At 56.3% G+C, this 57671-nt stretch carries 31 protein-coding genes (1 of these 31 running past the window's edge); 21 read left to right on the top strand and 10 right to left on the bottom strand.

The features are described from left to right. On the bottom strand, nt 1-1426 hold the 5' portion of the coding sequence (locus WBG04_RS05975; RefSeq protein WP_424313469.1) for a sodium:solute symporter family transporter. It extends 542 nt beyond the left edge of the window; 1426 of the gene's 1968 nt are visible here — the first part of the coding sequence; the start codon lies at nt 1424-1426; the stop codon falls past the left edge of the window. A gap of 297 nt (nt 1427-1723) precedes the next feature. Here WBG04_RS05975 and WBG04_RS05970 point away from each other — a divergent pair, with 297 nt between their 5' ends. The 7 genes from WBG04_RS05970 (at nt 1724) to WBG04_RS05940 (ending at nt 19700) form a co-directional block, all read left to right on the top strand. Next, a complete protein-coding gene (locus WBG04_RS05970) occupies nt 1724-2608 on the top strand; it encodes a PEP-CTERM sorting domain-containing protein (RefSeq protein ID WP_424313468.1) in 885 nt (294 codons plus the stop codon). A 380-nt stretch (nt 2609-2988) separates the two neighbouring features. Further along, entirely contained in the window at nt 2989-3858 is an 870-nt protein-coding gene (locus WBG04_RS05965; protein WP_424313467.1) for a PEP-CTERM sorting domain-containing protein, read from the top strand. 109 nt (nt 3859-3967) lie between these two features. Beyond that, nucleotides 3968-10270, top strand: coding sequence for a lamin tail domain-containing protein (locus WBG04_RS05960; RefSeq protein WP_424313466.1), 6303 nt, complete (start codon nt 3968-3970; stop codon nt 10268-10270). Between the two features lie 215 nt (nt 10271-10485). After that, the gene (locus WBG04_RS05955) at nt 10486-13788 is read left to right on the top strand and encodes a hypothetical protein (RefSeq protein ID WP_424313465.1); all 3303 of its coding nucleotides are present in this window, start codon (nt 10486-10488) and stop codon (nt 13786-13788) included. A gap of 34 nt (nt 13789-13822) precedes the next feature. Further along, nucleotides 13823-14485 (top strand): hypothetical protein, encoded by a 663-nt coding sequence (locus WBG04_RS05950; protein WP_424313464.1) that lies wholly within the window; start codon nt 13823-13825, stop codon nt 14483-14485. Nucleotides 14486-14813: 328 nt separating this feature from the next. Continuing rightward, nucleotides 14814-18152 (top strand): LamG-like jellyroll fold domain-containing protein, encoded by a 3339-nt coding sequence (locus tag WBG04_RS05945; RefSeq protein ID WP_424313463.1) that lies wholly within the window; start codon nt 14814-14816, stop codon nt 18150-18152. A 126-nt stretch (nt 18153-18278) separates the two neighbouring features. Continuing rightward, nucleotides 18279-19700: a Gfo/Idh/MocA family oxidoreductase gene (locus WBG04_RS05940; RefSeq protein WP_424313462.1), complete on the top strand. Its 1422-nt coding sequence runs from the start codon at nt 18279-18281 to the stop codon at nt 19698-19700. A gap of 74 nt (nt 19701-19774) precedes the next feature. Here WBG04_RS05940 and WBG04_RS05935 read toward each other — a convergent pair whose 3' ends face one another. The 7 genes from WBG04_RS05935 to WBG04_RS05905 all read right to left on the bottom strand — a co-directional run bounded on the left by WBG04_RS05935 (nt 19775) and on the right by WBG04_RS05905 (nt 29675). Then, nucleotides 19775-21256 carry a sulfatase gene (locus tag WBG04_RS05935; RefSeq protein ID WP_424313461.1) on the bottom strand — a complete coding sequence of 494 codons (1482 nt, stop codon included), beginning with the start codon at nt 21254-21256 and terminating at the stop codon, nt 19775-19777. Nucleotides 21257-21265: 9 nt separating this feature from the next. Then, entirely contained in the window at nt 21266-22345 is a 1080-nt protein-coding gene (locus WBG04_RS05930; RefSeq protein ID WP_424313460.1) for a sugar phosphate isomerase/epimerase family protein, read from the bottom strand. 115 nt (nt 22346-22460) lie between these two features. After that, on the bottom strand, nt 22461-23252 hold the full coding sequence (locus tag WBG04_RS05925; protein WP_424313459.1) for a polysaccharide lyase family 7 protein: 792 nt from the start codon (nt 23250-23252) through the stop codon (nt 22461-22463). Nucleotides 23253-23343: 91 nt separating this feature from the next. Beyond that, nucleotides 23344-24672: a PQQ-binding-like beta-propeller repeat protein gene (locus WBG04_RS05920; RefSeq protein ID WP_424313458.1), complete on the bottom strand. Its 1329-nt coding sequence runs from the start codon at nt 24670-24672 to the stop codon at nt 23344-23346. Between the two features lie 119 nt (nt 24673-24791). Further along, nucleotides 24792-26000 carry a hypothetical protein gene (locus WBG04_RS05915; RefSeq protein ID WP_424313457.1) on the bottom strand — a complete coding sequence of 403 codons (1209 nt, stop codon included), beginning with the start codon at nt 25998-26000 and terminating at the stop codon, nt 24792-24794. A gap of 217 nt (nt 26001-26217) precedes the next feature. Further along, entirely contained in the window at nt 26218-27237 is a 1020-nt protein-coding gene (locus WBG04_RS05910; protein WP_424313456.1) for a LacI family DNA-binding transcriptional regulator, read from the bottom strand. Between the two features lie 251 nt (nt 27238-27488). Then, entirely contained in the window at nt 27489-29675 is a 2187-nt protein-coding gene (locus WBG04_RS05905; RefSeq protein ID WP_424313455.1) for a hypothetical protein, read from the bottom strand. Nucleotides 29676-30093: 418 nt separating this feature from the next. On the opposite strand from WBG04_RS05905, the gene WBG04_RS05900 reads away from it, so the two are divergent. From WBG04_RS05900 to WBG04_RS05835, 14 genes are all read left to right on the top strand, one after another. Then, nucleotides 30094-32370, top strand: a complete 2277-nt coding sequence (locus tag WBG04_RS05900; protein ID WP_424313477.1) for a hypothetical protein — start codon at nt 30094-30096, stop codon at nt 32368-32370. A 22-nt stretch (nt 32371-32392) separates the two neighbouring features. After that, nucleotides 32393-33574 (top strand): alkaline phosphatase D family protein, encoded by a 1182-nt coding sequence (locus WBG04_RS05895; RefSeq protein WP_424313454.1) that lies wholly within the window; start codon nt 32393-32395, stop codon nt 33572-33574. A gap of 207 nt (nt 33575-33781) precedes the next feature. Next, nucleotides 33782-35140, top strand: a complete 1359-nt coding sequence (locus tag WBG04_RS05890; protein ID WP_424313453.1) for a Gfo/Idh/MocA family protein — start codon at nt 33782-33784, stop codon at nt 35138-35140. A 26-nt stretch (nt 35141-35166) separates the two neighbouring features. Then, nucleotides 35167-35826 (top strand): 3-keto-disaccharide hydrolase, encoded by a 660-nt coding sequence (locus tag WBG04_RS05885; RefSeq protein ID WP_424313452.1) that lies wholly within the window; start codon nt 35167-35169, stop codon nt 35824-35826. Nucleotides 35827-35972: 146 nt separating this feature from the next. Further along, nucleotides 35973-39044, top strand: a complete 3072-nt coding sequence (locus WBG04_RS05880; RefSeq protein WP_424313451.1) for a glycoside hydrolase family 71/99-like protein — start codon at nt 35973-35975, stop codon at nt 39042-39044. A gap of 59 nt (nt 39045-39103) precedes the next feature. Beyond that, nucleotides 39104-40792 (top strand): family 16 glycoside hydrolase, encoded by a 1689-nt coding sequence (locus tag WBG04_RS05875; protein ID WP_424313450.1) that lies wholly within the window; start codon nt 39104-39106, stop codon nt 40790-40792. A gap of 56 nt (nt 40793-40848) precedes the next feature. Next, entirely contained in the window at nt 40849-42408 is a 1560-nt protein-coding gene (locus tag WBG04_RS05870) for a DUF7133 domain-containing protein (protein WP_424313449.1), read from the top strand. A gap of 121 nt (nt 42409-42529) precedes the next feature. After that, the gene (locus WBG04_RS05865) at nt 42530-43717 is read left to right on the top strand and encodes an ADP-ribosylglycohydrolase family protein (protein WP_424313448.1); all 1188 of its coding nucleotides are present in this window, start codon (nt 42530-42532) and stop codon (nt 43715-43717) included. A gap of 1 nt (nt 43718) precedes the next feature. Continuing rightward, entirely contained in the window at nt 43719-45104 is a 1386-nt protein-coding gene (locus tag WBG04_RS05860) for a glycoside hydrolase family 71/99-like protein (RefSeq protein WP_424313447.1), read from the top strand. Further along, nucleotides 45101-46477, top strand: coding sequence for a sulfatase family protein (locus WBG04_RS05855; protein ID WP_424313446.1), 1377 nt, complete (start codon nt 45101-45103; stop codon nt 46475-46477). Before WBG04_RS05860 ends, WBG04_RS05855 begins: the two co-directional genes overlap by 4 nt. A 138-nt stretch (nt 46478-46615) precedes the next feature. Beyond that, nucleotides 46616-47935 (top strand): sulfatase, encoded by a 1320-nt coding sequence (locus tag WBG04_RS05850; protein WP_424313445.1) that lies wholly within the window; start codon nt 46616-46618, stop codon nt 47933-47935. Nucleotides 47936-47971: 36 nt separating this feature from the next. After that, nucleotides 47972-49414, top strand: coding sequence for a sulfatase family protein (locus tag WBG04_RS05845; RefSeq protein ID WP_424313444.1), 1443 nt, complete (start codon nt 47972-47974; stop codon nt 49412-49414). 14 nt (nt 49415-49428) lie between these two features. Then, nucleotides 49429-50823 carry a sulfatase-like hydrolase/transferase gene (locus WBG04_RS05840; protein ID WP_424313443.1) on the top strand — a complete coding sequence of 465 codons (1395 nt, stop codon included), beginning with the start codon at nt 49429-49431 and terminating at the stop codon, nt 50821-50823. Between the two features lie 13 nt (nt 50824-50836). Then, on the top strand, nt 50837-51751 hold the full coding sequence (locus WBG04_RS05835) for an endonuclease/exonuclease/phosphatase family protein (protein ID WP_424313442.1): 915 nt from the start codon (nt 50837-50839) through the stop codon (nt 51749-51751). Between the two features lie 81 nt (nt 51752-51832). Here WBG04_RS05835 and WBG04_RS05830 read toward each other — a convergent pair whose 3' ends face one another. After that, nucleotides 51833-52555 (bottom strand): DUF1559 domain-containing protein, encoded by a 723-nt coding sequence (locus WBG04_RS05830; RefSeq protein ID WP_424313441.1) that lies wholly within the window; start codon nt 52553-52555, stop codon nt 51833-51835. A 276-nt stretch (nt 52556-52831) separates the two neighbouring features. After that, on the bottom strand, nt 52832-57671 hold a 4840-nt coding region (locus WBG04_RS05825; RefSeq protein WP_424313440.1), incomplete at its 5' end, for a lamin tail domain-containing protein.

Genomic DNA, 57671 nt, shown 5'->3' with positions numbered 1-57671 from the left:
TGCTGTCGAGGGTCCGTGAGAAGAGAAAGCTGCAGACGACGATGCCGATCACCGTGCCCCAACTGGCGAAGATCAACTCCCGGGTCAGGGCCTTTGGGCGGATCCACTTCTTGTAAAAGTCGTTTACGAACTGTCCGGTCGCCAGATTCACCCAACTGCCAAAGGTCGATAGCGCTGCGGCGACCAGTGCAATCACCAGAATGCCGCGCATGCCTTCAGCGACGGAAATCATCAGCACAGCTGAGAGGATTTTCTCCGGATTGACGGTGCCCTCGAAGCTCAAGAGGTTCATTTTTTCCGCCCATTTGTCTTCACCGAGGAGCGCCTTCAGTTCGCCGACCAGCTGAGGGTCATGGACGCCCGGAGTGTTTGAGATGCTGGAGATCAGCTCACCCCACTGAGGTTTTTTGGTGTCTGGGTGGAACGTTTGAATCAGGTCCGCCGCCTGACTCATTTTCGACTGATCGGGCATCAAGTCGTTGACGAGGTAGAGGCCCATTACGGCGATGCCGATCATCATGGGCCAGCGAACCGTCATCAGGAACACCCACAGCATCGAGAGCTTGCCACACTCGCGGTCGTTCTTTGCACCGAAATAACGGGGATCCGCTCCAGTCCCGAGTCCAGCGACGATCGTGCGGACGAGATAGAAGGAAGCGAAGATCAGCAAATGCTTGTACATTTCGTAACCTTCGGGCATCTGGACGTTCCACTTGGGCACGCCGCTGATCCAGTCAGGGTTCTGCGTCACCTTCATCGCGATCTCGCTGATTTCCTCGACGCTGCCGATGCCGGTGAAAGCCTTCACCGAGATGTAGATCACGGCCGCCATGATGATGCAGACCTGAAAGAGGTCGGTGAAAATCACGCCGTAGAAGCCGGACATCATCGTGTAGAGCGTCGCCATGACCAGCAGCACCAGCGAACAGAGTTCGGGCGGGTAGGGGAGGAAGGTCGAGAGGAAGATGCCCGCGCCAATAATCAGATAGGCGAGCATGCCGATCGTCGTCAGCACCGTCGCGATGACGCCCATCAACTGCGAAGCGCGTCCGCCCCAGCAATCACCGAAGCGGTAGATGTTCCACTCGGCCCCGGTGAGGCAACCGGAGCGGCGGTGCCATTTTCCCGTCCACAGCATCATGAAAGCGAGCACCAGCACGGCGCCGCCGCGGAACTCCACGAACAAGCCCTGCGGCCCGAGGAGGAAAAGGAAGGAGACGATCACCGCCGTCCCTGCGAGATCGAGGAAGCTCGCCATGCCTGAGATCCCCATCGCCCACCACGGAATATTTTTTCCGCCCGTGATGTAGTTGTCCAGACTCCGGGAGGCGAGGCGCTTCAGGTAAAAGCCCAGACCGATGAGAATCAGGACGTAGAGCCCCATGAAAATGTAGTCGATCGTGCCGAAGTAGCCTGCTGCTCCCATGGATTTGTATGATATGGACTCTTGAACTGGCGTTGGTGTGGAAAGAAAGGCAACTTCACCCTGTGGTTCAAAGGATACCTATCTCAGCTAAGCCTGACACTTGGATTCTCAGGCTCTCGCAAGCGCATTGGCCGACCGCCACCAACTGTTGACGAGAAATATCGTTGACTATCCCCGACGTAAAGGTAAAACGTTTTTCCTAGAAAGGGAGGCGTCTTTGCCGACCGTTCGGCCCTTAAGATTAAACGAGAAACCAAATTGGGTAAGAGCCCGAGCAACCAAGAAAGAAGACAAACCATGACGACAAAAAACCTATTATCTGGATTAATCATTTCGAGCTTTCTGGCTGGAGTGACGCAGGGAGCCAATATCCGTTACCGGCAAAGCGGCGACTGGACACAGACCGCACCCGCCAACACAGGAAGTGGTTGGCAGAACGTGAGTTCGCAACCAGGGCTCGCCGACGAGGCACGAATCAACTGGGGTGACAACACCGTAACGGTGACGACATCAACCGACACGGTCAATAGGGTCGCAATCGGCGTCGATGAGAGCGGCACGATCGAGGTGCAAAGCGGTGGAACTCTGAATGTCTTTCAAGATCTGCTGGCCGGCAACAACAACGTGCTGGCTACTGGCACCTTGACCGTCAACAACGGAGGTTTGGTCAATGTTGGCAGAATCCTCTGGGCGGGCAACGGTGAGTCGACCGGCTTCATCAACATCAATGCTGGCGGAGTTGTGGAAGTCGCAAGCCATCTCTGGTGGGGGACTACCGGCACCGCTACCATCAACATCAGCGGCACCCTCAATCAAAGCGGCGGCAATCTAGGTCTCGGAACGAGTAATGCGTCCACGGCATCAGGTGGTGCCGCAACCGTCTTCGTGAACAGCGGTGGCTTTCTGAATCTGGCCACGTGGAGCAATACCAATTCGATTCAAGATGGATCGGTACTCAACATTAACGGCACGGGCACCGTGACTGTTGGCGGCAACCGAGTTTCATCCGCGAACGACTACTTTGCGCTGGGTAAGATTGCCTCTGATGCAGGAGGAATTCTGGCAACTTATGACGGTGACCTGGATCGTACGACGATCGTCGGCATCCCTGAGCCTGGCACAGTCAGTCTCTTGGGGATGGTCGGAGTGCTCGGTCTTCTCCGCCGTCGCCGACTTCGCTAACATGCTTTGATCTGGTGGTTCACCCACCGATTTCATTGGCCCGGGCCCGCTAGCGGTTGCCCGGGCCTTTTTGTGTGGGTTAGGGGAGATGGGAAGGCGGTCAGGTTGACGCAGCGGGGAATCGAAGTTGTCTGACATCTTTGCGTTTTTTCCTTGAAGGATAACCCGAATCTCTGATTAAACGATAAAGCAATTACGTATATGAAAACCCACTTTCAGTTTTTGCCGTTGAGTTCCTCCCATCGGGTGCCGGGGTATTTCAATCCGTGATAGAGGGCCATCCCAATGAGCTTCAAGCCCGGACGCCGGAGTTCCATGAGCCAGCCCCTGAAAAATCATTTTCCTAGCGACAGCAACAAAAAACAAGAAAAGAGAAACTAATGAATACAAAAACTATCGGATTATGTGCGGGTGCCTTGATCGTCAGCGCGTCTGTTTCCCAGGCGGTTTCGTTTGTGTGGGGCGGCCCCGCAACCGGAGGAGTCTGGGAAACGGATTCAGATTGGGATACCGGAACTGCGCCGACCATGGCCAGTCAAGATGCTCAGGTTGAAATCAACAATGGTGAGACGGTAACGATGAGTAGCACTGCTGTCATCGAGCGTCTCTACCTCGGTGACAACGGAACTCAGGGTTCCATGAATACGCTGATCTTGACGAGTGGTGCCAACCTTCGATCTGGTGTTGAGCCAGATGGTACAAGCACAAACAATGTAACGACCATTGGGCGGCAATATGCATCAACCCTAACCGTTCTAACAGGCGCGGTGTTCACTGCTGAACAACGGATCACGCTTGGACGTTCTGGAGATGCCAACAACGGACCCATCACTGATATCGGAGACGCAGAGCCATCGTTTATCAATATTCTGGGCGGCATGGTCATTGTCACAAACAATGGAGACATTGATTTTGGCAATGATAGCGCGAGCAGAAATAGTGGCGGTGGCGTGGTAACCATTGACAACGGGGGACTGTTGGAAAGCCGATTGGACTTCATTGTAAATGCCGACCCCATCTCCTTTAAGTCGTATGTTCAGTTGAATGAAGGCACGCTTATCATGAATGGAAACATCGATGTTGACGCCTTGATTGCCGATGATCGGTTGAAAGGTTCTGGCTTGACCTGGGACTTTGACGTCACCAATTCCGGGAAGACTACTGTTCTCGGTATTCCAGAGCCATCGAGCCTTGCATTGCTGGGCCTGAGCCTGGGTGGACTCTGCCTCCGCCGCCGCCGGGCGAGCTAAGCAGGTCACGCCTAGTTGATTTTCAAAGAAGCCCTGCAGCTTGATCGCTGCGGGGCTTTTTGGAGAAAAGATGTCAGGTCGAAAATTTCGTCAATCCCGACCCCATCCCATGCCATTCTTCACACCCCGGCGGCATCTTGCTCGTTGCCTGGTCAGCCTGACTTCCGTTCTCGCGCTTTTCCCAAGCGACTCGGATGCCGATCTGCTTTGGTATTCGCCGATGAATGCCAATGCCAATGCGGTGGTGGGATCCAATGGCGTTCCAGCTGGCACTCCATCTGCGGCCACGGACCGTGATGGCAACGCCAATGCGGCCGTCGAGTTCAATGGGAACAACGAGTATTACGATCTCGGTTCCTTCGGCACCCTCTCAGCGGGAAGTCTGTCGACGTGGGTCCGCAGCGACAACAACGCCGACGAGCGCGGCGCGTTTTGTGCCGGTGCCAGCGGCGGAGGCAGCACGGTCTATTTTTCCTTCATGAACAGGAGGGGGGAGGTCCGCGCCGACCTCGACGACGGTGACGGCCGCCGCAGCGCGGAGGGTGGAGGGACTCTCGCCGTCGGGCAATGGTACCACGTCGCCACCACCTGGTCTGCCAAAGGAGCTCTCCGCCTCTTCCTCGACGGAGTTCAGGTCGACACTCGTGGCATCGGTGGAGGCCTCGATACCTACACCATGACCAACAACGGTCTGATCGGTGCGGAGCGGACCAGCGAGCGCCTGTGGGACGGCGCGATCGACGACGCCGGCCTCTGGAATGAGGAACTGAGCGCCCGCGAGGTCGCTGCCATTCACGGCCTCGGGAAATTCCAGGGCCTCGATCTCAACGACCCCGCAATCGATACGATTGTCGGCTTCAGCACTCTCGGCCAGACCGTCACGGTGAATTTCGTCACTTGGGAATACGTCTCGGGACTCGCCGGTTCCACCGGTGCGACCGGCGGATCGATCGGCGACGACGATGCCTTCATTGTTCTCGACAGCGGAACCGGGCGCGGGGTTCAGATCAGCAGCGACTCGGCCAGCCCGCCCAGCGTCGACAATAATGCCGCCACCCAGGTCGAAGCATCCTCTGCCACGATTGGCGGCAGCATCACCGACAACGGCGGCGAGGATCCGGCGATCACCATTTACTGGGGCGACAACAACGGCGGCACCAATCCAGGCAGCTGGGATAGCGCTCTGAGCCTTGGAGTCCAAAGCGGCAGTTTCTCCTCCAACTTGACGAACCTCAACCCCAGCACCACCTACTACTTCCGTAGTTTCTCAACGAACTCGGGCGGCTCTGACTGGGCACCCACCACGAACTCGTTCATCACCGTCGCTCTGCCGAATCCGCCGACCGTGATCAACTCTCAGGCGGGGAACGTGGGCTTCACCAATGCCGAGATCGGTGGCCAAGTCACCGACACCGGCGGCGAAGACCCGACCGTTCGCATCTACTGGGGCGACAATGACGGCGGGACCAACGCCGGCAACTGGGACCAGTTCAATGATCTCTCCACGCAGTCCGCTGCCTTCGTGGATTCCCTCGCCAACCTCGCCGACGGCGTCACGTACTACTTCCGTTGCTTCGCCCAAAACTCCGGTGGCAGCGACTGGGCGCCCTCAAGTGAAAGCTTCACCACCTCGGCCATCAATCTACCGACGCTCACCACTTCAGCCGCGACCCATGTCTCTGGTGTTTCGGCTCAGTTGAATGGGGAGGTCACTTCCACCGGTGGCGACTCACCGGTCGTAACCTTCGTCTACGGCACCTCCGACGGCGGGGCCATCGCCGGTAACTGGGACAGTTCCATGACGATCGGGTTCCAGCCCGGTTCCTTATCGAGCGTCATCAATGCGCTGAATCCGGGCACGAGCTACTTCTTTCGTGCCACTGCGTCGAATGCGGCCGGTCTGGTCTGGTCGAGCCCGACCCGGAGCTTCATTACCCCAGAAGTGTCGGAGCTCGCTATCAACGAGTTTCTTGCTTCCAACGACGGCGGCACCCTGGTGCCCAATCAAATCCCTGGCACCACCGACGACTGGATCGAGATACATAACCGCGGCAGCACCACCATCAGCTTGGCGGGCTGGCACCTTACCGACGATGCCGGGGAGCTTGACCAGTGGACTTTCCCGCCTGGGACGAATATCACGTCGGGCCAGTTTCTAGTGGTCTTTGCGTCCGGCGATAACGCTCCAGATGCCAACGGCAACCTCCACACCAACTTCAAGCTCGGGGCTGGCGGCGAGTACGTCGCCCTGGTTCGTCCCGCGCTGACCGTCGCCAGTGAGTTCGGTCCCAACGGCACCGATTACCCCTCGCAGGATGCTGATGTTTCTTACGGTTTGCATCCGAGTACGCTCGACTCGGTCTACTTTCAGATTCCCACCCCGGGCGCTCCGAACGACGTGAGCGGGCTGGCCTTGGTGGAGGACACGCAGTTCAGCCACAAACGCGGCTTTTACACCTCCGCCATCGACGTCGCGATCACGACCGCCACTCCCGGTGCGACGATCCGCTACACGCTCGACGGGAGCGAACCGACCGAGATCACCAACGGGAGCACTTACTCCAGTTTGATCCCGATATCCACGACCACCGTACTGCGTGCTCGGGCCTACAAGTCGGGCCTGCAGGCGACCGACATTGACAGCCAGAGTTATATTTTTCCGAATGCGGTCGTCACTCAGACCCGTCCCTCCGGTTATCCGGACTCGTGGGGCGAAGAAGCGGTCGCCGACTACGATGTCGACACCCAGATTTCCCAATCCGCTCAGTATGGGGCGGACTTTCTCGAGGGACTGCGGGATATTCCCACGCTTTCGGTCACAGGCGACCAAGACGACTTCTTCTCGGAGAGCGGAATCTACTCTGATACCTTTAATCGGAACCTCGAAGCGGCTGTTTCAGCCGAGTATTTCCACCCTGATCCTGAAGTTGACGGCGTCAACCAAGAAGCGGGTTTCCAGATTGACTGTGGCTTCAAGCTGCAGGGCGGTGCCAGCCGCGATCCCGGCCGCGCCATCAAGCACTCCCTGAGCTTGCGCTTCCGCGACCAGTACGGTGCTGGGAAACTCAACTACCCGGTCTTCGAAGGCACCGACGTCACCAGCTTCGACAGCCTCCACCTGCGGGCGATGTTCAACAATTCGTGGGTTCACGGCAATGGCGACCAGCGTGCCCGTGCCACCATGATCCGCGATCAATGGGCCCGGGATACCATGATCGAGATGGGTAATGCCGACGGCGGTCAGGGCCACTTTGCGCATCTCTATATCAACGGGATCTACTGGGGCGTCTTCAACCTCCACGAGCGCCTAGAGAACGATCACTTCGCCGCCTACAACGGCTACGAAGACGACGAAGTCTTTGGACGAAATCCGGGATCTCCAACCGAGGAGGAGGAAGCTTCCTACGACGTCATGATCGACGTTGTCACCGACCCGGGGAGCAGTTGGGCGCAGATCGAAGCGGTGCTTGATATCGACAACTACATTGACTTCGTGATCGTCGAATACTTCGGTCGCAATGCCGACTTGAAAAGTCGCGGCAACTGGCGTGCTGCGGGCGGCGGTACTGCCAATGCTCCCTGGCGCTTCTACTGTTGGGATACTGAGCGTATCTTCGAAGACGAAAGCAACACCAGCGCCCCCGATGGCAGCGGCGAGCTCGACGGCGCTCGAATCTTTGACGACCTGGAAAAACACCGCGAGTTCCGGGTCCGCTTCGCCGACCGAGCCTACAAGCATCTCTTCAATGGGGGCACCCTCACCAACCTTGAGAACCGCGCTCGCTTCGAGAAATACGCCGCCGAGATCTATACCGCCATCGTCTGCGAGTCCGCCCGCTGGGGCGACGACCGCTCCGGAGGCGGATTCAGCGACAACTACTCGCGCGACGAGAATTGGACCCGGGCCGTCTACGGAACGCCCGGCGGACTGGACACGAGTCCGACAAACGGTGTCCTGGGCTCGTGGTTCCCGATCGGGGGGAGCAACCGCACTTCGATCATGATTCCCGTCTGGCAGTCGCAGCCGTTTACCGATAGCGCCGATACCTACCTCGGAACCATCTCTCCGCCTGTCTTCATGGTGAACGGCGGCAACCAACACGGCGGCGAGATCCCTGACGGCGGCAATCTCTCTGCCACGGCTTCGGATGGATCGATCTACTATACGACCGACGGCAGCGATCCGCGCCTGCAGGGCGGCGACATCGCATCCGGAGCCATCCTTCTCTCCGGAGACATGAGCCTGCCCGCCAGTGGCTTGGTTCGGATGCGCGCCCGAGCGGGCGGTGGCGATTCCTGGTCTCCGCTCAGCGAAGCGGTCTTCTACCTCGAGCGCCGCGCCCTCGCCAGCGACCTGCGCATCAGCGAAATCAACTACCATGCGGTCGGTCCCGATGCTCTCGAAGCACAGGCCGGCACCAACCTCGCATTCCCCCGTGAATTCAGCGGTGGCGATTTCGAGTTCCTCGAGATTTGCAATGTTGGTGGCAGCGCGGTGAACCTCGACGGGGTTCACTTCACGGCCGGCCTCAGCTTCAATTTCCCACTCACCACTCTCGCCCCCGGCGCCTACATCGTGGTAGTCGAGGATCAAGATGCCTTTGAGGTCCGCTATGGAACCGGCCTGCCGGTCGCGGGACAATTCGAAGGAACCCTCGACAACGATGGCGAACAAGTCGCCTTTGCCACGTGGGATGGCAGCGTTGCGCAGGATTTCACATTCAGCAACGCCGGGTCGTGGCCCGGCCGCGCCGACGGCAAGGGATCATCTATTGAGGCCGTTGCCACCGACAGCGACTACGGCAACTCCGAGAACTGGCGATCGAGCAGCGAGTATCACGGATCCCCCGGGACCCTGGGCGCTGGTATCGATGGCCGCATCGTGATCAACGAGGTGTCCTCCCACACCGATCTTCCCGACCAGGACAGCATCGAACTTCACAATACCACTGGGGCCACAATTCCGGTCGCGAATTGGTATCTCTCCGACTCAAGTTCGAACTTCAAAAAATTCCGGATCCCCTCCGGCAGCATTACTGCTGGCGGTTACCTGCATTGGAACGAGGACGACTTCAATCTCGACCAGTCACTCGCCATCAACTCCTGGTCCGGTATGGCTGCGGCCCCGCCTACGACCGTCACGACCAGCCCGCATGGCTTGTCGACCGGCGATGTCATCACGGTTTCTGGATACGGCGGCATCGGCGACTACAACGGATCCTTCGAGGTCACCGTCCTCGACGCCACGACCTTCACCATCCCCGTTACCTTCCTCGACAACGACGGCACGAAGGGCACCTACACCAGTGGTCAGCCGTTTGCGATCTCCGCCAAGGGCGACGACATCTGGCTCCTCGAGGGTGATGCTAACGGCAAGCTCCTCAGGTTTGTCGACCGGGTCGATTTTGCGGCCGCCTTCAACAGCGAAACCCTGGGTCGCTGGCCCAATGGTGGCGGAGCCGGAACTCTCATCACCATGACCGCCAACACCCTCGGCAGCGCCAACAGTGGCCCGGTGATTGGACCGGTTCTCATCTCCGAGGTGATGTATCACCCCAGCGAGACGATCGAAGACAAACTTGAATACGCCGAGATCTGCAACACCGGATCCGTCACCGAAAATCTCGCCAACTGGCAACTGCGCGGCGGGATCGACTTCGATTTTTCCGCCGTCCACGAACTTGCGCCCGGCGAGGTGCTGCTAGTGGTCGGCTTCGACCCACTAGTCGAAGTTGATGCGGCGTCTCTATTCCGTACCACCTACGGGATTGATGCTACCATTTCTCTGGCCGGCCCATGGACCGACGGCCCTTTGCGGAATGACACCGGCACGGTCCGCCTCCAGCGCCCCGACAGCCCGCCGTCCGGTGAACCCACCAACTTCCCGCAAGTGACCGAGGATGAGGTAATCTATTCCAACGTGGCCCCCTGGCCCGAAGACGCCGATGGCAATGGAGAATCCCTCAACCGCGCCGGACTCTCTCTCTTCGGCAACTTTGCGAGCAGTTGGAATGGCGTCGCTCCGACTCCCGGTGGGAAGCTCCTCGATTACGATTTCTACCGCGACCTTACCTTTGGTCCGGGCTCCCCAACCGGAAGTGGAAGACTGGACGATTTCGATTTCGACAGTGTCATCAACCTCCTCGAATACGCCTTTGGATTGGACTCTCTGACCCCTGACGTCTCCCTCATGCCTGGCCTGACTGTGGACGGCGGCGATCTTGTCATGACGTTCACCAAGAACACCCTGCTGAGCGATCTCACCTATGGTGTCGAGATGTCGGCTGACCTCCTGATTTGGACGCCCCTCGCAGATGAGTTTGTGTCCTCCACAAACTATCAGGAAACTCGAAAAGCGAGTGTCCCAATGACATCCCAATGCCTTTTCCTCCGGCTCGTCGTCACCCACTGACGAAATTTGCAGTGAAAGAGCCGAGAGCCTCTCCGGAATTTGTCAGACAGGTTAAACGATTCTTCTTGAAATGAGACTGAAGTTGTGAAAAATTACGATTGGCAGCACTGTAAATTCTTTGTAAATACATTTAGTGGCGGCGGAATACTCACGATGTTGATCGTTCAGCCTCCTACAAAAACCCTCAGGCAGCGCATCAAACGCTGTGAATCAAGATGAAAACCCTGCTTAAAAAGACCCGGGAACCCTACCGCGAACAAGGCTTCGCCCTCATCGTTGTGATCTCCATGCTGCTGCTGCTTGCCTTGCTGGTCACCGGCTTGTTGTCGCTTTCTACACTCTCGCTTCGCAATTCGAGGTCCTCGCTCGCTCAAGCGGAAGCCCAAGCGAATGCACGCATGGCCCTGATGATCGCGATCGGGGAAGTCCAGAAGCACCTCGGTCCGGACCAGCGGATTTCCGCGCGGGGTGATGTGATGGCGAAGGATCCGCGGGTCGGCGCGACCATCGGTGAGAGTGATCCCAAAGCCTGGTGGGTCGGGGTGGCCAATGGCGATCCTGATGAAATGCTTGCCGACGGTAAGCCTGTCGCGTGGCTCGTTTCAGGTCTGAACCCCAGCTCGGACCCGGCGTCCCAGATTCAGGGCGATTTTTCCGGAGATCCGGTGCCGATATTTGCCGCCGAGAGCCTCGATCTTCAGAAATACAGCGGTGGTAAGGAGATCACCGCCGGGCGAGTCGCTGTCCTGAACTCTGCCAACGAGACGACCGGATCCTATGCATGGATGGTGGACGATGACGGTATGAAAGCTCAGCTGGCACCGAGCAATCGACTCGCAAGCAATGAGCAGAACGCCGGGCGCGGAGTCCTAGGATCCGGCTATGACCTGACAATTCTGACCGGTCTGACAGGCCTCACCGATCAAACTCCTGATTCACTTGCCAAACTCAACTCCATTGACGACTTGGAATTTCTTGGAGCACCAAAAGGAATCGGTTCATCAGCCCGTTTCGACTACACCACCCGAAGCATTGGAGTGCTCTCGGATGTCCGTAATGGCGGCCTGAAAAAGGACCTGACGATCGCCTTCGAGAACGCGACGGTTTTTAGGGAAGCCTTCCCATCGAGTGACTCCGACAAGTACATCCTGATGGACCCGGAAAAATATGCGGACGCCTCCGACCTCAAGTCATCAGGTTATATCAATTTCGATATCTTCAACGCTCATTACAATCTAAAGCGCTATCTCCTGTCGGAACGCGGCAATCCAACGATCTACCCGATCTCTCTGGATAAGGACGGGTTCTATAATTCGAATTTGAAAACCGGTGACTACTATGTCGGAGCGCTGGGACCACACGAGATCAACCCAAGGAATTCCAAATCGGGAATCCCCTACGGCGACTTCTCGGTATTGGATACCCGGAAAAATCAAACGCGGTATCGCAACAGCCCCGTCACTCCGATCCTTCAGTATCTGCAGATGAATGGGTGGGTCGAGCAGACCAGAGACAACAAGCTTCAGACCCATACGCAGCTATTCACTTCTCACTACAATCCCTACAACGTATCGCTGAAAATCGAGGGTGAAACCAGACAGCCCACCGGAGCGCGGGTGATCAATTTTCCGAATCCCCAATTTTCCGTTTCGGGGAGCTTCAGTAATCAAGCTGGAATGGATACCAAAAGGCAGTGTCATGGTCCGGCGGTCACCGTGCCACCCGGAAGAAGTCAAGTTTATGGTTTTTCCAACGATGTGAACCGAGGATCAGAGAGAGATGACCAAGCATACACGCCGAACATTTCCCGGGTAAGCAACCAGAGTGTGCTCTACAAGGTGAGCAATTCAAGCGCGCCTTCCCCCGGGGCGACCTTGACCGTTGAGTTTGCCATGGATCGTCCCGCCCTCTGTTCTGGCAATGACGAGGATCAGGGGCCGCACGAAGTTTCACAGTTCTTCTTCACTCCCTTCGCCATCGACAACTGTTCAGGCTTCCCGGGGGTGAGGCGTGTGCTTACGGAGATCGGACCCAGCGCCAAGGCTTCCGTGGCATTCGGCCTGCGGACGACGACCGAGGGCGATCCGTCTTCGGTCAGGCCACTCATCGATTCGAACATCCGCGCGATCTGGAATAATCCGAAGTGGGACTCCCCTCTCAATCTTCCCGTCCTTGCGGGCTATTCACTGGCAAACAATTTGCAACCCCCTTCGCCCCTTCCCCAGCTCGACATCTCGCAGTCCCCTGCGGCCTTCACCTACTGGGGTGGTGATCGGAGTGCGAACTTCGGCTATGATCGGGTCATCCTTTTCGATATTCCCCAGCAGGATCTGGTCTCCCTCGGTCAACTCCAGCACGCGGGCGCAGGAAGGTTCAGCTATGAGCCAACCTACATCGTCGGCAATTCCTACGCCAATCCGCGGATCCCCAAAGACTCCTGGCGTGCATCGATCCGCGACACCTTCAGCACAAGTAATCCCGTCCCGAGATCGTGGGCGATCTCCGGGAACTTCAATCTGTATGACGCCTCGTTTCTGGTGAACGAAGCTCTTTGGGATTCCTATATATTCACGACCATTCCTCAGAATGATGATAACTTTGCCGGTGATGATGTGCCTGCCGATTATGCGGCCATTCTGAACGGGGATCTCCTGCTTCCGAATCCGCGCTTCATCCCATACGAGCCCGGGGGGTCGAAATTCGAAGAATCGACACTTCGTGCTACCGGAGACACCGGCGGCTACCATGTCAATGCGGGGCATCTCGTCGTCGATGGCGCCTTCAATGTGAATTCGACATCGGTCGATGCGTGGGAAGCCTTTCTCTCGGGAACCCATCGATTGCCCGTCCAGAATATCAATGGCGACGGGAAAATCACAGGGTTCAGCTCGCCTGAGGATGGGGTTCGCTTTCCCCGCGTGAATGCAACTCTGGGCAAGGCCACCGATGCCTCGAATCCAGATGAGAACTTCTGGATGGGCTTCCGAACACTGAGCTCTGAAGAGGTTCGGCGCATCGCGGAGGAAGTCGTTGTGGAGATCCGCAAACGGGGTCCCGCCAGAGGTCTGAGCGAGTTCGTCAACCGTCGTCTCGAATCCGGAGAGTTGGGTGAATCCGGTCCTCTTCAGGCGGCACTTGACCGAGCCGTCAATCTCAGTATTCCCAATTCGATCGCTGAGAAGGCAGCCAATTCGCAATTGGTTGCTGACAGTTCGCAGGCAACGGGTTTCCCGGGATACCTGATGCAGGGAGACGTCCTGCAGGCGCTGTCGCCCTACATGACCGCCCGGTCCGACACTTTTACGATCCGCAGCTACGGAGAATCCGTCGAAGCAAAGACCGGACAAGTGAAGGCCAGGGCCTGGTGCGAAGCGAAGCTTCAGCGCTACCCGGAGCCTGTGGAGGCTGGGGGTGGTGTAGCAGCAAGCTCTCCTGAAGAACTGATCGAGCCATCCAGTGCGTTTGGTCGGAAATTCCAGATGACTTCATTCAGGTGGCTAAGCCCTGAGGAAATCTGATTGTATCGGTAGCGATCTTCATCAATCTCCCATCATGCGAAATTCACTCATCGTCGGACTCTGTGTCATGATCGCCACGGCGAATGCAAGGGACCTGACCGTCCGGTGTCTTGCACTGAACGAGAGCCCGATGCCGAAGCTCTTTGTCAAGACGAGCAAAGGCTTCACGCCGCTCGAGTTTTCAAGCATCCAGCCTACCAAGACCATCAAGCTAAGCGTTGAAGGCCCTTTGCAAGTTTACGATTCGGCGGGGCAGGAAAAGGAGAAGCCCATCGTCGCTCATACGATTCCAGTACCTGGCAACACGGGCGGTGTTCTCATTCTTGGCTGGACGACGAAAGAAGAGGTGAAGTTTGCGGCCTTGCCCGATGATCTATCTGAAGTCGGCCCGCGCGACTGGCTTATCATCAATGCCGCCACGGAAGCCGTCGCGGTGCAGGTCGGAGCCAAGGCCAAGCCTGTTGCGGTCAAGCCGGGCGCCTCGGTGACGAAGCGGGTTACTCTACCTAAGGAGGATGCGGCCGAGTTCCGGGCCTTCCGTGAGCAGGAGGGAAAACCGACGATGTTCTATTCGACTTTCATGCCATTCCGAAAGGAAGCGAGATGTGTTCTCTTGTTCTATCCTGACGGCAAACACATCAGGATGAAACAAATGTTCGATATGAACCTGATCAAAAAGAAGAAGGAGAAATCCTGACCTGAACGGCGATGATTCCCATATTCTCATCGTCAAGGTGTGGACGTCGAGCTGGTTACCGTTCTAGGTGTGCCCGCTTGAGCGTAATCCACGCAAAGTTCTACCGCCTTGGAGACCTTTTCAAGATATTGGTCGAGCAGCGGCAATTGTTGACGAGAAATATCGTTGACTCGATAGGAGTCGAAGATAAAACGATTGTTAATTATGATTTTAGTTGAATATGACTAATCTCCTATAGTATTTGATTAAACGATAAATCCATTCGGGTGAGCACCCGAGCAAAGACAAATAACCCAAAAAAAGACAGGACATGAAGTTAGAAAAAACAATGGCATTGGGACTAGCATCCCTGCTGCTTGCCATGAGTGCCAATGCGGCGCCGCTTATCGCGGTGGACTTTCATCAGAATGCTGATGACCCCATCCAAGACGGGTTCGAGGCCTGGCAACCTGGTCAGCCAAGTGCTGGGTCAGACGCCGTAACCACGACCATAGGCAGCTACACGGTTTCGGTCCTCGGTGCTTCGTCAGTTCTGGGATTCAGCGATCCGGGCACCTACTCTGCGGGGTTTAATGCGCGGCGAAGAATCGGTTCTCAAGATGATGGTGGTGGTTTTACTCAAGCGCTTCTGATGAGAGAACGGCTTGGTAATCGAACGAATCAGGATGCCGAGTTCGCGACTGGTGTCGGGCAGGGAATGTATGTGAAGGTTGAAGGCCTTCTCGCGAACACCGCTTACTCGGTGACATCATCAGGAAATGATTGGAATGGCTCATGGAAGTCAGGGAGCTTTTATCTGTTTGATGCCGGAAACGAAATTGATGGTGAAGCGCTGGCCGTGGCGGGGTCATACACAGTCCCCGCGACTCCATTTACCACTGATGAATCGGCTCAGGCAACTGGTACCATCACCACTGATGGAGCCGGAACCATGATCTTCAAGACGACAGCGAATATTGATCGCTCAACGATCAACGGATTTTCTGTTACTGAGATCCCAACTGGCATCACACCACCCGAGAACCTTGCCGGCACGACCGATGGCGCGAGCGTTGATCTGAACTGGTCCGACGACCTGTCCGGCACGGTGGACTTCTACACCGTCAAGCGCGGCACGTCCCCGGGTGGCCCCTACCCGACGGTCTTCGAGCCCAGCGTTACCGATAGCGAATTCATCGACACTACCGTCGTCACTGGAACGACCTACTATTACGTCGTCACCGCCACCGACACGGAGGCCCCGCCCGAAACCGGCCCGAGCAACGAATTAGAAATCACTCCCGTCATCCAGGCGCCCACCAACTTGACGGCAATCCCCAATGATACCGTAGTGGCTCTGGACTGGGATGACAACACCTCGGGGATCCTTGCATCCTACTCGGTTTATCGTAGCGAGTTCCCGGGAGGCCCTTACGAGACGCTCGTTGTCGAAGATCTCATTTCCAGCGAATATTCCGACACCGATGTTACTAACGAAGTCCAATACTTCTACGTGGTCACGGCATTTGACAACGGGGACCCCGCCTTTGAAAGCGAGGATAGCGCCGAGATCAGCGCCACGCCGTTTACACCCGTCTTGGGAAGTTCTCTTTACATTCACCTCGATGGCTCGGTTGAGGACAGCGTTGTGCTCGATGAGTTCGGCCCGGTCGCTGAAAAAGTGATTACCTGGGAAGATCTCACGGGCAATTTCAACGACTCATCAGAGGGTGAAGAAACGGTGCTCTATCCCAGCGCCACCCGCAGCCCGACTGATTTGCCGGGTCTCGACATGGGCTCGGGTAGAAACCTCCTTAGTTTTCAAAGTGGAGTATTTCAGGACGAGTGGCTCGATTTCTCGAACACGGGCTTTGCGCTTCCGTATTCCGGTTTCGCGGTCCTCGTCGCCGTCACGGCGGATGACATCCTAGGCGGAATCAATCGGGACGTCGTGATGTCCAGCGTCCAAACAAAATTCAGATTGGGTTATGAGGCCGGCCGACCGCAACTACTGCTTAATGGAGTCGAGCTCGAAGGTCCCGTGGTCGTCGGGCCGGGAGACACGGTGATCCTCGCCGTCAACTATGACGTCGCCACCGAGACCGTGGAAATATGGGATTCGCTATCCGGCACGACCAGCAGCGCCACGGTTCCTGCTGGGGATTTCTCGGAAAATCGGCCTATCTATCTAGGTGGAGGTGTTAATGGAGACCAATACATGTCCGGGATGATCGGAGAGGTGAAAGTCTATCGCGGTGCGATGACTCCGGCCGAGTTTGAAGCGGAGCGACTCGCGCTGAACTTCAAGTGGGCGGGCCTCACGGCGCCAGCCGGTTTGGTTGCCACCCCTGGAAACACCGAGGTGACCCTCGACTGGGCTGATCAACTCGCCGACTCCTACGAAATCAACCGCGATGGCGAATTGCTCGTAGAAGGTCTGCTCACCAGCAACTATACCGACACCGGCCTCACCAACGGAGTGACCTACGAATACACGGTCACTGCAATCAAGGATGGTGAATTTAGCGATGAAAGCGAAACCGTCAGCGCCACTCCGTTTAGTCCGGTCGCGACACTCTACTATCACCTCGACGCCACCGATGTCGGTAGCGTGTCGGTCGTCAATACGAACGAAGTGACCGAATGGGTGGACTTGTCGGGCAATGCGGAGTTTCCCGCCGTGCCAGCTGTCGGAACGATGTTGTATCCCAGCAGCAGCCTCAGTCCGACCAACCTCGCGGGACTCGACGCCGGATTTCTCACGATCGAGGAGGAGGTGGAGGTGGTGACGAAAACCACCCTTCTGACCTTCAACGGCGCCGAGCAGAACAGCTGGTTGGACTTCACCTCACCAACCGGCGCCCAGCCTTACACCGGGTTTACGGTGTTTGCGGTCGTTAAAGCGGATTCGATCCTCGGCGGAAATCAGCGGGATGTCGTGATGTCCAGCTCCCAAGCTTCCTTCAGGTTGGGCTACCAAGGCGGTATACCGGAATTTTGGCTGAACGAAGGAATGCTGCAGAATTCCCCAGAAACACAGGTCATCTTTGCAGGAGATACGGTGGTCCTCGCCGTCAACTACAACGCTGGAACCGGGTCTGTAGAATTATGGGATTCAGCGACCCGCTCGACCAGTATGACTACAGTTGCTGCGGCAGATTTCTCGAACAGTGCGAGCATGTTCCTCGGAGGAAGCACGAACCCAGATCAATACATGGACGGAATGATCGGCGAGGTGAAGATCTACCGCGGTGTGATGACCCCCTCGGAATTCGCCGCCGAGCAGACCGCTCTCGTCACCAAGTGGATCGGAGCCCCGGTCGGCGGCTTCATTGGATGGCAGACCGCCAACAGCACCTCCGAAGGCCTCGAAGGGGACCACGATCTCGACGGGGTTCAAAACGGGATCGAGTTCTTCCTCGGCGGCGACACCAACACCACCGGCTTCACTCCGGTTCCGGGAGTGGTCGACAATGGAGGCACGTTCAGCGTGACCTGGAACAAGGCCCTAGGCTACCTCGGCGACTACGGTACGGACTTCGTGGTGGAAACCTCGACGACACTCGACGGTGAATGGAGTCCCGTGACCGAGGGAGACGGCGTCACCATCGTCGATGGCGAGGTGACCTACACCTTCCCCTCACCATCGGGGAAATTATTCGTCCGCCTTCAAGTGACTGGCCCGTGAGACCGCATGATTGTTTCCTTGAATGAGGGAACTGAATGAGAATCACCAGCACCTTCGGATCGGTCGACCTCCCAACGGGGTCGGCCGGTTTTCTGGAGATGGGTGGTGACCAAACCCCAACTATCTATGTCTATTACCACCTCAACCACGCGCCGCGACTTCTTGAAGAAATCGGCTGTCTTTGGCGCGTTTTCCATTGTGCCGAGCCATGTCGTTCTCGGGCAAAGGTCAAGTAGCGGTCAACTCGCTCCCAGTGAACGCGTCAACCTCGCCATGGTAGGCGTAGGCAATCGTGGCTTCGCCAATACCAACAACGTGAACAACACCGGGCTGGCCAATTTCGTGGCCATGTGTGATATCGATCTCCAGAGCGACCACGCCCAGAAGACGCTCAAAGAGCATCCGGACGTGCCGCAGTTTTCCGATTGGAGACGCATGTTCGATAAGATCGGCGACGACATCGATGCGCTCGTCATCACGACTCCGGACCATGCCCATTTCAGCGTTTCCATGTTGGCGATGTCTCTGGGGAAGCACATCTACTTGGAGAAGCCGTTGGCGCATACCTTTGGCCAATGTGATCGCTTGATGAAGATGGCGGAGAAAAGTGGCGTGGCCACTCAGATGGGCAATTACGGCCATTCTGGAGCCGCCTATTTCCAATTCAAGAAATGGCAGGAAGCGGGCATCATCAAAGATGTGACCAAGATCGATGCCTACATGAACAAAGCCCGCCGCTGGCATGGTTGGGGAGAATCGGTCACGGCCTATCCAGTCGAAGCCTTGCCGGCGGGTGTCGATTGGGATCTCTGGTGCGATGGGGCACCGGTCAACCCTTACAGCAAGCGCCTCCACCCCGAGGAATGGCGTAGTTGGTATGACTATGGTTGTGGAGCCTTCGGTGATTGGGGGCCGCATATGCTCGATACCTGCCACCGCTTTCTTGAGCTTGGTATGCCACGGAAAATTACAGCAGATGAGCTGGTTGGCACCAATCGATTCGTCTACCCACAAGAGTCCACGATCCGCTTCAGTTTCGAGGCTCGCGGAGAGATGCCACCTTGCGAAGTTGCGTGGTATGACGGTCAACAGAATTTCCCTGAAGTGCCGGAGGGACTCGGCACCATCGACAAGGTGATAGGAAAACGAAAGCCACTCAATTTGACTGAATACGGCGAGTTGATCTATGGAAAGGGGCCGGATGGCAAGGATCTCGTCTTCCTGGGTGGAGCGCATGGCGCCGCGCTGCGAGTCCTTCCCCAAGAGAGGTATAAGGAATTGGCTCCGACCTTACCGAGAATCACAGGTAAGCATTCCGATCACTATGCCAATTTCCTCTTGGCTTGTAAGGGCGAGGAGGAGACGCGCACTCCGTTCTCGATTTCTGGTCCGCTCACCCAGCTTTTCAATTTGGGCATTCTAGCCCAGCGTTTCGGCGGCGAACTGGATTTCGATGAGAAAAGTCAGCAAATCACCAACAACAAGGAGGCCAATGATCTGCTTGATCCAGCACCACGGAAAGGCTGGGAACAGTACTACAAGCTTTAAGGGATCTCCTACTGATCGTCGTATGGCCTTGGCTTGTTCGGTGTTCGGGACGTGATCCATAGAGGATCAACCTATCAATCACCGGGCTCAGCGCTTCTGGCTCGTTTTGCCACAGCGGTTTTCTCCATGTTCCCGAGGTGAGTTCGCATCGTCGCGAGGGTCTCTTTGTGCTCTGGGGATTTCGCCAAGTTGTGGTGCTCATCCGGGTCCTTATCGAGATCGTAAAGTTCTTCGCCGTCGGGCCAAGAAGTGTAGCGCCAGCGTTGGGTCCGAATCGCTTGACCGAGCTTCTTGCCACGCGTGACGACGGTGTAGACGACATTTTTTCCCGGGGCGTTAGAATCCTTCAAAATGGGCACGATGCTTTGGCCTTGGAGGTCGCTAGGCGGCTTGATCCCGGCGAGTTCAGCGAGGGTCGGATAATAGTCGATCATCTCGACCAGGCCTTCACTCGACGATCCAGGTGTCGTCAGTCCGGGAGCGCGAATAATCAGGGGGACGCGGTTGCCGAGTTCAAACAGAGTAACCTTCCCCCACATGAAATGTTCACCAAGGTGGTAGCCGTGATCTGAGGTCAGCACGATGATGGTGTTGTCCCAGAGGCCGTTCTTTTTGAGGCTGTCGAAGACGCGGCCGATCTGGGTATCAATGAAGGAGATGCATGCATGATAGGCCTGCCTGTACTCACGCCGGAGTGGATCGTTCTCGACGGCGAACTCAAACCCGAAGCCTTCGTATCGTTTGCTCATCGCGGACTTGGGGATGTTCTCCCAAATCCCTTTCGGAGGAGCCTCAAACTGCATCTCCTCTCGAGGATACAGATCAAAATAGGCCTGGGGCGCGAGGAAAGCGCCGTGAGGTTTGTGGATGCCGACCGCGATGAAAAAGGGTTGTTCGCCGTAACTTTTCTGATCGAGCCACTCACCAAACTGCTTCGCGTTCTTGCCGTCCTTATGCTGATCATCTGTCAAACCCGATGGCCCGTAGCCGGGCTGCTGGCCACGGGTTTGGGTCGCGACGGTCGGTAGGAATTCCCTCCAGGCTTTCTTGTTCTTGCTATCGGTGACTGGGCCGTGTTCTGCCTCAAACTTTTTCCGCGCTGCGGCTTCGATCGGCATTTCGTCATTCTCGAATCGCACTTGCTCGTCCCACGCGATGTCACCTTGATCAACCTTTGCGTTGTGAAAAACCTTGCCGGTAGCGGCGGTCCAATAGCCCTGATCCTTGAACGCTTGAGGCATCGATACCGTGTCCGGGCGGGTCTCACGGATGTCACTAAAATTGTTGAGCACCCCAGTGGATTCGGGATAGAGGCCACTGAGAAATGACGCCCTCGAAGGCCCACAAACCGGGTACTGGCAGTAGGCACGATTGAAGGTCATGCCCTCGCCGGCGAGTCGTGTGAAATTGGGTGTCTGGATGTGAGGATAACCCGACGTTGTGACGTGAGTGTTGAGGTCGTCGCAAACGATGAATACGATGTTGGGCTTGGCATCGGCGCCGATGGCTGAAGACACGAGAATGAGCGCGCAGGAAATCGCAGGAGAGAGTTTCATGGGATTGAATCAGGTGTGATTGCGGAGGGTGGCAATACTCTTCTCCAACTCGGTTTTCTGCAGCTGTTGATCGAAGGCTTTGGCATCGGTGCCTTCGGGGGCTTTTAGAATCGGTGGCGGACTCCCACGGCGGCTGAGCCTCAAGAAGGGAGAAATGTCCGTGACTTTCAAATTCGGGAAGCCCGCGATGAATTCTTCAGTAAGGAAGGGGATCGGTCTCGCCTCGTTGGAGATGGTCTCGACGAAGAATGGGATCCCGGGGCAGAGTTCCTTGAATCGTTTTGTGTAGGCCGGGACATCCATCTGCCCCTCGCCAATGGCGGTCCACTGGAACATCGCACCGTCTTCGGATGTCCAGACCGTGTAGTCACGGACACTGGTGCAGAGTACGTGAGGTCCAAGTTTCTGCAGTTGCTCCATCGGATCCTCCATCGCCCACACGGCATTGCCGGGATCCAGCATCACCCCACACCAGTCGGTGCCTGCAGCTTCAATCAGCTCGAGGACTTCCTCGGATCGCGTATCGCCCGCGTGATTCTCGAAAGCGAACTTGAGACCCGCATCCTGCGCGCGGGTCTTGATGGCCTTCAGGGTAGTCACAGCTTCGGCAATGCGGGCTTGGATGCCGCCCGGACTGTAGCGATCCTGGATGCTGCCGATGCGGCAATTGACGGTAGGTGAGCCGAGCGCGAGGGCCACGCGAATCCCTTCGATCATGGCATCTTCAGGGCTGCCGTAAGTGGGCTTGAAGGAAGACGCTCCTTGACTGATCCCACCCGCGCCGATCCGGATTTGAATCCCCTTGGAATCCGCCACGGCCCTGATTTCCTTGAGATGTGCTTCGTCGAGGCGATCGAAGTAATGAAAACCGTTGAGCAACACAGCATCGAGCTTCAGTTCGGCCGCGTAATTTATCAGAGGTATCGCTTTCCACTTCATGCCTCGCACGGCATGAGCATCGAGCCCGAGTATCATCCCGGGTGTCGCTGAAGTTTCTTCCTGCGCGAAGCTTGGAAGTCCGGAGCTGGCGAGGGCGGCCAAAGAAAGGTTTTTGAGTAGGGTTCGACGAGGAATGGTGTTGGGGTTCATTGGAAATAATTTCTATGGTTGGGTTAAACAATTGATCAAGCTGGCACATCGCATTTGTTGATGCGCGGGTCGGGATACGTGGCAATGCAAAGGAGGACGAATGGTTTCAGGGCTATTATTCCTTGGGGTTTTCGGTTGAGGGTTTGGAATGGGCGGCCATCAGTTTGGTGAATGAGACCCGACCACCTTCGGTCGCAGGACCATCGGTATCCTGAACGTAGGAGCCGGCCTTGAAATAGAACCATTGGTCGGCCCATTGTGGATCGGATTCATACACGTTCACCGACTGCACTTCGTCGTTTACCGAAATGCTGAGAAGTCCGTTATCCAGCTTGATCTGGTAGTCGAAATCATTACCGAGTCCGACATCAGCAAAAGTCAGTTTGAGATCCTTATCCTTGTTCGGGCTCTCCTTCACCAATGCCTCGACCCTGTTTTTGAAAAACTGCAGCTTGATCAATGGCTTCGCCTTTCCAGAGTAACTATGAATCTGCCCAATGATCACTTTTTTCGAGCTTGGGACGGCGGAAACCCGGCACCGGGCGTCGAGAATATGGGTTCCGGAAGCGGGCCAGCAGACATCGTCGTCATTTGGATCGATCACCTCACGTAACTCGGTGCGGCAGTATTTGCTGCCTTCGGTGGTGGCCCCGTTCACAGGACACCAGAAGACCATCGCTCCCTTCTTGTCGCTATAGAAGTATCCGGTATTGGTATAACCGTCTGCCAATTCCGCCGCCTGAATCTCTGTCGCCTTGCCCTCGGCTGCTCCGGAAGCATTCACCGGCAGGGTGAGTTTCCAGTGAGTCAAATCGAAAACTTCCGAAGGCGGCTTCGGTTCGTCGGCACAGACTTGGTTGCACCAGAGGCACAGGGACAGCAAGAGGGTGAAATAGGGCTTTTTCATCCTAAAAGGGTAAGTCGTTCGTTGGCTTAGTGGCTACCTAAGGAAATGACGACGCGGTAGAATTGATATCAGGGGTTGCTAGAGACGTCGTTCAGGGCTTCCGCAAATCCAGGCACTTGATCTCCCGTTCATCACGAATGACGAGGAGGCCTTCTGAAATGGCGAGAGGGGCCCAGCGCTTGAGATCCCGGCGCTTGTTGTTGAAGGGGTTTGCCACAGCCAGTTGGCGGTAGCCCTGCGCCGAGGGCTCCACCAGATAGAGCTTTCCGTAGTAGCTGTCGCGGATCAGCAACTTGCCGTCGGCCAGAATCATCGAACCTCTGCCGAACATCGGCTCAGCTCCCGTATTCCAACAACTTTTTCCATCGACAGTGATACAGTTGAGCCCGACCTCGGACCAGGTGCTCTTCTTCTTCAGGGTGGCGTTTTCGTGGGTCAGAAAATAGATGTGGCCGTCATGAACAACCGGCGGACAGATTTGGGAGCCCCACTTGAATTTTTCCACGACACTGATCTTGGGCTTCGGGCCTGAACTGAACTTCAGCAATTGAGCGCCAGCTTCGTAGCCTCCCGTCACGAAAAGCGTTTCATCGTCAACCACCACCGGCGGCGGGATTGGCAAATTCATAGGGAATCCGTCATATCGCCAGAGAATCTTGCCCGTCTCGGGGTCGAGTCCGGCAAGACTCTGCCTGCCCTCTTTGGGGTTCTCCGGGGTCTCGTTGGAGTGGTAGAGAATCTGGTCACGGCCTTGAAATTTCCGGATGAGGGGTGTTGAAAGAGAACCGTAAAGACCGGGTGTCTTCCACGCGACCTTGCCGCTGTCGGCGTGCAAGGCGATAATCGAGGCGTCTTGCGCATTTGTCGAAACGATGACGAGATCCTTGTAAGGCTGAGGGTGAACGGGATAGCCGAAGAACAACGGTTCGGAGCCGAATTCCTCGATGATGTCGACAGACCAAAGAAGCGTCAGATCATCTCTCTTCCATCCCGCCACGACACCCATCGGCCCGGTGGCGAAGATATGACGATCCGTCACCGTCGGAACGCCACGTGCTCCAGGGAAATTGACCTGACCGACCGACTCGAAATCGCTACTGCCAAGTTCTTCTCCGGTTTTGAGGTCGTAGACCTTGAGCACGTCTTTTTCGCCATCGACACGGTCCATCAGGTAGACCTTTCCATCGACGATCGACGCGCCGCCGTGGCCAGGGTTGATCTCTTTGCTCCAGAGTTCGGGCGGGCCGCCTTCAGGCCATGAATCTGCTAGAGGTGTGGAGTCGGCTGAGATCGAATTGCGATTCGGGCCCAGATACCCCGGCCAATCGGAAGTGGCAGCGTTGGATGCGGTGCTGGCAGTGAGGAACATGCCGGTAATGAGGACGCGGGCGCCGACAGATGAGCGGTATGGGAGTTCCATGATCAGGGATTCAATTTTGGACGAATGCGGGGCCGCATGAACTGAAGCGATTTTCCTTAGGGGATGAATGTTGGGCATTGGGATTGATCGTGATGAAGTCAGGGATTGAACGGCTGGGTTCACTTCGTGGGTTCAGGTGCATACTCTTCCAGCCAGCGCCCCGCGTAGTGGAGATTCGTCGCGCTGACGACGAAGTTCGGAACCTTCCTGTCACTGCCGTTGATGCACTCCGCCATTCCGTTGTCCCGGGAGTCCTTGATGGCGTCTCGAAGCCATTTCCATGCCGTCTCGGGGTTCTTCTGCGCCACCGCGGGTATGATCCAAGCCAGTGGCGTCGCCCAATAGGCGCCGTTTTGATACGTGCCTGGAGGGTAATTGTCCCGGAATAACCGCTGCCAGACTTCTTGACCCGGCAAGTGACGAATCTGCCCTCTCTGAACGATGTCATCCTCGTGTTTGATGAGGTAGTCGACAATGCGATCCCGCTGCTTGTCCGTGGTCACCCCCACATCGATGGCATAGGCGCTTCCCCAAATATCCAACTGCTTGCAGTCCTTGTCCGCAGCCCAGAACATGCCGGTTTCATCATTCCACAGGGTAGGGAGGTTCTTCCTAATGAGATCCGCCCGCCTGCGGTATTCATCCGGGTTTCCCACTTCGGACATTTCGCAGCAGGCAGCCAGATCCTCACAGGACTTGAGGTAGAGAAGGGATGAAAAGAGCAGGTTGCCAGTCTTGGTCACAATGTCAGTGAAGCCGTAGACACATTGAGGGTCATCGGGCGAGTTGTAGACCATTCCCTTTTCCGACCTATGGATGAAATCCATTCCCTTCTTCAGCTTGTCTTCCACGCTGTTGAAGAAATCGAGGTCCTTGGTTCGTCTAACATACTCGCATACAAGCATGGCCATGAACGGTCCGTTGTCGACCGCGTGATCGGCCATCGGGTCGTTCAGTCCACCTGGGCTATAGACCGCAACCCCATCAGCACGAACCCGGTCAGGCATGCAACCGTCTTCCCGCTGACCATCAAACAAGTACTCCATGGCAGCTTTGCATTCGGCCTCATCCAGGAACTCGCCGGCATACTGATACTGGTAGTAGAAGTCTCGAACCCAGAGTGCTTTGTAGTGTCCGACACCGTCTGGCGTCTGGATCCAAATGCCACTGTTGCTCTGCACTCTTGAGCCGTCGATTTGCCGTTTCGTTTCTTCGCGCAACCAGACCATTGAATCGTCATTTGATTCCTCACCTCTGGAAGCAGTGGTGGTGGCAGCGATCGAGAATATGGCGAGAAGGCTGGTTCTTAGGGTGCGAGAGCGGATCATTGAGGGTCTGGAGTTGGCGGCAGATCTGGGACTTCGTTGGTTTTGTTGGAGGCCGTGTTGCGAAGTAGGACTCCGCTCCAACATCCTCAGTGCGGATTTCGTTGGATTGCCCGGGTGGGTGTTTTTTGAGTTCGGACGGTGTCACTCGACGGTTGAGCTTGAAAGAAAAAACGATTAACCTAAATTGCTTGAATCAAGATTCAGGAGCGGGCACGCTCTACAGTTTCTTCACCGAATCGCGAATCACCAGTCGAGTCGGTTGGATCTGATGCACCGGCGTCATATCGGGGTGGGCAAGGCGATCGAGGACCAGCTTGGCGCTGATCGCGCCGAAGTCACGTTTGGCCATACCGATGGTCGTCAGCGGTGGATTACATCGGGCGGCTGCCGGATCATCGTCGAATCCAACCACTGAAAGATCATCCGGAATGCTCACTCCGGCTTCAGGAAGTGCCTGGATCAGATGGGAAGCGAGGGTGTCATTCACTGTAAAAACCGCCGTCGGAGGATTGGGTTTCCTGATTCGATCCAAAAGCAGAGTCGCCGCTTGATCATTGTCAGACACCCGCAGCACGAGGCTCTCTTCCGGAGAGTCGATTCCGGCGGCACGAACTCCGTCCAAAAAGCCGGCGATCCGTTGCTCGATATTATAAAGCTGAGACTCGTAGGCGATCATCAGCACGTCCCGGTGACCGTTTTCGATCAGGTGGCGAGCCACCAGCTGGCCGCCGCCGAAGCCATCACTCGACAAGGTGTCAGCCTCGATGAAGTCCACATGGCTATCGACGATGCATAGCGGAACCGAACACTCCTTGAGATTTTCGTAGGCCTCGCGTTCGAAGACGCCTGCCAGCACGATCAGGGCGTCGACCTTTCCTTGACGGACGATGGCTGGAATGCCGGATGGCTCCATTCGATTTCCCAGAATGAGGTCTATGCCCGCCTCGCCGAAAGTCTCGGCCAGGCCTTCCATGATCCGGGCATAGAAGACGTTGCCGAAGAGTTCGGCGAAAGATGGGGCGTAGATGACACCCACGGCATCCGTGCGTTGGAGCCTCAGGCTGCGCCCTGCGGAGTTTGGGACGAAATTCAGCTCTGCGCACTTCGCAAGGATCTCCCTGCGCATGTCTTCGCTCATTCGTCCACGCCCGTTGATTGCATTTGAAACGGTCGCCAGAGAGCAGCCGACCAAATCAGCAATATCCCGGAGTTTCATCTGTCCCTTACCCACAGCCATTGGTGAACTTTAGAATTCGGTCCGTGGAAGGCGAGCCTCCATTTTCCGGGTTGGTAGTAAGGTGACCAGGCTGGGGAAGGAACCGGATCAGGATGGATAGGATGAAGGCCAGGACCGAGGGATGGGTGGTCCGGCTCGCTCGTGCGTACGAAAATGAGCGGCGATGGCAACCCATCACCGCTCGGTTTGATTGGCTTATCGAGAATTCGCGTTGTTCAGCACATCCCCGATTTCACGGTTTTCCGTGAAGCTCATTGAGCACTACTCTCTTCGACGACGTAGAACCTTCTGGCTTCGGAAGCCGCGACCGTGAAGGTGGCGACTCCGCTCCCATCAGTGACGATGGGCGATGGGGTGGTGGCGATCGTGTCGAAACCTGACAGCGAGGTTGAGCTTTTGCAGACGTATTCCGTGCTGGCTTCGCCCTGGACGACGATCGTTGCGATCGCGCCATCTACGGTGATTGAAGTGATTTCCAAGTTTCCTTCTGGGCCGGATCCCGCTTCCAGAACATTCAAGCTTCCGGTGCCGGAGATGAAGTCTGCGGTCGAATCGTAAAGACCGGGTGCCACCGGGCTTCCATCGACGTAGAGACTGCGAACATTGTCGGTCGTTTCATGGAGGAGCTCCAAGGTCGTTCCGCTGGCAAGATAGACATCAGCTGTATCGGCCAAGTAGGGCTCGACGAGGATAAGGGTTCCTTCGTCGACTCTGGTATCGCCCGTGTAGGCTTGGACCGAATTGACCGTCAGTGTGCCAACTCCGGCTTTCGTCAAACCACCGGGTCCGGTCATCACACCGGTTGTGGAGGCGTCGCCACCTGCGGTGTCAAAAGTCACGCCACCTGCAAGCAGGCTGGTGGTGGTGACGTTGCCGGCAATCAGGTCGGCGGGGTCTACCAGATCGGCCTTGAACTGGATGTTGGCACCGTCGAGGACAAGGGTCTGGTCTGCAGGATCTCCACCACCGACTCGGATCGTTCTGGTGATCAGGGTTCCGCCGGTGAGGTGGACGGTTCCCACCGTGCCTTCAATGGTTTCCGCCCCGGCATTGTCGCCAAGAACCACTTGTTCGGCATCGACCACGCCTGTTCCGCTGAGATTGAAGATTCCCGTGCCATCGTTGAAGAATCCGACGAGCATCCTCTTGTCCTCACCAATCAGTGACAGATTGCCGCCTGAGACGTTCAGGATGTTGGTCTGGGTAGGCCTTTCGCCGATGTCGACGCGATTGTTGACTTCGACGGTGCCTCCCGTGAGGTTGAATTCATTGGTTCCGGTCGAACCGTTGTTTGATCCGATCCGAAGGCGACCGAAGAGTTGAACCATTCCGCCGCTGACGTTCGCCGTTCCGGCGAATCCATTGCCGACCAAGATCCCGTTGGCCAAGACCATGGCATCTCCGCTGACTTGCAGTTCACCAGTGCCCGTCGACCCGAAAGCACCGACGAAAATCACATTCCGAATATCGGCCATCCCTCCCGAGATGCTGTAGAGGTTGGTTGAGGTGTTTTCATCGCCGCTTTCACCAATATCGAGGCGACCTTGAACGAAGAGTTCGCCCCCGGTCTGGATGAGGAAGTTGCTTGTCGCATCCGCGGTTGAGACACCGATACGCAGCCTGTCGTCGGGGACCGTGAGTTTTCCGGTGTCCGAGAGGTTGTAGGTAAAGGTCGAGTCGCCAGAGCTGTCCCATCCAATCGTGCAATTGTTCGATTTGAGGACCATTTCGCCACCCGTGTGATTGACCACACCCGTGCCGGTGCCGCTGCCCCACCCAATTCTCAAACTGGTGAATTCGGTCAATCCGCCTGAGAGGTTCCAGACCATGCTGGAACTCCAGCCGGCCATTCTTGCGATGCCTCCCGTATGAAGAATGGTTCCGCCGGTCTGATTGACCGTCACGTCGCCGGGGGCGTCTCTTCCAAAGTTCGATTCGACTTCGAGGTTGATCTCACCTCCGTCCACGAGATTCAACTCGCCGAACCCCGTTCGGCCGAGCTCGAAGACACCACCTTCAATGACGCTGATGAGGCCGGTTCCATTGACGTTCAGCGTCCCGTCGAGCACGAAGAAGCCGGTAGGAGGGACGTCTGGGTCGGGGTCCGGATTGTTGACGCCGTTGGTGCCTGACACTTCGACGAGATTATCGATCTCAAGCGTGTAGAAATCGTCGATGAGAAGCTGTTCGAGAAGCGGGGTGTCCACATCGACAGTAATGTTCGCGGCATCACCAAGGAACCCGACCAGATCTCCGTCAGCGGGGCTCCGGACGGTATCGGTATCGACGTCGAACCAGGTGGTGTCCGACCAGTTGCCGGTCGCATTTTCACCAGTCCATTCAACGTTGCTCGCCTGTTGGGCGTAGGCGGATGGAATGGCGAAGGAGGCTACAATCGAGGGTAGCAGCCATGAATACTTGAGATGGTTCAGGTTCATTTTTCTTTTTTGTTTTTGGGATTTTTTGATTGGGAAGTGCGACTCACTCCAGAAGAGAGTAAACGTTTAACCAAAAGAGTATGACTTGTCGATGAGCTTTTGCCGAAGCGTCTCGAATTTATTGATTTTTCTGGCGAGATTCTGACTGACGGCTTGGTTTCTAAAGCTGGATCAGGCTGAGGCCAATCCAGGTTCGCTGAGTTTTTCTTCGTAGGAATAACGTTTTACTGAATACCATGTATGCTGCCAAGGAGTATTTGTGGCTTGAGCGTCCTTTCCTAAAGACCTTGCCGATTTCAACCCGACTTCGCATTAAAGGGGTGATCTCTCCTTGGCCGGCCAAATCCTCGTGATTAAAAAGTCGTGGTTTATCGTTTACGCAAACGGGTGGAGGGCCTAATTCTCGTGGGTGACGAAAATGGTGGTCCACTTGATTGCGAACGCCCATCTGGATCCAACTTGGCTTTGGAACTGGCAGGCAGGGGTAGATGAGGCATTGGCGACTTTCCGCTCGGCGGTGGATCGTTGTCATGAGTATCCGGAGCTGAAATACACGCGGGGGGAATCATGGGTCTACCAGTGGGTCGAGGATCTGGATCCAGGTCTTTTCAATGAAGCCCGTCAGCTGATCGAAGCCGGTCGTTGGTCGGTCGCAGGCGGTCAGCTTACCCAGCCAGACGCAAATCTCCCGACGGCAGCCGGCTGGAGAAAGCAGATCGCTTTGGGACAGCGCTATTTTCAGGATCGCTTCGGGATCAGCCCGCGGGTGGGATACAATGTTGATACCTTTGGACACCCCGCAACTTTGCCCGATCTCCTCGCGGAGATGGGCTATCATGGTTACGTCTTCCACCGGCCAAACGAGAGTCAGGTTTCCCTTCCCGCGCAGACCTTTCGCTGGAGGGGGACAGGTGGGGCCGAAGTCGTTGGATTCCGGATCGCTCCGGCTTACGTGACGCGGAGCGATGAGCTTCACGGTCAGATTGATCTCAGCGTGAAAGCCGCCGATCCGGAACTGGGGCATACGATGATGTTCTACGGTCTCGGCAACCATGGCGGGGGACCGACGAAGGCGACCATCGAGTGGCTGCTCGCGCATCGCGATGACTTCGATGGGGTCGAGCTGCGTTTCAGCACGGTCGATGATTTCTACGCCGCCGTTCTTCCCAAGAAGGATACGCTTCCCGTCGTGGATTGGGAGCTTCAGAAGACCTTCCCTGGCTGTTACAGCGTGATGCACGATGTGAAGCAAACCCAACATCGTGGCGAGCGGATGCTCGAGCAGGCCGAGGAGCTGGCGAAGGCTTTCGGAACGGATGAAGCGAGTACCAGCAAGTCGATCGCACGGATTGACGAGGCGTGGCACGATCTCGCGTTCACCCAGTTCCACGATATTCTTGCAGGAACCAGTGTTCCTTCTTCCTATGTTTCGACCCGCCACATGCAGGGACGAGCCAGCATCATTGCGGAAGAAGAGATCGTCCGTCTCAGTCGCAAGCATGCGCGCGCGACACTACCCGCCGAGAACGTTCAGAGAATCGTGGTCCTGAATGGCAGCGATTGTGATTTCGACGGTCACGTCGAGTTCGAGCCCTTCATTGATTTTGACGATTGGAACGGGCGCTGGTTCGCGGATGAGAATGGAGATCCGGTGCCGTTTCAGTTGATCGAGTCGGAACCCAATACCGGGCCGATGATCCACCGAACCGTGATCCCGGTGACCGTGCCCAAAGGTGGCCAACGGGTTCTCAAACTTCTCCATGGAGGTGATCAGCATCCGTTTCGGCTTTCCAAGACGGTGGAGATTGCGAACCAACGAATGACGACCGGAGATTTCAGTCTTGAGCTTTCCCCACGCGGTATTGGCTCCTTGAGCTGGAAGGGAAAGGAGCTTCTCGGGAAAGGTGGTATCTCGCTGCAGCTGCGTGAGGACGGAGGGGACACCTGGGTGTTCCACAAGACTGCTTTTGACGAGAAAGTCGGAGAGACTCTCGGCGATCTCGAGTGGGTTGTTGAAGATGAGGGCCCGCTGCGAGCCCGTTGTTTTGCCGACCAGCGCATTGGAGACACGAAAGTTCGCGTTGGTGTCACGGTTTATGCCGGCCAACCGGAGGTTTTTCTGGATTTGCAGGTCGTGTTCTCCGAGCAGTTTCGAATGCTACAAATGCCAATCCAGCTTGTGAGCGAACCCAGCGCCTGGGTCAGCGGTCAGGCAGGAGGTCATGTGCTTCGTCAGCCTGGCCCGGATGAGATGCCCTTCTGCGGATGGGACAGCGTGCAATGTGTCGGCGCTTCGCTCTGCCTTCATACGCCGGATGCCTACAGCTCGAGTGTCTGTGGTGACCTCTGGCAGTTGTCGCTACTACGTTCACCGTTGATGGCATGGACAGGGGATACGAAATTGAAGCCTGCGTTCTCCCGGCGTCATGCGGATCAGGGTTGGCATGAGTTTCAGTTCATTCTGCGCGTCTCTGACGAATTCGATGCCGTGCAAAGTGAATGTCGCGCCGGCCATCAGACCAAGCCACCGGTCGTTTTTGATCACTACGTCGGGATGAATCGTCCGGCCTGGGGCAACGCCCCGCCCCGCCGACTTTGGACCCCCGACATTCCCCACGCCCGAAGCCTCGGGCAGATGCGGCATCTCGACGGGATGGCTGACGAAGGGAAAAACTGGGAGGAATCTCCGGATTAGGTGTCTGCCAGCTGCCCTGCTGATGAAAAACCAATCCATCGCCATCGCGTTCCTGATATCGGTCCCGGCTCTCGAAGCGCAGGTCATGTCGGGTCCGATGGTTGGTCATACGACTGATGAGTCTTGTCTCATTTGGGTTCAAGATGCTGAAGCGGAGATTCTAACCGTGAATTTCTGGCCAGCGGAATCTGGCGAGGATTCATCCGAGGAAGCAGTCATCCGGCCTCGTAGGGGCAGCCCGGGAGTGTTCCTGGGGCAACTCGAAGGACTGGCTCCCAGGACGAAGTATGAATTCAAGATCGGTGCTGCGGGCGGAGAGTCGTCGCGCGGGAGTTTCGTCACCGCTCCTCCGCAGGGAAAGCCGGCGAAGTTTCGCTATGCCCTCACCTCATGCATCGACTTCAAGCAGTTCCCGGTGCAGGAGGCATGGGGTCAGGTGAGGCGGGAGAAGCCGGATTTTCATCTGATGGTTGGAGACAATGTTTATGCCGATAGCACCGGGTATGAGGTCCTTTGGGAGCATCATCTCAAACAGCGTTCGGTGAAGGGTTTCGATTGGATCCTCGCGAATGTGCCGAATTATGCCACTTGGGATGATCATGATTTCGGCCCCAATGACTCCCATGCCGGGACGGCGGGTAAAGAAACCTCACTGAGAGCATTCCGCGATGTTTGGGCGAATCCCTCTTATGGGACGGAAGAAATTCCGGGTGTGTTCTATTCATTCAAATGGGCGGACGTGGATTACTTCGTCATGGATGGCCGTTATCACCGGACCGATGAGCGGGCACCGAACAGCCCGCAAAAAACTCAGTTCGGCCGCGCTCAGAGAGCATGGTTATTCGAGCAGTTGAAGGCCTCGCGAGCGCCATTCAAGGTCGTGGTGAATGGCTACGATATCATGAGCTCCAAGTATCCTGATGAGCTCAAGGTGATCGCCGGATTTGTAAAAGAGCACCGCATCTCCGGGGTCCTGTTTCACTCGGGTGACATCCATCGCAACGAATTCAAACAACAGGATCATGGGATGGGTTATCCCGTGACCCAGATCACCTCCTCAGGAATCGCGAGAAACAAGATCAGGCCTTGGGCCATGATCGAAGTGGACACCACGCTTGAGGACCCTTCGTTGTCCTTTCGGTTCTTTGAGGAAGAGAAGCTCAATGATGGAAAAACTATCCGATTGAGTGAGTTGACTCCCTGACGCATTTCCGGTGGTGCCCCAAGACAACGACGTGGGTGCTCCTTGATCCTTTCCAGAGGGCCCATTGGTCGGACTGGAGGGGGGTAACGAATAAGAACAAAAAATTTGTTGAATGATTAAACGATACACCTAGCGTATCAAGCAGCTCCAGCGTGAGCTTGTTGAGCGTCGCGACCAATCTCTAAACCCTTCTCAAAATCCAGAAAAATGATGCACCCATCCCGCCGTACCTTCATCAAAACCGCTTCGACCCTTTTTGGTAGCGCACTCGCTCCCAATCTTCTGTTGGGCGAGGAGTCAGCTCTAGGACAGCTTAACGTCGCGGCCATTGGCTGCGGAGGAAAGGGTAAGAGCGACATCTCAGAGATCGCACCTGGCAATCGAATCGCGTTTCTTTGTGACGTCGACAAGAACATGGCGAAGTGGGCGATTGAGAAGTATCCCGATGCCCGCTTCTTCTCCGACTATCGCGAAATGTTCGCCGAAGTGGGCGATCAAATTGACGTCGTCACGGTTTCGACACCGGACCACATGCACTTTCCGATCGCCTGCGAGGCGATCCGCCTTGGCAAGCCGGTGATGGTTCAGAAACCGATGTGCAACTCATTGTGGGAAACACGCGCCTTGTCCAACTACGCCGAGGAAAAAGGTGTGCTTACCGTGATGGGAAATCAGGGCGCGACCATGCAGGGAACCCGCCTCCTTCGCGAGTGGATCGAGGCCGGACTGATCGGCGAGGTGAAGGAGGTTTACTACTGGACGAATCGCCCGATCTGGCCGCAGGGAACCGGCCTCAGCTTTCCCTCCGACCCCGTTCCCGCGACACTCGACTGGGATGTCTGGCAAGGGACTTGTGCAACCGACCGGCCCTACAGTCCTGAAATCCACCCCTTCAAGTGGCGTGGTTTCTGGGATTATGGATGTGGTGCGCTTGGCGACATCGGTTGTCACAGCATGAATTCCGCCTTCTGGGCGCTGGATCTCAAGGGCGACTTTGTGGTCGAGGCGAGCAAGGTCTCCCCATTCGATGAAAACATGGCACCCAAGCGGGCGACAATCATCTACGATTTTCCTGCCAAGGGGAGTCGGGGTCCAGTCAAGGTCGTCTGGCAGGATGGAGTCGGTGATCCCAATACCGACAAGGAATTCGTCCGCCCTCCCGGCATTCCGGATGATCTCGAATTGAACAAGGGCTTTGGCCAGGTGTTTGTGGGGACCGAGGGGACGATCTTCTTTAACGACGCCTACTGTAGTACTTCGCCGATACTCTTCCCCGAGACTCTCATGAAAAAGGCGAGGACGATTCCGAGGGTCTATCCGCGAGTCAAGGGTGGCCCGACCCAGGAACTCTGCCGTGCCATCCGTGGCGAAGGTCCCAAGCCGGTTTCGAACTTCGAGGATCATGCCGGCCCACTGACCGAAATGGTGCTCGCTGGAAACCTTGCGGTGAGAAGCGGCAAGCGCATCGACTGGGACATGGAGAAGATGGAGGCGCGCGGCATGCCTGAAGTGCAGGAAATGCTCAAGCGGAAGTACCGTGCCGGGTGGGAGCCTGAGCTTACCTGATCTCGAAACATCACACCTTGATCCCCATGATGAAACCCAAGCTCATTGCACTCGCCCTCTCGGCCTTCGGTCTGATCTCACTTCCTCTCTTCGCCGCCGAGCATCCGAATACGGAGGATTGGGAAAGCCTCTTCAAACCTGACCTTTCGAACGCGGTTGATGCCGGAAAGTGGACCATCGAAGATGGCGTTCTGGTTGCCCGTGACCGCCATACACTTTGGACCAAGGCCTCCTATTCCGACTTCGTGCTCGATCTGGAGTTCAAAGTTGAGAAGGCGTCTAACAGTGGGGTTTTCCTGCGCTCGAGCGACATTTCCAACGTTCTCAAGGCCTTGGAGATCCAGGTCCATGAATCAACGGACGACAGTCCGATTGGCATGGTCGGCGGCATCTATGATGCCTGCCCACCGAGCAAGAGCATGGCGAAACCAATCGGTGAGTGGAATCGCTTCACGATTACCTGCAAAGGTCCCTCGATCACTTTGGTGTTCAATGGAGAGCAGGTTCTCGATGTCGATCTCGACCGCTGGAACGAGGCCCACAAGAACCCGGACGGGACGCCCAACAAGTTCGCCGTCGCGCTGAAGGACTACGCCCGGAAAGGCCCCATTGGGTTCCAAGGGCTTCACGGCAAGGAGCAAGCACCGGTCTACTATCGCAATCTGAGGATCAAGCCCTTGGACTGATCTGTTTTCACAAAACCCATTATCGAGTCCGTATCATGTCCCTTTACCCTGATAATGGGATCCCGTCCGAACGCGGTCTGCCTGATCCAAAATCTCGACATGGGTGCGGCTTTTTGGCGGGCGCTTCTCCTCGTCTGAAGGGTGGCGTGGTTTCGAAGTCACTTCTGTTGCTTGCCTGTGGTGCAGCTTTGGCCGCCGCTCAGACGGTGGTCTGGAACCCGGCGGCGAATGGTGTCGTTCCTCCGGCAGCCGGGGAATGGTCCGAAGGTGCCAACTGGACCGGGGGAGTCGCTCCCGGAGCCGGCTTCAAGGCGGTGCTCAATGTCAATGGGGCTGCGGAATGTGTGCTTTCGAACACGGTCACCATCAAGCACCTCGTCACGGGAGACAACGGGCCCGGCGGAGTGCTCCGCTTGGCTGCAGGGGCGAACCTAACAACGACCGACTGGTCCGGCCCCTACAACCGGAGTTCCCTGATCATCGTCGAGCCGGGAGCAAGCGCCAATTTTCAGAGCAGGCTCCTGATCGGTCAACAGGACGAGCCGGGAACGCACGACATGGAGTTCCGAATGAATGGTGGGACGGTGAATGTTGAAACCTTTGTGCGGGTGGGTGAGTCATTCGATGACACCAATGTCGTCCCTCATATTCAGTTGAATGGAGGAACCCTGACTGCAAACCGCCTCGAGATCGCGCGTGGGACAGCCGATATTACCGGTGGCACCGTACTTCTCCGAGTCGATCATCGTGCCGAGATTCAGAGCTTCATCGATTCCGGGATTCTGACCGCCTACGGTGGGAACGGTTCGATCATCATGGACTGGAATTCACGAAATCCGGGAATGTTGACCATCACCGCGATCTCCGGCGATCTCCCGAGTCCAGAAGATCCATTGATCGCGCAGCCGACGGTCAGCGGGCCGGGGAGTGAGGGATATTTCACCACGGAAAGTGTTCAGGGGAAGTCGGTCTGGAGTGCCAATAACATGCTCTATTTCAACCTCGCGGACGGATTGTTTCCAATCGGCGCACCGGTTTACGTGCAAGTGGAGTATTTGGATGTCGATCGAGGTTATCTAACCGTCACCTATGATTCCAATTTCGGCGAGACGATCGCGGACCGGTTTCGGCTGTCTGAGATTCATACGCGCTCAAGTCGGGTCAATCGTGGGGGATTCGCCTATTCCTATCACAAGTTTGAGAACCCCCGCTTCGCCAATCGCCAGAACGGCGGGAATGATTTCCGACTTCAATTGGGAAACAATAACGGGGTGCCGTTCAAGGTGGCCAGTGTGCTGTTGAGTTCGACACCATTTCCTGATCCCGATTTTGAATACGTCCTCTCCGAACCTTGGCTCGAGCCCTACACCGGGCCGACCAAGGACTTCACCTGTCCCAAGACGCTCGTGGGCAAGGTCATGACCGGTTATCAGGGCTGGTTCGCGACTCCCAACGATCTTGGCGATGAGGGCTGGATTCACTGGGGGCGTTCGTCGTCGACTCCACCGTCGCCAACGGAGATCACCATCGACCAGTGGCCCTGGATCGATGAGTACGAGCCAAACCGCATTTATCCAGCGGGTGAGATGTCGCTTCAGGATGGCCGGCCAGCTTACGTCTTTTCCTCGCGTGATCCTGAAACCGTTCAGCGTCACTTTCGCTGGATGCGGAAGCACGACATCGATGGGGCCTACCTCCAGCGTTTTGTGACTCGAAACAACAGCGGCTATTACGGGGCATCCGAGTTCGTTCTCGATAACGTCCGCAAGGCCGCCAACAAGGAAGGTCGCGTTTGGGCGATCGAGTATGACGTCAGCTCGATGAGCAATGATCCCAATCCTTTCGAGGTGATCACCAACGACTGGAACTACCTCGTCAACGAAGTCGGCATTCTTGATGATCCCCGCTACCTTCATGAAGACGGCAAGCCGGTGCTCTTTATCTGGGGTTTTTCCGTGCCCGGCCGGGAAGGCCTGAGTCTTGCGGAAGCCGACGCCATCCTAGACTGGTTCAATACTCAGAACCTCTACCTGATCGGCGGTGTCCATTCCAGTTGGGAAAGCAATACGGATTGGTTCAACCACTATCAGAAATACGATCAGCTGCTCGCGTGGATGGAGCGCAGCCTCGTGGATCTCAACAGTCAGAAAACCCGGCTCAACAACTGGGGCATGAAGATCCTGCCGCATGCCTGGCCCGGGTTCTCCTGGCATAACCTCTACAGGCTGGAGCCTGACACCCAATACACGCCAAGGGCAGGTGGAGACTTTTATTGGGACCGGATCTACAACGCCGTGGCTTGCGGGGCGGACCAGATCTTCCTCGGCATGTTTGATGAGTACGATGAAGCTACGGCCATCATGCCGATGTCCGACAATCCTCCGGAGCCGCACAGTGCCTGGGGGAAGTACATCGACAATGAAGGTCGCGACCCCTTTTGGTATCTTCAGCTAAGTGCGGCTGGCAAAGAGATGCTCAACGATTTCCGTCCGCTTTCCTCGAATACGCCGGCGGTGAATGCCGTGCCACTTGGTGTCCATGGTGGCGACGACGCCACGATCCATCTCGGCACCAGCAATGTTTCTGCGGGACTGGACCACATCCAACCCGCTGACGGAATCACCCAAGGGGCGTTCGTTGGTGGTCACGATTGCCGGACACTCGCGGTCGGAAGCTACTTCTATTTTGATATCGATGATGCCTTCGTCGATGGAGCGGATCAGGAATTTGCAATCGAGATCGAGTTCTATGATGACTATTCCGGAACAAATATCCGTCTTCAGTACGATGGGGCCGACGGAGTTTACACCAATCATCCCACCACGATCATTCCGCCAGCGAGGGGAGGCTGGAGGAATATCCGCTGGAGAATCTCCGATGGTCTTTTCGAGAATCGCCAGAACAATGGATCTGATTTTCGCATCGCCCTTGGCGGAGGAAATGCGATTCCGATTCGCCGTGTCAGTGTCTTCATTCCTGAGGATCGAGGAGGGGCACTCAGCGGCAAAGGACCTGCCCTGGAATTCCATGATGGTCGATTGGAGTGGCCAGTAGCATACGATGCGACGGGATGGAGGCTCTATCATTCAACGACGCTCAAGCCATTGAGTTGGGAGGAGGCTTCCGGGATCACCATCGGTGATTCGAAAGTTCACTATGAGCCCGAGTTTCTGGAGCCAGCCGAGTTTTTCCGTCTCCAGCGCCCGGCCAGAGACTAACCTTTCACTTATTCGGGCTTCATGCCTGAAGTATCGTAGAATCACAAAATGTTTTCAGCATGTTGACGAAATCAAGCATCGTTCTGACTTTGATCACGTCACTATTTCTAGCGACACACCTTCGGTCCGAAGAATGGATTACCCTCTTTGATGGAACGAATCTCGATGCCTGGCAAGCGAATGAGAATTGGGTGGTCGAAGATGGATCGCTGCGTTGTTTGCCCGAGAAATTGGACCTTCATACCAAGGAAAAATTCAAGAACTTCGAGCTGGTCTTCGAGTTCATGGTGTCGGAGGGCGGAAATAGTGGAGTCAAGTATCGCTTCAAAAATGATCTCGGTGCGGAATACCAGATTTGGGATGACGGACATGCGGAAGAGACCCCGCTGCATCAAGTCGCCGCTCTTTATGATATCAAAGAGGCCACCAACAAGCTGCCGTCTGATGACAAGAGCCGCCGAGCCTTCCATAAAGGTCGTATCGTCGCGAGCGACGGCTACCTCCAGCATTGGCTCGATGGAGTCAAGGTGATGGAAATCGACATGGACTCCGAGGAGTGGAGTGAACGATTCGGGAAGAGCAAGTACCGCGAGCATCCGTCATTTGCCCGTGAGGCGGGAACCATCATGCTGCAGGATCATGGCGACCCGGTCTGGTTCAGAAACATCAAAATCCGAAGCTTGGATTTTGAGGTGGGAAAAGCGTTGTACAACGGACCCGGAGGATGCTTCGCCTGCCATCAAAGCGATGGTAAGGGCATTAGCGGTGCGGTTCCGCCACTCGTGAACAGTCCGTGGGTCAGTGACAATTCCGACCGCTTGATTACCCTGGTTCTGAATGGGCTGGAAGGGCCGATCATGGTGAATGGTGAGGTCTACAGCGCTTACATGCCACCACTGACCCTTTTTGATGACGAGCAGATCGCCGCGGTAATCAACTATGTCCGCAATAGCTACGGCAACGTTGGTTCGGTGATCAAAGCGGAAGATGTGGCAAAGATCCGCCAGCTGGGTCAACAGGACAGCTCGGCCGTCAAGCTGATGAGGGAATTCCCCTTTCCCGAGTCACTCGATAAGACGAATGGTCTCGCTGAAGACAAAATCCGTGATGCCCCTCCGTATTCAGACAGACCTACCATCGTCAGAACTTTCATGCCCGGTGCCTCCCCGGCTGCCTTTGCCGTGGCGCTGGTGGGCGGGCAGAACTTCTGCTGGGACGCAGGGGAATGTCGCCTTCGGTATGTCTGGCGCGAAGGAGGATTCATCGCGGATCGGAGTCTGCATTGGTCCAGCAATGGCAAGCCGGACGTGAAGTTGATGGGCAAGCCCTACTATCGCACTCGTCATTCCCTCATCACCCGCGAACAGGTCGAGGATCCCAATACTCACAATCACAAGAAGCCGGTTTATGACACCACCCAGGCAATCGATTTTCCGATCCGGATCGGTTCGGCTTCCGCCGGTCTTCCTCAGTTCTTGGGCTACCGGCTTGTCAATAAGCATCCGGAGTTTCACTACCGCTCGTCGGGCTGTGATATCCACGAGCTGATTACGTCCAACGCCGAAGGAAGCGGGATTGTCCGCACCTTCAGAATCGATAGCAAAGGTGAGCCTGTGCGGGTCACTCTCGATCCACAGGATTCTGTGCGGATCATGACCACGACCGGAACTCTGGCGGAAGGCGTTTTGGAACTGACTGCGGATGAAGCCAAGTCTTTCAGTATTACCATTGAGGAAATCGACCCATGAACGGAACAAGGAGTATGAACGGGAGTAAAATCTCCCCGAGAAAGAGTGAGGGTTTTATGCTCTGGATCACGCTGCTGTGTTTTGCCGCTTCGCTGCTGCATGCCCGGGAAAACTATCGCGTGGAAATGGTTCCGACTCCTCCCACGATTCATCAGACGCAGCAGATTGATGCGCTTTGTTTCACACCGGGTGGCAAGTTGGCGGTTTGTCTACCCGTGGGGGAAATCTGGTTGATGGAACCCGAGTCCCGGATCTGGACGCTCTTTGCCGAAGGCCTGCACAACCCGTTGGGGATGCTTGCGGTGAGAGACCATGATTTTATCGTCACCCAGCGGCCGGAGTTGACCCGGGTGGTTGATGAGGATGGCGATGGCAGGGCGGATCGCTACGAGTGCTTGAGTGATCAGTTTGGCCTTTCCGGGAATTACCACGAATTCAACTTCACTCCGGTGGCCGATGCGCGTGGGGACATTTTCTTTGCGCTGGGTACCGGCTCCAATGGCGATGGAATCCGCCAGATTGTTCGGGGCAAGTACAAGCAGAACGGGCGGCCAGGGCGAATGCACGCATCCGTGCCCTATCGTGGGTGGATCATGAAGCATGATATGGGCACGGGCGAAACGATCCCGTGGGCAAGCGGTCTGCGCACCCCCAATGGGATCGGGTTTGATCTCGAGGGAAATCTTTTCGCAACTGACAACCAGGGGGACTGGGTCGGTGCCTGCAAACTCTTCCACATCCAGAAGAACGAGTTCTATGGCCATGCGGCTAGCTTCAACTGGCGTCCCGACGCGGAGGAACCTGCTCTTCTTATGGGCGCGAAGAAACTCGATAGCTATCGCACCCGCGCTGCAGTGGTCTTTCCGTATGGAAGCATGTCGAACTCGCCGAGCCAACCGCTGGTGGACGATCAAGATGGCGGCTTCGGTCCCTTTCATGGTCAGTTGTTTGTCGGCGAAATGAACCAGAGCCGCATTCTGCGGATCATGCTCGAAGAAGTGGACGGCCAGTTGCAAGGCGCCTGCATACCGTTTCTCGAAGGGATCGAGCTGCCCAAGGGGGCCAATCGACTGGCCTTTGGCCCGGACAGCAGTCTTTACGTCGGTCACACCAAGCATACCTGGCCGGGAGAGAAAGGGATCAGCCGGATCATCTGGGACGGGAAGCCACCGATGGATGTCCTGACAATGAATCTGACCCGGAAGGGTTTCAGGCTGACATTCACCAAGCCACTCAATGTCGAGGTAGCCTCTAACAAAGATGCTTATCAATTCGAGCGCTACTTCTATGGCTATCATGAGGCCTACGGAAGCCAGCAGTATGACAAGCGGAAGGTCGCGGTGAAATCGGTGCATGTCTCGGATGATCGCCGCACGGTGGAAATCGAGTTGGAGGAGCTGGCTTGCTACTACATTCACGATCTTCAGATGATCGGACTGAGTGCCGATGACGGATCACCGCTCGCAAACAGCAATGTCGCGTATACCGTCAATCGGCTGTTGGAAAATTCTCCGCCGGAACCCAGGCAATACGACTACGAGGAAATCACCGTAGAAACAGTGCCGGAGAAGGAAGAGAAGGGGGGTCAGGATAGCAACGCCCTCATACCTAATTAAAGGCCCCTCGATTCGTTTTGAAGCAGATGTATCCAATCCCGCAGAGTTCTACCGTCTTGGCCGCCCCGGTCGAAATTGAATTTACGGCTGGAGTTGTCCCGCGGTCTCCACTTTCCCAACCATGAAAACAATCTTTTGGCTACTCGCCGTTTCGCTGACGCAGACCCTTGCTGCCGCTGTTCCACTTCCCAAGAGCCAGCTACGCGATAAGATCGCGGGTTTCTGGCAGGGTCAGCTGGTGGGGAATTTCATGGGGCTGCCTTTTGAGAACTCATATACCGCTGAGGCCATTCCCTTTCTTGTGACCGAGTACTACTCGTGGAGCAACATGCCGAAGGACGCACGCTTTGCGAAAGGCGATATGCGAGGCGCGATCCGCGAGGTGGCCAATACCTTCCAAGGGAGCTGGTCGGACGACGACACCGATATCGAGCTGGTGACACTGCACGCCGTGGAGAAATACGGGCTCGATCTCAGCTACGACGAGATCACCGCGATGTGGAAGAAGCACATCAACCGGAATATCTGGGTAGCCAACTTCGAGGCCCGCGCGCTGATGGAGCAGGGAATGGCAGCCCCGGCGACCGGGCAAAAGGAAAACAACACGCACTGGGATCAGATCGACCCTCAACTGGTGAACGAGATCTGGTCGGCGATCTACGCCGGCCAGCCGGAGAATGCGGTGGAACGGGCCGAGTGGGGCGCACGCATCACCAGCGATTCGTTCGGCACGCACCCGACTCGATTCTATGCCTACATGATCAGCCGCGCCTTCGTCGAAGATGACGTAATCGCCATGGTGAAGGACTCGCTGCAGGTCATTCCGGAACCGAGTCCGTTCCGCGAGGGTATGGTGGACCTGATTGCTTGGAAGGCCGAGGGTATCGACTGGCGCGAGGCACGCGAACGGCTTCACAAAAACTACTACGCCTATGACCGCAACGGCATTACGATCAAGCCGTCCGTCACCCATTCCTTGTGCAATGGGCTGGCAGGTGTGATGGCGATCCTGTGGGGCGAGGGCGAGATCAAGACATCGCTCGGCATTGCTGTGAGTGCCGGATACGACTGTGATAACCAGGCAGCCACGGTAGGTGCGCTTCTCGGCGTGCTTCACGGGGCTGCGAAATTGCCACGCGAGCTAACCTGTGGTTTGCCAACCGGAAAGCCATGGGAAGTGCCATTCAACAACCGCTACTTGAACTACACGCGCGACGGTCTACCGAACGTTTTCACCCTGGACGACATCATTGATCGCACGATGGCGCTAACTCTCAAAGCTTGGAGCAATGATTACCCCGACCAGTGAAATGAAAGAAAGACTCCTTGCATTCGGTCTTGCAGCTGTGACGCCTGGTTGCAGCAAGCCGTTCAACAAAAAGGTGATGCGGACGACATTCCGGTCTGGATCGCTTCTTGCCTGCCTGCTGTTTTACCTGATCATTTCCTATTCAGCGGCCTCTGTGCCAAAAGAGGAGGTGCTGAAACCCTACAGCGGACCTTCGATTCGAGGCTCGGATCCTGGGACACTGAAAGGCAAGGTGATGACGGGCTATCAGGGTTGGTTCAACTGTGAAGGCGATGGATCAGGACTCGGCTGGACACACTGGGCAAAGAATCGAAAGAAACCATTTGGGCCTGGAAATGTGACGGTCGATCTGTGGCCGGATATTTCGGAGTATGACGATGACGAGCTCTACGATACGGGCTTTCGCTTTGCCGATGGAAGCGTCGCCAGGACATTCAGTTCCCACAATCGGAAGACGGTCTTGCGCCACTTCAAGTGGATGAAGGACTACGGCATCGACGGGGCGTTTGTGCAACGATTCGCCAACGGCTTGAAGGATCCGGTCATGCGGTATCACAAGGACAAGGTGTTATCGAGTGCGCGGGAAGGCGCCAATCGCTACGGGAGAACTTATACGGTTATGTATGACATCACGGGAATTCCAGATGATGCGATTGCCTCGGTCTTTGATGATTGGAAGATGCTGCGGGAGAAGATGGAGATCACAAAGGATCCCGCGTTTCAGCACTATGAGGGGAAGCCGCTGGTCGCGATCTGGGGAGTTGGCTTCAATGACAAGATCAAACGCCGCCCTGACCTGATGTCCTGCGAAGCGTTGATCAGCAAATTTAAAGCAGACGGATGCAGTGTGATGCTTGGTACGGCCACAGGTTGGCGGGCTCAGGACAAGGATGCCTTTCAAGGTCCGGACCTTCATCGAGTGCTACTGAAGGCCGATATTTTGAGTCCCTGGACCGTGGGGCGCTACCGCTCCCCGGATGATGTCAAAAGACACGCCGAGAAATACTGGAGCAAGGATGTCGTCTGGACTCGCGAGCACGATCGCGGTTACATGCCGGTGATCTTCCCGGGATTCAGTTGGCACAATCTCAAAGGAGATGAGCTCGGATCGATTCCGCGGCTCAAGGGTGGTTTCATGTGGTCACAGATCGTCGCGACCAAGCAGGCAGGTGCCGACATGATCTACGTGGCGATGTTCGACGAGGTCGACGAAGGGACCGCCATCTTCAAGTGCACCAACCAACCTCCGACCGGCAGGGATTCCAAGTTTCTGACCCTTGAGGGGCTTCCAAGTGACTTCTATCTGCGCCTCGCTGGAGAAGCGGGCCGGTTGTTGCGGGATGAGACTCCAGTCACTGATGCGATTCCCAAAGAGTTGAATCCATGATGTCCAAACTCAGCCGTGCCGTTTTCGCTAGCCTTCTCCCTTGCGTCGGAATCGGAGTGGGGGCGACGGTCCCTTCCCAGCCCAACCTGCTCGTCATCTATGCGGATGATCTTGGCTATGGTGATGTTTCGATCCATGGCGCGGAGGATGTCTTCACGCCGAACATTGACCGCATGGCGAAGGAAGGGATGCTGTTTTCGGCCATGCGGGCAAACTGCACGGTCTGCTCCCCCTCGCGTGCCGCTCTTCTCACAGGTCGCTATGCCGATCGAGTTGGAGTTCCGGGAGTCATCCGTACTGATCCTGCTGACTCCTGGGGTTTTCTTGCGCCCGGAGTCCCGACGCTTGCGGACGAGCTGGGGAAGGTCGGGTATCACACCGCCATCATCGGAAAGTGGCATCTCGGATTGGAGGCACCCAATACGCCCAATAAGCGCGGGTTTCAGCACTTCCACGGTTTCCTAGGCGACATGATGGATAGCTATACGACGCACCGGCGGCATGGAGAAAACTACATGCGGCTGAACGAAAAGAAGATCGATCCTCAGGGGCATGCGACCGAGCTGTTTACGGAATGGGCCTGCGATTACCTGGAGGATCAGAGCGAAGCTTCGAAGCCCTTCTTTCTCTACCTCGCTTACAACGCGCCTCACTTCCCGATCGAACCACCGGAAGCCTGGCTTGAAAAGGTGCGCGATCGCGAACCGGAGCTTGATGAAAAGCGAGCCATGAATGTGGCCTTTGTCGAACACCTCGATGACTGCATAGGCAAGGTTCTAACAGCGATCAAGAGCGCGGGCCTTGAGGAGGATACCATCGTGGTTTTCACCTCGGACAACGGGGGTGCCCTTCACTACGCCCAGAACAACGATCCATGGCGTGGAGGAAAGCAGGAACACTACGATGGCGGCTTGCGAGTGCCCTTTGCCGTTCGTTGGCCCGGAAAAATTCCTGCCGGTGGTGAGAGCAACTACCAAGGCCTCGTCTTCGATCTCTTTCCGACCTTCCTGGAGCTGGCGGGCGCAGAAGCACCTGCGAGGATTGACGCCGTGAGTCTGGTTCCCATTCTACGGGGCGGTGAGCTTCCGAATTCAAGGGAGCTCTATTTCGTGCGTCGTGAGGGTGGGCGTCGCTACGGAGGAAAGAGCTATGAAGCCATAATTCATGACGGTTGGAAGCTCATGCAGAACGATCCGTTCAGCCCGCTCGAGCTCTATCACCTTGAGAAGGATCCTGAGGAGAAGGTGGATCTCGCTGGTTCGAATCAGGCGAAATTGGGCGATCTCACCGATCGACTTCGAAAGCACATTCAAATGGGCGGAGTAGTACCATGGGGTCAGCCCCGTTCAGAGGGCAAAGAATCCAGTCATTGATTTATGAAAACTCATTTCAAGCATCACACAGAGAAGCTGAGAGCGTCCATCTGCAAGCTTTTGCAAGGAGGGCTCGGTTTTGTGCTCGCCGCATGCTTTTGGCTGCCGGCTTCTGCACAGATTGAAAACTCAAAGCCGATGAACGTGCTGTTCATCGTGGTTGATGATCTCCGGCCGGAACTTGGATGCTACGGGGCGGAAGGAGTCATCTCGCCAAATTTCGACCGCTTGGCAAACATGGGCATGCTCTGCAATAATGCCTACGCTCAGTATCCAGTCTGCAATCCAAGTCGCTCCTCTTTCCTCTCAGGATTGCGACCCGATGAAAGTGGCATTGTTTCGAATAGCGTCCCGTTCCGGACGAAGCTACCCGACACCGTGAGTTTGCCTCAGCTTTTCCGTCAGAATGGCTACTTCACCGCCGGTATCGGCAAGATTTTCCACTTGGGTCAGGATCCGGATGGCAAGCCGGCATTGTTCAAGGATCCTCTCTCATGGGATTACTTTTATGACGCCTTGCGCGAAGGCACCAAGTTGGGAAGGAAAGGCGAAGGGCGTAACCTGACCGATGGCCGCCTTGCTTGGTGCCAATGGCTGGCAGCGGAAGGCGATGATGAGGATCAACCTGACGGACTCAATACGAAGGTCGCTCTTGAAATTCTCGAAGAGCATCATGAAAGGCCGTTCTTCCTGGCGTTCGGGCTCCACAAACCACACGACCCGTTCATCGCTCCGAAGAAGTATTTCGACCTCTATCCTGAGGGTTCCACCGTGTTGGCTGAGGTTCCGGACGACCGCTCGGACCAAGTGAAGTACGCCATTCCCAATGGCAAGGATTTTGCCGACTTCACCGACAAGGAACGTCGTGAATTCAAGCGCGCCTATCATGCCTGTGTCAGTTTCGCCGATGCCCAGTTAGGCAAGATTTTCGCGACCATGGATCGGCTGAAGCTGTGGGAGAACACGATGGTGATCCTCATAGGAGATCATGGCTACCACCTCGGAGAACATGAGTGGTGGAACAAGGTCACCGTCCACGAAGCGGGATCCCGCGCTCCGATGATAGCCTGGGTGCCTGGAGCCAAGGGGATGGGCAAGCCGACAAATGCCTTGATCGAATTCATCGATCTCTACCCGACGATGATCGACTACGCGGGACTCAAAGCGCTACACCAACTCGCGGGTGAGAGCCTGCGTCCGGTCTTGGACAACCCGAAGCTGCCGGGTAAGGAGGCGGCCTATTCGCAGGTGGTTCGAGGTAACAAGGTGGGGCGCAGTGTGCGGACGAAGCGCTGGCGCTATACCGAATGGGGCCCGGATGGCGACCTGGGGATCGAGCTCTACGATCACGATGTCGACAAAGACGAATACTACAATCTAAGCGGGAATCCTGAACGTGCTGCGATACGGAGCGAATTGCAGGAGCTTCTTGCGATCGGCTTTCCAGATACCGACTAAGCGATTTTCACTACCCACCCAACCACCCATCAGAACATGCCTGCCTCGATTCGAATTCTTGTGGCGGTGTTTGCCATCACCGTGGCGAGCGCTGCCCAGCAGAAGCCCAATATCGTGATCATCCTTACGGACGATATGGGATACGGAGATGCGAGTTGTTATAATCCGGAATCAAAAATCCCCACCCCGAACATTGATCGACTTGCCCGTGAGGGAATGAGGTTCACGGATGCCCATGCCGCTGGACCACTTTGTCATCCCTCTCGTTATGGATTGATGACGGGCCGCTATCCCTTTCGCACCGATGTTTCGAAGTGGAGGACTCATCCGCTGATCGAGGAGGATCAGACGACCATCGCTTCCCTATTGCAGGATCAGGATTACCACACCGCGATGGTCGGCAAGTGGCATCTCGGCTTTCGCGAAAATGGCTACGAGCAGGTATTGCCGGGCGGGCCGGTGGATCGTGGTTTTGACAGCTTCTTCGGGATGCGTGCCTCGACCGATATTCCGCCGTATTTTTATATCAAAGGGGATCGTGCGGTGAGTCCTCCGACGGATCGGATCGAAGCGAATGAATCTGAAGGCTGGTCGCCGATCCAAGGAGCCTTCTGGCGCGAAGGTGGCATCGCGCCAGATCTGGACCTTGACGATGTCCTCGGTGATCTCACCGACCAGGCCTGTGAGGTGATTCAGACGTATGCGACGAGTGCCAAGGCGTCGAGTGACCGCGAGCCGCTCTTTCTTTATTTGGCCTACACCGCGCCCCACACACCATGGCTTCCAGCGGAGGAATTCGTCGGGAAAAGCGGTGCCGGGATGTACGGCGATTTCCAGATGATGGTCGACGCGCAGATCGGACAGGTGCTGGCAGCGATCGATAAGGCGGATCTTGCAGGCGAAACGCTGGTGGTATTCAGCTCCGATAACGGACCGGTTTGGTATCCGGACGACATGGAGAGATTCGGGCACGATTCAGTTGGTGGCTTGCGCGGCATGAAGGGTGATGCCTGGGAAGGAGGGCATCGGATGCCCTTCATCGTCAGGTGGCCTGGAAAGGTGAAGGCGGGGTCCGTCAGTGCGCAGACCATCTGTTTTACGGATCTCCTCGCCACTTTCGCTGACATTTGTGATGTCGATCTTCCTGCCGATGCGGGGCCGGACAGCTTCAGCATTCTTCCCGTATTGGAGAGTCGCCAATCTGAGCAGGAGCCCATCCGCGGTCCGATCGTGATGGAAACTGGAAGTTCGACGATGATGATTCGTTCAGGCGATTGGAAACTCATCGACAAACCGGGCTCGGGAGGTTTCTCGAAATCCCAACCAAGCAAAGCGGGTGATCCTCCGGGGCAACTTTACAATCTCCGCAAAGATCGGGCGGAGAAAACGAATCTCTACCACAAGCATCCCGAGATTGTGGCCCGCCTGAACGCGGAGATGAAGAAAATCGTCGATTCGCCAAGCAGTCGTCCTCATTAAGTTTCTATCCGACAATGAACGTATTCCAGACCTGTCTCTTTGTCGCCTGCATGATTCCCTTTTTAGCGGCGGCGGATGATCTCAGTCAGAAGCCGAATGTCGTCCTGATTCTGGCCGATGACCTCGGCTATGGCGACTTGTCGTGCTATGGACAGAAGGAATACCGAACGCCTGCGATTGATCGGCTCGCGAACGAGGGTGTTCGGGCGACGGACTTCTATGTGCCCGTCCCCTACTGTGCTCCCTCGCGGGCATCGCTTCTAACAGGACGCTTCCCCTTCAGGCATGGCATGACCCGCAATCCTCATCCGGGCACTCACGATGATGTCGGTCTGAGTCCCTCGGAGTTGACCCTGGGCGAGGTCTTCGGGAAAGCCGGCTATGCCACTGCGTGCATCGGGAAGTGGCATCTGGGCCATGTCGACCCCTTCCTGCCTGCGCGCCAAGGCTTCGAAGACTACTACGGGATTCTCTACTCCAACGACATGCTGCCGGTGCAGCTTTTCGATCGGGACAAGGTGGTTGAGGATCCAGTGGATCAGAGTTTGTTGACTGAGAAATACACCGCGCGTGCAGTGAAGTTTATTGAAGAACACAAGCAGGAGCCCTTCTTTCTCTACTTGCCACACGCGATGCCCCACAAGCCGCTCGCCGCTTCGGAGAATTACTACACGCCGGAAACGCCGGAGGATCTTTATGCCGATGTGATCCGTGAGATGGACGGGTCGGTGGCTGCTGTCCGGCAGGCCCTCGAACAAGCAGGGATTCTTGATCGCACGGTGTTCATTTTCATGTCCGATAACGGGCCCTCGTATGGTGGCAGTACGGGTGGCCTCAAGGGTCGGAAAGCCTCAGCCTGGGAAGGAGGTGTCCGAGTGCCATTCATCATTCGCTATCCCGCTGTGTTTCCCGCGGGAAAGGAAGTCGCCACTCCGCTTTGGTCGCTGGACCTTTTTCCTACTCTGTTAGAATTGGCAGGTGTCCCCTTGCCGGAAGACGTCGTGCTCGACGGAAAAGACATCATTCCGGCGCTGAAGGGTGAGCATTTTGGTCGTCGGCCCATCTTCACCGCCCACAATGAAAAGATCATCACCATCCGCGACGGTGACTGGAAACTCTATCTTGAAGAGCCGCGCTATTTGAAGAAGAGCGATGTTGAGTCGCAGCCCATGCTCAATCCGTGGCCCGACGGCGTGACGATCATCGCTCCAGAAGAACAGCCCGGTCCCGGACAGTACCCCGGGATCATCCCCGCGCGTTTCTCGAATCCATTGCCGCTTTTCAATCTGGCGGAGGATCCAACGGAGTCTCTCGATCTCGCCGCGGAGTATCCCGAAATCGTGGAGCGTCTCAAGGAGGCTCATCAACGCTTTCTGAAGTCGATGCTGCGACAAGAACCTCAGAAATAGTCCAAAAACCACCATGCAATTGAGAGCCTTCTTTCTTCTGGCCGTCTGCTTGTTCTCTCCAAGCAGGGCAGCAGATCTTTCAGTATCCGACGACTTGCGCCTCAAGGTCGTGAGCTTCAATATCCGCTACCTCACCACTCGGGATAAGGGCGTCAACCACTGGGACACGCGGCAAACTCGTGTCGCGGATGCAATTCGGCATTTGGATGCCGACGTCATAGGAATGCAGGAAGCCTTCTTTTCCCAAATCGGGGATCTCGAAGCGGTGCTCAGTCCCTACCACCGCGTCGGAGTCGGTCGTGATGATGGCGCCGAGGAAGGGGAGACCTGTTCCATTTTCTTTCGTAGGGATCGATTCCATCTCGTCGATCATGGCACCTTCTGGTTGTCCAACACCCCTGAGGTCCCTGGTTCCAAACACTGGGGGAACGAGGTGGTTCGTATCTGCACCTGGGCCTTGCTTCGCGACAAGCCGAGCGATCGCCCGTTCTATGTTTTCAATACTCACTTTGATCACGTCTCCCAGGAGGCGAGAGAGCAGTCCGCGCGATTGATTTCCGAAAGGATTGCCGAACGCAGCGAATCGAATGCTCCCTTCATCCTGATGGGGGATTTCAATGCGGCAGAAGACAATCCAGCGATTCGCTATTTGAAGGGGGAGGCAGTTGCCTTGGCGGGTGGCGAAGACATTGAGACGACTCCAATCAAGATGCTGGATTCGTTTCGGGTGAATCATCCAGATGCGATTGAAGTTCGAACCGGCCACTCGTTCAAAGGTCTGACCGAAGGAGGTAAGATTGACCATGTCTTCGTTCCGCAGGGAACCACGGTCGAAGCAGCAGCCATCGATCGCTTTCAACAAGATGGTCTCTATCCTTCGGACCATTTTCCTGTAACGGCGACCTTGATGTTTGCTGCGGGCCCTTGAACTTGTCTTCGCGACTTTCCGCTGTGGCGGTGCTTTGGAGGCCGTCCCGAGACTGGAACCACAAGTTGGATCGTCGGAGCCCTACCGGACCACATTTTGGGTGAGCTCAGCCTCCTCGATTTCCTTTTTGGTGAGAGCGACGACACTGCCGTCGACCATGCAGACATTAGCTTTGCCGCGGTGCCTTTCCGCCGGTCCGTGTCCGTCCCAGCGGCTTGGATTCGACCAGATGGCATACCAGCCTTTGTTGGGTTCATTCGCGCTTCGCGTGGCATCGCCAACGAGCCAAGTTCGGGACGGTTGCTTGACCATGTTCAACTTCAGGGAGCCGGAGATGCTTGTGCCCACCGGCCTCTTCTCGCCATAAACAAAGACCGTGTCCTCAGCGACTCCATAGCCGCCGTAGGCGTTCGACATGAAATCGCAGTCAGGGCAGGTCCAAACCCCTGTGCCGCACGGCATCTGGCCCGTGCCATCCCACATGTAGCCGGCCCTGGCCAAGAGCCCCGGCCAGATGTCGCCTCGTTTTCCCGTCTCGCGATTGAGAGGCGGCTGAAGCGGAGGCAGCTGCTGGTGGTTATCAGTCGCGTACATGAGCAGGGCTGATCCCACCTGCCTGAGGTTTGAGGCACAAACCGCAGCATTTGCCGAATTCTTCAAACGTTTGGAAATCGGAAAGGAAAGCGAAGCGAGCACAATGATGATGACAATCACCACCATCAGTTCGGTGAGAGTCACCCCACGGAACCGGGATCTTCTCCAAATTCGGTGATTAAACCTTTTATCAATTTTGGGTTTGTTCATTGATTCTTACAGTTTCCGGATCCAACTCGCAGGGCTCGCAAGACGGTGGACGCGCGACTTCACCCAAAGGGAACCACTCTTATCCGCCAATGTCAAGGTAGGGCCCTGAAAAAGTTAAACGTTTTTTCTAGGTGGAAACGGCAGTCTAGGTCGCTGCGTGGTTCCCGGCGTGATCAATGAGGGGCAGCAGCGAATTGAGAAAAAGCGGCTCTTTTCGGACTGCCATCCTCGAGTAGGTGCATTGTCAGCCTTGGCCCGTGGGATCGGCCGGTCTGATCATTCATCGAACCTAACTCCAACCGTGTAGAACCCGGTTGGGTCTTCGGAGTGGTCCCTATCGATGTAGCTTCCCTCGGAGATGTCGTCCGCGATCCGGGTGAAGGGCTTGCTCAGATCATCGGTCCATTCGACAAAATACAGGCGGCCGGGTGACGGAGTCCAGGTGAGTTGGAAGCCCTCGTTGGAATTCAGTCTCAAGATGCTTTCGATGTGGAAGAAGGAAGAGGAGTCGTTCGGCAGAGTACCTGCCACAAACTCGTCCAAATTGCTGATGCCATCCCCGTCGGAGTCCAGATTGGGAGACGCGGCTTCCGTGGTTTCGAAGTAATTTCTTTCCCAATCGTCATCCATGCCGTCGGCATCACCATCGAGGGTCGAGGTGTTTGTCGGCTGGATGGCAATGAGTCGAGCTGCGAAGGAAAGGTCGCTGCTGGTTCCGACTCTTTGATGCACCTCCACCGCGATGACATTCGTTCCGTCTACTAGATCTGTCGGATCGAGGGGATGGTCGAAGAAGGTGTCTTCCGAAGCTCCACCCGTGGTGGTGGAGGCTGGAGTCAGATAGTTGATGACTCCGGCGGGCATGTTGTCCCGGGCGACTTCGGTGCCATTCAAGTAAACCACCGCGCCGTCATCGCGGAGCAACTCAAGTCGCAGGGCTGAGACTTCCGAGGCATTGTTTACCGAAAACGTTCTCCTGAAGTAGCTCGTCATGAATTTCTGATCCTCGTCCCCACCGAAGTTGATCGTCGTCGCTTCGTCCCCGTCCCCGTAACCCAGCTGCGCCCTGCCCTCCGGCCATGTGGAGTCATTGAATGTCCTTGATCGCCACGAAGTGCCGAGGTCCTCGCCATCATCGTGAAATTTCCAACTCGCATCGGCAGCGATCAGTTCATCGTCATCGGCATACAAGGCCGTCAGCGTCAGGTCCTGGGTGGGTATGGTCAGTGTCGTTAACGCGGACCTGGTATCCGCGACGGTGGACACATTGCCGATCCACCTGACGAAGGTTCTGCCGTTCGTTGCTCCGTCTGCCTGGATTGGGACGACTGAACCGGAAGTGTATGCTCCGCTGCCAAGGCCGGAAAGGACCGTCAGGGAAGTGACCGTCGGACCATAGTCCGAGGGGATTGCCTGCCAGTTTGCCGGATCGTCGCCATAGGCCGCATGGGCGAGTCGCCCGAGTGCTTTCCCACCTCCATCGGCTTGAGCCGGCCAGGGGCTATCGTCGCGATAGCTCACCTGATCGGCGACGAGGTAGGGAACGTAACTCGTCCCGGTGTCCGGAGCGGCGGGGTACTTTAGTTCCAAAGTGTCGGCATCATTGTCGAGAGCACCCGAGTAGCTGAAGATCTCGGTGGATGGAGGCACCTGATTGGCGAGCCGGAATTGTTCTGGAGTGATCGTATCGCGAACCAGAAGAAGCGTGTTGTTAGAGCCGAGTTGGATGCCTTGGGGGAAATCGAAATTGATGCCATCGAGTTTCCAGGTGTTGGCTGGGTTGCTTGGATCGTAGAGTTCAACCGTGACGTCCGAGATGTTCCGGATCACCACGTACTCATGACCACCTGTCACTGGATGGTACATGAATTCATCGATCACCAAGGGGCCGACCCGAGGAGGCGCATTGGCGCTACCGATACTTGCCGATGAAAGGGCGGGGAAGCTGGCCGAGCCATCCGCTCGGAGATGCCTGCCGAAAGTCACTCCCGGGTTTTGAGGGCCGAAACTCACGCTCGCGCGAAAGGCAGGCTCGACGAGATCGCCACCGCTACCGGCGGAAAGGTAGACTGAATCACCGTAGGGGTTCAGCGTGAAGGCCGACCCAAAGTGATCGGCTTCGGTGAAAACCACATAGCCGTTTGGTGGCACGATGGTGCCTGCTGGAATTCGGTATTTTTTGAGACTGCCTCGGCTGTCACTGAGGAACCAGTCACTGATATCGATACTGGTGCCGGTGGTGTTGAAAAGTTCGATCCAGTCACCGGGATTCGGCGCGCCTGGATTCGCCATGACCTCGTTGATCACCAGTGTCCCCTGAGCGTAAGCAGGATCGGGATCGGCGATGCCTGGCGAACCATCCACCCCTGCGGAGTGTCGCCACGCGTCTCGCTGATTCCACGAGGACGGGTCGCTTTGGGAGTCCCCCAGGACGAGTGAAAACCCTTCGCCATCGGTCGCGGGATACCAGTTGTCTTCATATTCGAATTCCGCCAGCGCTGCGACACCTGGGGCATCGTAGCCGAGTTCAAGTTTTTCAGACCCGTCACTCAGTTGGCCTTCGAAGTGGCCCAAAATGTTCAGCGCGGCCCAATTTGGATAGCGTGCTTTGAAAGCCTCCAGATTCCGGACAAGCACGCCATAGGCGCCTGCTGCCAGTGATTGATTGGCGAAGTCGAAGGTGATGCCGTCGAGAAATTTGACTCCGACCAGATTGCATGGAGCCTCGCTCGTATTCTGGATTTCGATGAATTCGAAATCCGAAGTCGAATAGTCGTCCTCGGCAGCGCCCTGCGGTGGCCGCGGGTGGTACATGATCTCGGTGATGGCGAGCGGGGCAGGCTCAACGATGAACACCGCTTCTGTCAGGGCGCTCCAAGGCCAGGTCGCTGGAGCATTCACGAAGGCCTCTCCATTTCCCGCGCGTGTTTTGATCAGGGTGTTCTCGGTGATGATGATCGGCGACGAGTAGGGTGTCCCCGACGGATTACCGCCGCTGGCGCGTGGATCGGAGCCATCAGTGGTGTAGTATTTCGTTTCAGGGCCGCTCAGACTGAGTTGGAATCCCGGGCTGACGAGGCCGCCACCATGATTCAAAGCGGGCGGATCAATCAGTTGATCGTCGATCCATCCGGCACGGGTCAGGACGTGGTTTTTCATCACGTCCACTTTTCCGTTCCATTCGGTGGCATCGAGCACACCAGACCACCTTTGATAGTTTCGAATGGCGGCGTTGGAGATCTCCGCGCGCGCTTTTTCAATCCGTTCGGCCATCGCGATATCCGAAAGAGGTCCTTCCCTCATGGCCTGCCAACGGTCCACCCATACCACCCAGAAGTCAGGGTCGTCGAATGCCAGCGAGCGAAACCAAAGCGGTCCATTGCTGTGGAAAAAGTATCTGGTATCGGTGGCCAGACTCCAGACCTCGGGATTGGAGGCACGTTCATCAATGTCGCAACCCATCGATCGGTCAAAATCCCAGATGGGTCCCATTTCGATCCGTCCGTTACGATCTTTATGGTAGTAGGTGCTGAAATTCAGGCCGTCGGCATTGTTGGCAAAGACGTTGAGAATATGGTGGTCGGCAAAGGACTCCACATCGATCAGCGACTCGTAGTTGCCATTGGGAATCAGGGCATCCGCAGCGTTGATGGCATCGGTCAACCAGTTCAATTGGACCGTTGGCATGTCATTGGGATAGACGCCGGTAAGGAGCTTGTTGGCGGCGGTCAGGTTCTGATCATCCGGATCGCTCTTGTCTTTTTTCCAGATGTATCCGCCGGAAATATCCGGCTCCGTGGTCGTGCCGGAAGAGAGCTTGGCGATGTCGACCCGATCCGGCCCCTGCTTGATTCTCTCCATCAGGATGTAGAGCCCGTAGTAGTCATCGGAACCCGTGATGCTCCCGCCCTGATGGTTGAGGAACACCTCGACATAGCGCGTTCGGACCGCGTAGCGACCCGCTTCATTGCTGACCTCGTAAATGAAGGGATTGCGGATCATGGCGGTATCGATGGTCCATGGTGCATACAGAACCCAGTCGGACTCTGCCGGAAGTCCAAGCGGCGCGATGGAACGGGATTCCTCATCGATCTCACCCCAGGTTTCGACGGATAGATTGGGTTTGCTGTTGGTCGAGCGGAGGGTCGATTCGCCCCTCCGCCTCAGGCCTGTCCTCGAAGTAATCGTTGGATCATCGGTCAAGCGAGTGACTCCTTCATTTGGTTCGAAGATCATGATCTCACCGGCTTGCCGATCGGTGTCGTCAGGGTGGGGGAGCTCACCTTGGCCAAAAGTCTCGATCACGATTACGGGGATTTCGGACGTGAACTCCGCCGCGTTATTGTCGAGATGGAGGAAACTCGCACTGCTCACCGGTCCGTTGAAAAGACCTGTCTCGAAGGATCGGGCACGCACTTGGGTGGTCGTGTTGATCGGGATCGCCGAGTTGTAGAGTGTCGAAGTGGCATTCGGTAAACTGCCATCCAGCGTGTAGTGGATGGCTGCCGTGGTTGAAGCCGTCGAAAGCGTCAGATCGAAGGGAGTGTTGAAAGTCCGGCTCGTGGCTGAAAATTGCACGGAAGTCGCGATGGCCGCGCCATTTGCCGCACCTGGTGTCGGATTGGCGAAGTAGGCGAGTTGGCCGCTGGCGGAGTCGATGCCGTAGGAGACGTCTCCATTCTGATCGGGGTATTCGGGACTATACTGGTAGGCGATGGTTTCACCGTCCGGCTCGATCAGCGCGAGGTATTCCCCGCCTGCGGCGAGTCTGAAGTTCGCGTGGATCTCGTTGCCAATCACCGCGTCCGGGGATCCATCTGCAAAGACCAGCAAATAGCCATCGTCACTCAGAGGCGAGGTCGCTGCGGTGCTGGGGAATTGCCATTTCCTGAGATTCGCCGGGTCATCGCTCAGATACCATCCCGCCAGATCGAGGGCGGCACCGGTTTCATTGTGAATCTCAATCCAATCGGGGAAACCGCCCAGCGACGAGCTGATCCCCGTCTCGTTGTTGGCCATGAACTCGCTGATCGAGACTTCGGCGTGACTCGGCGAGGCTGCCGCGAGGAGCAGCGCTGCCGTGAGGAGGCGTCGGATGGGTTTTCCTGGGGCGGGA

The sequence above is a fragment of the Haloferula sp. genome, from assembly GCF_049672945.1.
GTDB lineage: Bacteria > Verrucomicrobiota > Verrucomicrobiia > Verrucomicrobiales > Akkermansiaceae > Haloferula.
This window is presented reverse-complemented; position numbering and strand designations above follow the sequence as displayed.

What these genes read in the sequence shown, in the direction of transcription:
- WBG04_RS05870 (WP_424313449.1), top strand. Translation starts at nt 40,849, where the DNA reads ATGCTCTGGATCACGCTGCTGTGTTTTGCCGCTTCGCTGCTGCATGCC.
- WBG04_RS05945 (WP_424313463.1), top strand. Translation starts at nt 14,814, where the DNA reads ATGGCATTGGGACTAGCATCCCTGCTGCTTGCCATGAGTGCCAATGCG.
- WBG04_RS05920 (WP_424313458.1), bottom strand. Translation starts at nt 24,672, where the DNA reads ATGGAACTCCCATACCGCTCATCTGTCGGCGCCCGCGTCCTCATTACC.
- WBG04_RS05860 (WP_424313447.1), top strand. Translation starts at nt 43,719, where the DNA reads ATGAAAGAAAGACTCCTTGCATTCGGTCTTGCAGCTGTGACGCCTGGT.
- WBG04_RS05965 (WP_424313467.1), top strand. Translation starts at nt 2,989, where the DNA reads ATGAATACAAAAACTATCGGATTATGTGCGGGTGCCTTGATCGTCAGC.
- WBG04_RS05940 (WP_424313462.1), top strand. Translation starts at nt 18,279, where the DNA reads ATGTCTATTACCACCTCAACCACGCGCCGCGACTTCTTGAAGAAATCG.
- WBG04_RS05830 (WP_424313441.1), bottom strand. Translation starts at nt 52,555, where the DNA reads ATGAACAAACCCAAAATTGATAAAAGGTTTAATCACCGAATTTGGAGA.
- WBG04_RS05925 (WP_424313459.1), bottom strand. Translation starts at nt 23,252, where the DNA reads ATGAAAAAGCCCTATTTCACCCTCTTGCTGTCCCTGTGCCTCTGGTGC.
- WBG04_RS05970 (WP_424313468.1), top strand. Translation starts at nt 1,724, where the DNA reads ATGACGACAAAAAACCTATTATCTGGATTAATCATTTCGAGCTTTCTG.
- WBG04_RS05835 (WP_424313442.1), top strand. Translation starts at nt 50,837, where the DNA reads ATGCAATTGAGAGCCTTCTTTCTTCTGGCCGTCTGCTTGTTCTCTCCA.
- WBG04_RS05865 (WP_424313448.1), top strand. Translation starts at nt 42,530, where the DNA reads ATGAAAACAATCTTTTGGCTACTCGCCGTTTCGCTGACGCAGACCCTT.
- WBG04_RS05955 (WP_424313465.1), top strand. Translation starts at nt 10,486, where the DNA reads ATGAAAACCCTGCTTAAAAAGACCCGGGAACCCTACCGCGAACAAGGC.
- WBG04_RS05950 (WP_424313464.1), top strand. Translation starts at nt 13,823, where the DNA reads ATGCGAAATTCACTCATCGTCGGACTCTGTGTCATGATCGCCACGGCG.
- WBG04_RS05850 (WP_424313445.1), top strand. Translation starts at nt 46,616, where the DNA reads ATGAACGTGCTGTTCATCGTGGTTGATGATCTCCGGCCGGAACTTGGA.
- WBG04_RS05930 (WP_424313460.1), bottom strand. Translation starts at nt 22,345, where the DNA reads ATGAACCCCAACACCATTCCTCGTCGAACCCTACTCAAAAACCTTTCT.
- WBG04_RS05895 (WP_424313454.1), top strand. Translation starts at nt 32,393, where the DNA reads ATGAAAAACCAATCCATCGCCATCGCGTTCCTGATATCGGTCCCGGCT.
- WBG04_RS05900 (WP_424313477.1), top strand. Translation starts at nt 30,094, where the DNA reads ATGGTGGTCCACTTGATTGCGAACGCCCATCTGGATCCAACTTGGCTT.
- WBG04_RS05845 (WP_424313444.1), top strand. Translation starts at nt 47,972, where the DNA reads ATGCCTGCCTCGATTCGAATTCTTGTGGCGGTGTTTGCCATCACCGTG.
- WBG04_RS05890 (WP_424313453.1), top strand. Translation starts at nt 33,782, where the DNA reads ATGATGCACCCATCCCGCCGTACCTTCATCAAAACCGCTTCGACCCTT.
- WBG04_RS05915 (WP_424313457.1), bottom strand. Translation starts at nt 26,000, where the DNA reads ATGATCCGCTCTCGCACCCTAAGAACCAGCCTTCTCGCCATATTCTCG.
- WBG04_RS05935 (WP_424313461.1), bottom strand. Translation starts at nt 21,256, where the DNA reads ATGAAACTCTCTCCTGCGATTTCCTGCGCGCTCATTCTCGTGTCTTCA.
- WBG04_RS05840 (WP_424313443.1), top strand. Translation starts at nt 49,429, where the DNA reads ATGAACGTATTCCAGACCTGTCTCTTTGTCGCCTGCATGATTCCCTTT.
- WBG04_RS05910 (WP_424313456.1), bottom strand. Translation starts at nt 27,237, where the DNA reads ATGGCTGTGGGTAAGGGACAGATGAAACTCCGGGATATTGCTGATTTG.
- WBG04_RS05855 (WP_424313446.1), top strand. Translation starts at nt 45,101, where the DNA reads ATGATGTCCAAACTCAGCCGTGCCGTTTTCGCTAGCCTTCTCCCTTGC.
- WBG04_RS05885 (WP_424313452.1), top strand. Translation starts at nt 35,167, where the DNA reads ATGATGAAACCCAAGCTCATTGCACTCGCCCTCTCGGCCTTCGGTCTG.
- WBG04_RS05960 (WP_424313466.1), top strand. Translation starts at nt 3,968, where the DNA reads ATGCCATTCTTCACACCCCGGCGGCATCTTGCTCGTTGCCTGGTCAGC.
- WBG04_RS05905 (WP_424313455.1), bottom strand. Translation starts at nt 29,675, where the DNA reads ATGAACCTGAACCATCTCAAGTATTCATGGCTGCTACCCTCGATTGTA.
- WBG04_RS05875 (WP_424313450.1), top strand. Translation starts at nt 39,104, where the DNA reads ATGTTGACGAAATCAAGCATCGTTCTGACTTTGATCACGTCACTATTT.